This window comes from Aeromonas sp. Marseille-Q5825, assembly GCF_946892685.1.
Classification (GTDB): Bacteria; Pseudomonadota; Gammaproteobacteria; order Enterobacterales; family Aeromonadaceae; genus Aeromonas; species Aeromonas rivipollensis.
Map to the genome: position 1 here is coordinate 55128 of NZ_CAMPOU010000007.1, position 55464 is coordinate 110591.

At 59.8% G+C, this 55464-nt stretch carries 58 protein-coding genes (2 of these 58 running past the window's edge); 47 read left to right on the forward strand and 11 right to left on the reverse strand.

Annotated features, from left to right (window positions below):
* From OC537_RS18395 to OC537_RS18415, 5 genes are all read left to right on the forward strand, one after another.
* A protein-coding gene (locus OC537_RS18395; RefSeq protein ID WP_262113438.1) for a glycerate kinase crosses the window boundary here: on the forward strand, window positions 1–633 show its 3' portion. It extends 501 nt beyond the left edge of the window; the window shows 633 of its 1134 coding nt (coding positions 502–1134); its start codon lies off the left edge, out of view; it ends in the stop codon at window positions 631–633.
* Between the two features lie 216 nt (window positions 634–849).
* Entirely contained in the window at window positions 850–1413 is a 564-nt protein-coding gene (locus OC537_RS18400) for an NnrU family protein (protein WP_262113440.1), read from the forward strand.
* A 59-nt stretch (window positions 1414–1472) separates the two neighbouring features.
* The gene (locus OC537_RS18405; protein WP_262113442.1) at window positions 1473–2009 is read left to right on the forward strand and encodes a glutathione peroxidase; all 537 of its coding nucleotides are present in this window, start codon (window positions 1473–1475) and stop codon (window positions 2007–2009) included.
* Between the two features lie 82 nt (window positions 2010–2091).
* Entirely contained in the window at window positions 2092–3027 is a 936-nt protein-coding gene (locus OC537_RS18410) for a LysR family transcriptional regulator (RefSeq protein WP_262113793.1), read from the forward strand.
* Window positions 3028–3209: 182 nt separating this feature from the next.
* Window positions 3210–4406 (forward strand): NupC/NupG family nucleoside CNT transporter, encoded by a 1197-nt coding sequence (locus tag OC537_RS18415; RefSeq protein WP_111912147.1) that lies wholly within the window; start codon window positions 3210–3212, stop codon window positions 4404–4406.
* Between the two features lie 596 nt (window positions 4407–5002).
* On the opposite strand, the gene OC537_RS18420 is transcribed toward OC537_RS18415, so the two are convergent.
* Together OC537_RS18420 and arfB are read right to left on the reverse strand one after the other, a co-directional pair.
* Window positions 5003–5497 carry a methylated-DNA--[protein]-cysteine S-methyltransferase gene (locus OC537_RS18420; protein WP_262113444.1) on the reverse strand — a complete coding sequence of 165 codons (495 nt, stop codon included), beginning with the start codon at window positions 5495–5497 and terminating at the stop codon, window positions 5003–5005.
* Window positions 5498–5524: 27 nt separating this feature from the next.
* Complete coding sequence (gene arfB, locus OC537_RS18425) at window positions 5525–5941, reverse strand: alternative ribosome rescue aminoacyl-tRNA hydrolase ArfB (protein ID WP_262113446.1); 417 nt, start codon at window positions 5939–5941, stop codon at window positions 5525–5527.
* A 201-nt stretch (window positions 5942–6142) separates the two neighbouring features.
* On the opposite strand from arfB, the gene glnK reads away from it, so the two are divergent.
* The 5 genes from glnK (at window position 6143) to OC537_RS18455 (ending at window position 11652) form a co-directional block, all read left to right on the forward strand.
* Window positions 6143–6481 carry a P-II family nitrogen regulator gene (glnK, locus tag OC537_RS18430; protein ID WP_005332325.1) on the forward strand — a complete coding sequence of 113 codons (339 nt, stop codon included), beginning with the start codon at window positions 6143–6145 and terminating at the stop codon, window positions 6479–6481.
* Window positions 6482–6723: 242 nt separating this feature from the next.
* Window positions 6724–7731: a Fe(3+) ABC transporter substrate-binding protein gene (locus OC537_RS18435; protein ID WP_163149534.1), complete on the forward strand. Its 1008-nt coding sequence runs from the start codon at window positions 6724–6726 to the stop codon at window positions 7729–7731.
* A gap of 39 nt (window positions 7732–7770) precedes the next feature.
* Window positions 7771–9396, forward strand: a complete 1626-nt coding sequence (locus tag OC537_RS18440; protein WP_262113450.1) for an ABC transporter permease — start codon at window positions 7771–7773, stop codon at window positions 9394–9396.
* A gap of 234 nt (window positions 9397–9630) precedes the next feature.
* Window positions 9631–10665, forward strand: a complete 1035-nt coding sequence (locus tag OC537_RS18450; protein ID WP_262113453.1) for an ABC transporter ATP-binding protein — start codon at window positions 9631–9633, stop codon at window positions 10663–10665.
* Between the two features lie 81 nt (window positions 10666–10746).
* Complete coding sequence (locus tag OC537_RS18455) at window positions 10747–11652, forward strand: Dyp-type peroxidase (protein ID WP_262113455.1); 906 nt, start codon at window positions 10747–10749, stop codon at window positions 11650–11652.
* Between the two features lie 78 nt (window positions 11653–11730).
* Here OC537_RS18455 and argR read toward each other — a convergent pair whose 3' ends face one another.
* Entirely contained in the window at window positions 11731–12201 is a 471-nt protein-coding gene (argR, locus tag OC537_RS18460) for a transcriptional regulator ArgR (protein ID WP_005308670.1), read from the reverse strand.
* A gap of 200 nt (window positions 12202–12401) precedes the next feature.
* Between argR and OC537_RS18465 the strand changes: the two genes are divergently transcribed.
* The 6 genes from OC537_RS18465 (at window position 12402) to OC537_RS18490 (ending at window position 17390) form a co-directional block, all read left to right on the forward strand.
* Window positions 12402–13142 (forward strand): ATP-binding cassette domain-containing protein, encoded by a 741-nt coding sequence (locus tag OC537_RS18465; protein WP_163135598.1) that lies wholly within the window; start codon window positions 12402–12404, stop codon window positions 13140–13142.
* A gap of 24 nt (window positions 13143–13166) precedes the next feature.
* Window positions 13167–13904, forward strand: coding sequence for a transporter substrate-binding domain-containing protein (locus OC537_RS18470; RefSeq protein ID WP_025325686.1), 738 nt, complete (start codon window positions 13167–13169; stop codon window positions 13902–13904).
* A gap of 3 nt (window positions 13905–13907) precedes the next feature.
* Window positions 13908–14558: an arginine ABC transporter permease ArtQ gene (artQ, locus tag OC537_RS18475; protein ID WP_171275409.1), complete on the forward strand. Its 651-nt coding sequence runs from the start codon at window positions 13908–13910 to the stop codon at window positions 14556–14558.
* A 2-nt stretch (window positions 14559–14560) separates the two neighbouring features.
* Window positions 14561–15223, forward strand: coding sequence for an arginine ABC transporter permease ArtM (gene artM / locus OC537_RS18480; RefSeq protein WP_139743708.1), 663 nt, complete (start codon window positions 14561–14563; stop codon window positions 15221–15223).
* Window positions 15224–15465: 242 nt separating this feature from the next.
* A complete protein-coding gene (gene mdh / locus OC537_RS18485) occupies window positions 15466–16401 on the forward strand; it encodes a malate dehydrogenase (RefSeq protein ID WP_111912157.1) in 936 nt (311 codons plus the stop codon).
* A 398-nt stretch (window positions 16402–16799) separates the two neighbouring features.
* On the forward strand, window positions 16800–17390 hold the full coding sequence (locus OC537_RS18490) for a tetratricopeptide repeat protein (RefSeq protein WP_262113795.1): 591 nt from the start codon (window positions 16800–16802) through the stop codon (window positions 17388–17390).
* Between the two features lie 86 nt (window positions 17391–17476).
* On the opposite strand, the gene hmpA is transcribed toward OC537_RS18490, so the two are convergent.
* Window positions 17477–18670 (reverse strand): NO-inducible flavohemoprotein, encoded by a 1194-nt coding sequence (gene hmpA / locus OC537_RS18495; protein WP_262113461.1) that lies wholly within the window; start codon window positions 18668–18670, stop codon window positions 17477–17479.
* 111 nt (window positions 18671–18781) lie between these two features.
* On the opposite strand from hmpA, the gene OC537_RS18500 reads away from it, so the two are divergent.
* Window positions 18782–19249, forward strand: coding sequence for an Rrf2 family transcriptional regulator (locus tag OC537_RS18500; protein WP_106885000.1), 468 nt, complete (start codon window positions 18782–18784; stop codon window positions 19247–19249).
* Between the two features lie 31 nt (window positions 19250–19280).
* Here OC537_RS18500 and OC537_RS18505 read toward each other — a convergent pair whose 3' ends face one another.
* Window positions 19281–20561, reverse strand: coding sequence for an HlyC/CorC family transporter (locus OC537_RS18505; protein ID WP_262113462.1), 1281 nt, complete (start codon window positions 20559–20561; stop codon window positions 19281–19283).
* Window positions 20562–20601: 40 nt separating this feature from the next.
* Window positions 20602–21393 (reverse strand): inner membrane protein YpjD, encoded by a 792-nt coding sequence (locus OC537_RS18510; protein ID WP_041204421.1) that lies wholly within the window; start codon window positions 21391–21393, stop codon window positions 20602–20604.
* A gap of 286 nt (window positions 21394–21679) precedes the next feature.
* Between OC537_RS18510 and ffh the strand changes: the two genes are divergently transcribed.
* The 5 genes from ffh (at window position 21680) to rplS (ending at window position 25197) form a co-directional block, all read left to right on the forward strand.
* Window positions 21680–23059 (forward strand): signal recognition particle protein, encoded by a 1380-nt coding sequence (ffh, locus tag OC537_RS18515; RefSeq protein WP_139436841.1) that lies wholly within the window; start codon window positions 21680–21682, stop codon window positions 23057–23059.
* A gap of 179 nt (window positions 23060–23238) precedes the next feature.
* Window positions 23239–23487, forward strand: coding sequence for a 30S ribosomal protein S16 (gene rpsP / locus OC537_RS18520; RefSeq protein WP_025325696.1), 249 nt, complete (start codon window positions 23239–23241; stop codon window positions 23485–23487).
* A gap of 24 nt (window positions 23488–23511) precedes the next feature.
* Window positions 23512–24033, forward strand: coding sequence for a ribosome maturation factor RimM (rimM, locus tag OC537_RS18525; RefSeq protein ID WP_005332346.1), 522 nt, complete (start codon window positions 23512–23514; stop codon window positions 24031–24033).
* 34 nt (window positions 24034–24067) lie between these two features.
* Window positions 24068–24817, forward strand: a complete 750-nt coding sequence (trmD, locus tag OC537_RS18530; protein ID WP_011704631.1) for a tRNA (guanosine(37)-N1)-methyltransferase TrmD — start codon at window positions 24068–24070, stop codon at window positions 24815–24817.
* A 32-nt stretch (window positions 24818–24849) separates the two neighbouring features.
* Window positions 24850–25197: a 50S ribosomal protein L19 gene (gene rplS, locus OC537_RS18535; RefSeq protein ID WP_005313505.1), complete on the forward strand. Its 348-nt coding sequence runs from the start codon at window positions 24850–24852 to the stop codon at window positions 25195–25197.
* Window positions 25198–25326: 129 nt separating this feature from the next.
* Here the strand turns inward: rplS and OC537_RS18540 are convergent, their stop codons facing one another.
* On the reverse strand, window positions 25327–25650 hold the full coding sequence (locus OC537_RS18540; RefSeq protein ID WP_005332348.1) for an isoamylase early set domain-containing protein: 324 nt from the start codon (window positions 25648–25650) through the stop codon (window positions 25327–25329).
* An 83-nt stretch (window positions 25651–25733) separates the two neighbouring features.
* Complete coding sequence (gene mutH / locus OC537_RS18545; protein ID WP_163149523.1) at window positions 25734–26408, reverse strand: DNA mismatch repair endonuclease MutH; 675 nt, start codon at window positions 26406–26408, stop codon at window positions 25734–25736.
* A 732-nt stretch (window positions 26409–27140) separates the two neighbouring features.
* On the opposite strand from mutH, the gene rppH reads away from it, so the two are divergent.
* From rppH to OC537_RS18585, 8 genes are all read left to right on the forward strand, one after another.
* On the forward strand, window positions 27141–27668 hold the full coding sequence (gene rppH / locus OC537_RS18550) for an RNA pyrophosphohydrolase (protein WP_106884997.1): 528 nt from the start codon (window positions 27141–27143) through the stop codon (window positions 27666–27668).
* 13 nt (window positions 27669–27681) lie between these two features.
* On the forward strand, window positions 27682–29961 hold the full coding sequence (ptsP, locus tag OC537_RS18555) for a phosphoenolpyruvate--protein phosphotransferase (RefSeq protein WP_262113475.1): 2280 nt from the start codon (window positions 27682–27684) through the stop codon (window positions 29959–29961).
* 67 nt (window positions 29962–30028) lie between these two features.
* Window positions 30029–30856 carry a prolipoprotein diacylglyceryl transferase gene (gene lgt, locus OC537_RS18560; protein WP_111913495.1) on the forward strand — a complete coding sequence of 276 codons (828 nt, stop codon included), beginning with the start codon at window positions 30029–30031 and terminating at the stop codon, window positions 30854–30856.
* Entirely contained in the window at window positions 30853–31647 is a 795-nt protein-coding gene (gene thyA, locus OC537_RS18565) for a thymidylate synthase (protein WP_111913475.1), read from the forward strand. Before lgt ends, thyA begins: the two co-directional genes overlap by 4 nt.
* 294 nt (window positions 31648–31941) lie before the next feature.
* Window positions 31942–33132, forward strand: coding sequence for a Na+/H+ antiporter NhaA (gene nhaA / locus OC537_RS18570; RefSeq protein WP_111913477.1), 1191 nt, complete (start codon window positions 31942–31944; stop codon window positions 33130–33132).
* Between the two features lie 20 nt (window positions 33133–33152).
* Entirely contained in the window at window positions 33153–33533 is a 381-nt protein-coding gene (locus OC537_RS18575) for a hypothetical protein (RefSeq protein ID WP_205599294.1), read from the forward strand.
* Window positions 33520–34452: a transcriptional activator NhaR gene (nhaR, locus tag OC537_RS18580; protein WP_005332358.1), complete on the forward strand. Its 933-nt coding sequence runs from the start codon at window positions 33520–33522 to the stop codon at window positions 34450–34452. Before OC537_RS18575 ends, nhaR begins: the two co-directional genes overlap by 14 nt.
* Before the next feature lie 49 nt (window positions 34453–34501).
* A complete protein-coding gene (locus OC537_RS18585) occupies window positions 34502–34804 on the forward strand; it encodes an ArsR/SmtB family transcription factor (RefSeq protein WP_106884992.1) in 303 nt (100 codons plus the stop codon).
* A gap of 49 nt (window positions 34805–34853) precedes the next feature.
* Here OC537_RS18585 and rpsT read toward each other — a convergent pair whose 3' ends face one another.
* Window positions 34854–35117: a 30S ribosomal protein S20 gene (gene rpsT, locus OC537_RS18590; RefSeq protein WP_033129187.1), complete on the reverse strand. Its 264-nt coding sequence runs from the start codon at window positions 35115–35117 to the stop codon at window positions 34854–34856.
* Window positions 35118–35308: 191 nt separating this feature from the next.
* On the opposite strand from rpsT, the gene murJ reads away from it, so the two are divergent.
* The 12 genes from murJ (at window position 35309) to OC537_RS18650 (ending at window position 49117) form a co-directional block, all read left to right on the forward strand.
* Window positions 35309–36871, forward strand: coding sequence for a murein biosynthesis integral membrane protein MurJ (gene murJ / locus OC537_RS18595; protein ID WP_106884991.1), 1563 nt, complete (start codon window positions 35309–35311; stop codon window positions 36869–36871).
* 120 nt (window positions 36872–36991) lie between these two features.
* A complete protein-coding gene (ribF, locus tag OC537_RS18600) occupies window positions 36992–37966 on the forward strand; it encodes a bifunctional riboflavin kinase/FAD synthetase (protein WP_234676016.1) in 975 nt (324 codons plus the stop codon).
* A complete protein-coding gene (gene ileS, locus OC537_RS18605; protein WP_262113483.1) occupies window positions 37966–40827 on the forward strand; it encodes an isoleucine--tRNA ligase in 2862 nt (953 codons plus the stop codon). Before ribF ends, ileS begins: the two co-directional genes overlap by 1 nt.
* Window positions 40827–41339 carry a signal peptidase II gene (gene lspA, locus OC537_RS18610; RefSeq protein WP_262113485.1) on the forward strand — a complete coding sequence of 171 codons (513 nt, stop codon included), beginning with the start codon at window positions 40827–40829 and terminating at the stop codon, window positions 41337–41339. The genes ileS and lspA overlap by 1 nt, the downstream gene beginning before the upstream one ends.
* Window positions 41336–41788: an FKBP-type peptidyl-prolyl cis-trans isomerase gene (gene fkpB / locus OC537_RS18615; RefSeq protein ID WP_262113486.1), complete on the forward strand. Its 453-nt coding sequence runs from the start codon at window positions 41336–41338 to the stop codon at window positions 41786–41788. Before lspA ends, fkpB begins: the two co-directional genes overlap by 4 nt.
* Complete coding sequence (gene ispH / locus OC537_RS18620) at window positions 41788–42723, forward strand: 4-hydroxy-3-methylbut-2-enyl diphosphate reductase (RefSeq protein WP_106884988.1); 936 nt, start codon at window positions 41788–41790, stop codon at window positions 42721–42723. The genes fkpB and ispH overlap by 1 nt, the downstream gene beginning before the upstream one ends.
* Before the next feature lie 110 nt (window positions 42724–42833).
* Window positions 42834–43241: a type IVa pilus pseudopilin TppA gene (tppA, locus tag OC537_RS18625; RefSeq protein ID WP_106884987.1), complete on the forward strand. Its 408-nt coding sequence runs from the start codon at window positions 42834–42836 to the stop codon at window positions 43239–43241.
* 3 nt (window positions 43242–43244) lie between these two features.
* Window positions 43245–43808 (forward strand): type IV pilus modification protein PilV, encoded by a 564-nt coding sequence (gene pilV, locus OC537_RS18630; protein WP_262113492.1) that lies wholly within the window; start codon window positions 43245–43247, stop codon window positions 43806–43808.
* Window positions 43805–44806: a PilW family protein gene (locus OC537_RS18635; RefSeq protein WP_262113494.1), complete on the forward strand. Its 1002-nt coding sequence runs from the start codon at window positions 43805–43807 to the stop codon at window positions 44804–44806. The genes pilV and OC537_RS18635 overlap by 4 nt, the downstream gene beginning before the upstream one ends.
* Window positions 44803–45246, forward strand: a complete 444-nt coding sequence (tppD, locus tag OC537_RS18640) for a type IVa pilus pseudopilin TppD (protein ID WP_262113496.1) — start codon at window positions 44803–44805, stop codon at window positions 45244–45246. Before OC537_RS18635 ends, tppD begins: the two co-directional genes overlap by 4 nt.
* A gap of 11 nt (window positions 45247–45257) precedes the next feature.
* Window positions 45258–48836 carry a pilus assembly protein gene (locus OC537_RS18645; protein ID WP_262113499.1) on the forward strand — a complete coding sequence of 1193 codons (3579 nt, stop codon included), beginning with the start codon at window positions 45258–45260 and terminating at the stop codon, window positions 48834–48836.
* Window positions 48833–49117, forward strand: coding sequence for a TapY2 family type IVa secretion system protein (locus tag OC537_RS18650; protein ID WP_262113501.1), 285 nt, complete (start codon window positions 48833–48835; stop codon window positions 49115–49117). Before OC537_RS18645 ends, OC537_RS18650 begins: the two co-directional genes overlap by 4 nt.
* A gap of 13 nt (window positions 49118–49130) precedes the next feature.
* Here OC537_RS18650 and OC537_RS18655 read toward each other — a convergent pair whose 3' ends face one another.
* Complete coding sequence (locus OC537_RS18655; RefSeq protein ID WP_262113503.1) at window positions 49131–49640, reverse strand: GspH/FimT family pseudopilin; 510 nt, start codon at window positions 49638–49640, stop codon at window positions 49131–49133.
* A gap of 138 nt (window positions 49641–49778) precedes the next feature.
* Between OC537_RS18655 and OC537_RS18660 the strand changes: the two genes are divergently transcribed.
* From OC537_RS18660 to luxS, 4 genes are read left to right on the forward strand one after another with little or no spacing between them, the layout of a single operon-like run.
* A complete protein-coding gene (locus OC537_RS18660; RefSeq protein WP_262113504.1) occupies window positions 49779–51401 on the forward strand; it encodes an NAD+ synthase in 1623 nt (540 codons plus the stop codon).
* A gap of 9 nt (window positions 51402–51410) precedes the next feature.
* Entirely contained in the window at window positions 51411–51749 is a 339-nt protein-coding gene (glnB, locus tag OC537_RS18665) for a nitrogen regulatory protein P-II (protein WP_025325723.1), read from the forward strand.
* Window positions 51750–51801: 52 nt separating this feature from the next.
* Window positions 51802–52404 (forward strand): transglycosylase SLT domain-containing protein, encoded by a 603-nt coding sequence (locus OC537_RS18670; RefSeq protein WP_162627390.1) that lies wholly within the window; start codon window positions 51802–51804, stop codon window positions 52402–52404.
* A 17-nt stretch (window positions 52405–52421) separates the two neighbouring features.
* Window positions 52422–52931, forward strand: a complete 510-nt coding sequence (gene luxS, locus OC537_RS18675) for an S-ribosylhomocysteine lyase (RefSeq protein ID WP_106884978.1) — start codon at window positions 52422–52424, stop codon at window positions 52929–52931.
* A 61-nt stretch (window positions 52932–52992) separates the two neighbouring features.
* On the opposite strand, the gene OC537_RS18680 is transcribed toward luxS, so the two are convergent.
* The gene (locus OC537_RS18680) at window positions 52993–54015 is read right to left on the reverse strand and encodes a GGDEF domain-containing protein (protein WP_162520008.1); all 1023 of its coding nucleotides are present in this window, start codon (window positions 54013–54015) and stop codon (window positions 52993–52995) included.
* 133 nt (window positions 54016–54148) lie between these two features.
* On the opposite strand from OC537_RS18680, the gene rnr reads away from it, so the two are divergent.
* A protein-coding gene (rnr, locus tag OC537_RS18685) for a ribonuclease R (protein ID WP_262113510.1) crosses the window boundary here: on the forward strand, window positions 54149–55464 show its 5' portion. The gene runs 1051 nt beyond the window's last position; 1316 of the gene's 2367 nt are visible here — the first part of the coding sequence; the start codon lies at window positions 54149–54151; its stop codon lies off the right edge, out of view.

Below are 55464 nucleotides of genomic sequence, written 5' to 3' on the forward strand. Positions count from 1 at the left end.
CTCGCCGAGCTTGCCACCATAGATCTGAGCGGGCTGGATCCCCGCCTGGGCGAGCTGGTCATCGAGGTGGCCTGCGATGTGAACAACCCGCTGTGCGGCCCGAAAGGCGCCTCTGCGATGTTCGGCCCGCAGAAGGGGGCGACCCCCGAGATGGTGCAGCAGCTGGACGCCAATCTGGCCCACTACGCCGACTGCATCGAGCAGGCCCTCGGCAAGCAGGTGAAGGAACTGCCGGGGGCGGGCGCTGCCGGTGGCATGGGCGCTGCCCTGGTGGGCCTGCTCGGGGCCGAGCTCAAGCCCGGCATCCAGATAGTGATCGAAGCCTTGAAGCTGGCCGATGAAGTAGCCGACGCGGATCTCGTCATCACAGGGGAAGGGCGCATCGACAGCCAGACCATTCACGGCAAGACGCCAATCGGTGTCGCACGCTGCGCCAAGCAGTTTGGCAAGCCGGTGATCGGTATCGCTGGCTGCCTCACCGACGATTGCGGCGTGGTCCATGACCATGGCATCGACGCCGTGTTCGCCGTGGTCAACCGGGCCATGTCCCTGCCGGAGGCGATCGCAACCGCCACCACCAACCTGCAGCTCACGGCCCGCAACGTCGCCGCCCTCTACCTGCTGCGTCGTTAACCCTCTTCTGGCCGGTGCCCGTCACCGGCCACACCCAGCCCCGTGTAGCGGATGTGGTTGCTCGCCTGAGGGCGGACCCTCTGACGCACCTTGCCGATCCCAGGATCGGCTTTTTTATTATCCTGCTGTCTTTTATATGGTTTTTGTATTCTGCCAGTGGCCTTTGCGGCATAGTGATCCCCCCCATACTGAGGGGCAACGTGCAAGGAGCAACCCATGATCTTGCTGACCCTGGGGGTACTGCTATTTACCCTTATCCATCTCTATCCCTGCTTCGCCGCGGCGCACCGTGCCCGCTTGCGCGATCGGCTGGGGGAGAACCGTTACAAGGGACTCTTCTCGCTGCTGGTGTTCGTCGCCATCGGCTGCATTCTCGCCGGCTGGCGCAGCGCCAGCCCCATGCCGCTCTACTTCCCGCCCGCCTGGGGGCCCATGCTGGTGATGGCGGTTATGCCGGTTGCGCTGATCCTGCTGTGCGCCGGCCAGGGGGCCAACCACCTGCGCCGTTGGCTGGTACACCCCCAACTGCTCGGCACCCTGCTCTGGGCCTGCGCCCATCTGGCGGTCAACAGCGAGGCACGCTCCCTGGTGCTGTTCGGGGGCTTGGGCGCCTGGGCGCTGGTCAGCATCGTCTGGATATCGGTGCGGGACTGGCGCACCAAGCCGAGGCCGGCGGCCACCTGGCAGGGGACGGGGATCAGCGTGGGCGCCGGTCTGGCGCTCACGGCCCTGCTCATTTTCTGGGGCCACGGCTGGTTGACCGGGATCCCGCTGCACTGATCCCTGAACCTTGTTCGGGGATCTCGCGTATGATGGAGAAAACCCGAGGAGTCACGTCAATGAAATGGTTCACCCTGCTGCTGTTGCTCGGATCTGGCGCGGCATCTGCCGCCTGTCCCGACTACTTCAATGTGGAGATGCGGGAGCTCAACAATACCCAGCGTCACAACCTCTGCCAGCTGACCGAGGGCAAGGTGGTGCTGGTGGTCAATACCGCCTCTTATTGTGGCTACAGCGGCCAGTTCCGGGATCTGGAGGTGCTCTATCAGAGCTACAAGGACAAGGGCTTGATGGTGCTGGGGTTCCCCTCCAACGACTTCTGGCAGGAGGCGGGCAACGAGAACAAGACCGCCGAGGTGTGCCGCCGGGATTACGGTGTGACCTTCCCCATGTTCAACCGGGTCTCGGTGCGTGGCGCCGATGCGGTGCCCCTGTTCAAGGGACTGGCGGCCGCCGCCGATGGGGATGCGCCCAACTGGAACTTCCACAAATACCTGGTGGGCCGCGATGGCAAGCTGATTGCGAGTTATGGCGCCAACCAGAATCCGGCCGATGATCCCCTCAAGGAGCAGTTGATCCAGGCGCTGGGACGCTGACCCTACCCCCTGGCGGGCGGCTCTGGAATAATGGGGGCCCGCCACTCACTCTGGTTATCCCGTGCTGCAACGTCTTCCCCAAATGGTGATCTTCGATGCCCTGGTCCGCGAGCAGGGCATCTCTGCCGCCGCGCGGCGGCTCGGGGTATCCAAGTCCCACATCAGCAAGCAGCTGGCCCAGCTTGAGACAGAGCTCGGGGCCCAACTGGTGCAACGCACCACCCGCCGCTTCTCCCTGACCGAACTCGGTCAGGAGTATGCCCGTCACTGCCGCGCCCTGGTGGCGGTGGCCCTGGAGGCGGACTCCATGGTGGCGGAGCGGCGCGGCAAGGTGAGCGGCGTGCTGCACCTGGGAGTGGGCCAGTCCTTCGGCCGCTTGCACGTGATCCCGCGGCTCAAGGCATTCCAGGCGCGCTACCCCGATCTGGAGCTGGAAGTCTCCCTATTCGATCACCGCACCAACCTGGTGGATGAGGGGCTGGATCTCTGGATCACCACCTACGAGGACAAGCCGGAGGCGCTGGTGGGGCAGCGGCTGGCGGATATCCACTTCGTGCTGGTGGCCTCGCCGGACTATCTGCTGAGCCACGGCACCCCGCTGCACCCCAGGGATCTGGCCAGGCACAACTGCATCACCTACCAGAGCCGGGAGCGGCGCTACCACGAGTGGTCGTTTCGCCAGGGCAAGGAGCGCCAGACGGTGCAGGTGGCCGGCAACTACAGGGTGGATCTGGCGGAGGCGGTGCGGGACGCCGCCCTGGCCGGGCTCGGCATTGCCTATGTTGCCAACTACCTGCTGGACAAGGAGCTGCAATCCGGTCAGCTCATTCCCCTGCTGCCCCAGTGGCGCCCGAACCAGAAGATGGCGGTGCACGCCGTCTATGCCAGGCGCGAGCACCTGGATCCCAAGATCCGCCTCTTCATCGACTTCCTCAAGGAGAGCTTCGGCCCCGAGCCCTATTGGGCGCAGCGGCTGGCCCCCTGGCTTGGGGGCAGATTGTCCGGTGTGGAGGAATAATCGTTTCCATACAAGAACACTGACTTTCGCCTGATACCAAACACGAGCCAAATCAGCCAGTTGGCGCAACCGATATCGTGCAAACGTTTTTGCTAACAGAGTTGTAACCAGGTGGGCTTGCAGTGATGGGGGCAGGGGAGCAGAATCCGCGCCCATCTTCAGTCCCACTAGATGGAATCCCTATGATCGCCCTGCTCGGCATCTTGAGTATCCTGGCACTAGCCGCACTCTGTTCTGATAATCGTCGTCGTATCCCGTTGAGAACAGTGGGTCTCGCCCTCTGCCTGCAAGTCCTCTTCGCCGCCCTGGTGCTCTGGCTGCCCGCCGGTCAGAGCGTGCTCAACGGCGTCAGCGAGAGCGTCAGCAGCGTGATCGGCTACGGTCAGGAGGGGATCGCCTTCCTGTTCGGCGACCTGGCCAAGTTCAAGCTGGGCTTCATCTTCGCGTTCAACGTGCTGCCGGTCATCATCTTCTTCTCCGCGGTGATCGCCATCCTCTACCACATCGGCATCATGCCGCGGGTCATCGCCCTGCTGGGAGGCGGCCTGCAGAAGCTGCTGGGCACCGGCCGTGCCGAGAGTCTCTCCGCCACCGCCAACATCTTCGTCGGCATGGTGGAGGCGCCTCTGGTGGTCAAGCCCTACCTCTCCAAGATGTCTGACTCCCAGTTCTTCGCGGTGATGAGCTGCGGTCTCGCCTCAGTGGCCGGTGGCACCCTGGTGGGCTATGCCAGCATAGGGGTCGAACTGAAATACCTGATCGCCGCCGCCTTCATGTCGGCGCCTGCCGGTCTGGCCATGGCCAAGATCCTGGTGCCGCCCGGTGCCGATGAGGTGGATCACCATCAGGACGTGGAGATCCCCCGCGCCACCAACGTGATCGAAGCGGCGGCCGATGGCGCCATGTCCGGCCTCAATATCGCTGTGGCGGTGGGCGCGACCCTGCTGGCCTTCGTCGGCGTGATTGCTATGCTCAACGGCCTGCTGGGCTGGGCCGGTGATCTGGTGGGGCTGGATCTGAGCTTCCAGATCATCCTGGGCTGGCTGTTCGCCCCCGTCTCCTGGCTGATCGGCGTGCCTTGGGATCAGGCCCAGGCGGCCGGGGCGCTTATCGGCACCAAGATTGTCATCAACGAGTTCGTCGCCTTCATCGCCCTGGTGCAGGATCAGACGCTGGACGAGTCGAGCAAGGCCATAGTTACCTTCGCCCTGTGCGGTTTCGCCAACATCTCCTCCATGGCGATCCTCATCGGTGGCCTGGGGGCCATGGTGCCGGAGCGCAAGTCCTTCATCGCTCGTTACGGCATGCGCGCCATCCTGGCGGGGGTGCTGGCAAACCTGATGAGCGCCTCGCTCGCGGGTCTGTTCCTCGCCCTCTGAGTGCCCTCGAGGCTAGCGTCTTCAGATCAAAGCCCGCTTCGGCGGGCTTTCTTGTGGCCGTTGTCGGGCAAAAAAAAAGCGCCTCAGAGGAGGCGCGGGGAAAAAGACAGATTGGAAGCGTCACATGGGTGCCACTTGAATGAGGGATGAGCCGTGCCATCCAAGTGTGAGTGCATCATGCCTTTCCCAGTCTGAAGCCCTTCTGAGGCGATTCTTCATACTATGTTCATTTTGCTAAACGCCCGGCGGCGTCAGCTCGAAGCCTCTGTTCTCCAGATTCAGTGCCAGCAACCAGCGTTGTGAACGGGATGCCGCCGGCTAACCAAGGGTCAGGGAGTCAGCGTGAAGTGGTCGACAGTCTGTTGTTCCAGCGCCAGCAACCAGTGTTGTGAACGGGATGCCGCCGGCTAACCAGGGGTCAGGGAGTCAGCGTGAAGTGGTCGACAGTCTGTTGCTCCAATGCCAGCAACCAGTGTTGTGAACGGGATGCCGCCGGCTAACCAGGGGTCAGGGAGTCAGTGTGAAGTGGTCGACAGTCTGTTGTTCCAGCGCCAGCAACCAGTGTTGTGAACGGGATGCCGCCGGCTAACCAGGGGTCAGGGAGTCAGTGTGAAGTTGTCGACAGTCTGTTGCTCCAGCGCCAGCAGCCAGCGCTTGATGGGGATGCCGCCGGCGTACCCCGTCAGCGCGCCGCTGCTGCCTATCACCCTGTGGCAGGGCACTATGATGCTGAGCGGGTTGCGGCCGTTGGCCGCCCCGACGGCCCGCACCGCCTTGGGGTTGCCGATGGCCTGGGCTATCTCGAGGTAGCTGACGGTCTCGCCGTAGGGGATGTCGCACAGGGCGCGCCACACCGACTGCTGGAAGGGGGTGCCTCTGGCGGCGAGCGGCAGCGTGAAGCGCCGCAGCCGGCCGGCAAAGTAGGCCTCGAACTGCTCTAGGTAGGGGGCCAGGGCCACATCGTCCCGCTGCCACTGCGCCCTGGGGGTCACCGGCTGCTCCCCCCGCACGAACTCCACGAAGCGCAGGCCATCCTGGTCGATGGCGACCAGCAGCGGGCCCTGGGCGCTGTCACAAAAGCTGTATCTCATGAATCTCTCTTCCTCGGCCTGAACGGCTCACTCCATCCCGGGCTTGCCACGGGCCGACTTGATCTCGCCCTTGCGCTTCTTGGCGTCGACCCGCTTGCGTTGGGAGCTGCGGGTCGGCTTGGTGGCATGGCGGGCCTTGGGGCGCCAGGCGGCCTTTTTCAGCAGTTCGGTCAGGCGGCTCATGGCCTCCTTGCGGTTCATGTCCTGGCTGCGGTGGGTCTCGACCCTGATCTGGATGAAACCATCGTGAACCCGGCTGTCGGCGAGTTTCTCCAGCCCCTCCTTGTAGAGATCCGGCAGGCTGGGGGAGTCGCGATAATCGAAGCGCAGCCAGACGGCGGAGTCCGTCTTGTTGACGTGCTGGCCCCCGGCACCCTGGGCGCGCATGGTCTGAAACTGCAGCTCATGCCAGGGAATGATCACGCTGTTGGAGATGACTAACATGGGGTGATGCTCTCATTTGGTGCATCAAGGGAGTCTGGTGCAGCTTGGTGCCTCATTATGGGGCGAGATGCGCTTCCTTGGTGATCCTGGGCCGAAACGGCTCAAGGGTTAATGGCTATCTTTATGAAAATAAACAATAAAAATACTTGGCACAAGAATTGATGACCCATTCGTGACATACCATGGATTGGGAGCAACCAGATGAAGCTGATTACTGCGATTATCAAACCTTTCAAGTTGGACGACGTGCGCGAGGCCATCGCCAACTTGGGGGTCGAGGGTCTGACCGTGTCCGAGGTCAAGGGCTTCGGTCGCCAGAAGGGGCACACCGAATTATACCGGGGTGCCGAGTACCAGGTCGACTTCCTGCCGAAGGTAAAGCTGGAGATCGCCACCGCCGACGAGAACGTGGAAGGGGTGATCGAGGCCATCTGCAAGGCGGCTTATACCGGCAAGATAGGGGACGGCAAGATTTTCGTCTATGACCTGCTGCAGGCAGTGCGTATCCGTACTGGCGAGAGCGACGACGAGGCGCTGTGATGCCGCGCCAGGGCCCCGGCCACTGAGCCGACCGGGTTGAGCGCTCAGGCCCTGCCGGGCCGATAGCAAAAGAGAATGCGTGATCATGGAGAGACTGGGTGGGATTCCATCCGGTCTTTTTGTTTTGGCGACGATTAAATATGTGGCCTTACCTCTGCAAACCGCCTTGATCCTCTCATCCTGATTCATGCAGAATGCAAACGAAAATAGTTATCACTTTATGCACAGACAAGGAATGGATGATGAAAATGAAGATGTTGGCGCTGCTGTTCTCCTCGCTGATCGCCCAGTCGGCCTTTGCCGCCGCTGAAGTGAATGTCTACTCCAATCGGCAGGATGAGCTGATCAAGCCCATCATCCAGCAGTTCGAGAAAGAGACCGGGATCAAGGTCAACGTGGTGTTTGCCAAAGAGGGGCTGAACGAGCGCCTGGAGCGCGAAGGCAAGCTCTCCCCGGCGGATCTGATGCTGACCGTCGACATCAGCCGTCTGACCGATCTGGTGGACAAGGATCTGGTGCAGCCGGTGGACAGCAAGACGCTGCAGGAGAACATCCCCTCCATCTATCGCGATCCGGACAACAAGTGGTTCGCCCTGACCACCCGGGTGCGCGCCATCTACTCCAGCAAGGATCGTCTCGGCAAGCTCGACACCATCCGCTACGAAGATCTGGTCAAGCCTGAATTCAAAGGAAAAATTTGTACCCGCAGCGGCAAGCACGAGTACAATGTGGCGCTGGTTTCGTCCATGATTGCCCATCACGGCATGGCGGACACCAAGACCTGGCTGGAAGGGGTCAAGGCCAACCTGGCGCGCAAGCCGCAAGGCAACGACCGGGATCAGGTCAAGGCGATCAAGGACGGTATCTGTGATGTCTCCCTCGGCAACAGCTATTACCTGGGCGCCATGCTGAAAGATCCAGCGCAGAAATCCTGGGCCGAGGCGGTTTACATCAACTTCCCGAACCAGGCTGATCGCGGTGCCCACGTCAACGTGAGCGGCGTGGCCATGACCAAGTACGCCAAGAACAAGGAAGCCGCCCAGAAGCTGATGGAGTTCCTCTCTGGCGATACCGCCCAGCATATGTATGCGGACGTGAATGCCGAGTATCCGGTCAAGGCCGGGGTCGAGCCTTCCGCCATGGTCAAGTCCTGGGGTAGTTTCAAGTCTGACCCCATGCCGGTCAGCGACTATGCCAAGCACCGCAAGGACGCCTTGCAGCTGCTGGATGAAGTGAAATTCGACTTGTAATCAGATGGGGCCTAAGGCCCCATCAATCGCTGTGGTCTCATGAAAAATTTTGGATGGATTGCCGGCAGCTGGGCCACCGCCCTGCTGCTGGGTTTACCGGTGCTTGCCCTCATCTTCTCTGCCTTCTCGGCAGACGGAGACCTGTTTCGCCACCTCGCCGATACGGTACTGCTCGATTACCTTGGCAACACCTCAGGGCTGGTGCTGGGGGTAGTGCTGCTCAGCCTGCTGTTCGGGGTGCCCACCGCCTGGCTGGTCGCCATGTGCCAGGTGCCGGGGCGCCGCGCCCTGCAGTGGGCGCTGATGCTGCCCATGGCCATGCCCTCCTACATAGTGGCTTACGTCTATACCGACCTGCTCGACTACTCGGGCCCGCTGCAGGCGGGGCTGAGATCCCTGTTTGACTGGCAGAGCCCGGCCGATTACTGGTTCCCGGCCATCCGCTCCCTGGGCGGTGCCGCCTGGGTGCTGGCGCTGGTGCTCTTCCCCTATGTCTATCTGCTGGCGCGCGCCTCCTTCCTGGAGCAGTCAGTCAGCCTGATCCACTCCAGCCGATTGCTCGGTTGCACCCCCTGGCAGAGCTTTCGTCGCCTCAGCTTGCCCCTGGCCCGTCCTGCCATCATGGTGGGAGCGTCGCTGGTGGCGATGGAGACACTGGCAGACTTCGCCACCGTCCACTTCTTTGCCATCAACACCCTGACGACGGCCATTTACGACACCTGGCTCGGCTATGGCAGCCTGGCCACAGCCGCCCGGCTCTCCTGCCTGATGCTGCTGGCTGTGGTGCTGCTCATCGCCCTGGAGCGCCGTTCCCGCCAGCGTCAGCAGGTGTTCCAGAAATCCATGGGCCATGAGCAGCCCCTGCGCTACCCCCTCAAGGGGGCCAGCCGTCTGCTGGCCGGGCTCTGGTGCTGGGGGCTGGTGCTGGCCGGTTTCGGCCTGCCGTTCGTGATACTGCTGGACTACGGGGTGCGCTATTTCGCACTGTCGTGGACGCCGGAATTCGTGCGTTTCGCTGGCAACAGTCTGCTCATCTCGGCACTGACTGCCCTGCTCGCCATGGCCATAGCCCTGTTGCTCGGCTTCTTCCGCCGCCTCGATGGCGGCCCCCGCAGCCTGCTGCCCCTGCGCATCGCCGCCACCGGCTATGCCATGCCGGGCACAGTGCTGGCCATCGGGGTACTGGTACCGCTGACGGCGCTCGACTTTGGTCTCAACGATCTGGCCGAGTGGCTCGGGATGCAAGGGCCCGGCCTGCTGCTGACCGGCACCCTCACCGCCATCGTATTTGGCTACCTGGTGCGCTTCGTGGCCATCGCCATCGGCTCGGTGGAGAGCAGCATGGGCAAGATCTCCCCCAGCCTCGACATGGCGGCCCGCTCCCTGGGGCTGGGGACAGGGGGCATGCTGCGCCGGGTGCATCTGCCCCTGGTGAGACGCGGCCTCTTTGCCGGTGCCATGCTGGTGTTCATCGAATCCATGAAGGAGCTGCCCGCGGCTTTGCTGCTGCGGCCGTTCAACTTCGAGACCCTGGCCACCCACGTCTACCAGTTCGTCTCGGACGAGATGCTGGAGCGGGGGGCGCTCGGCGCCATCGTCATAGTGCTGGTGGGGCTGGTGCCGCTTATCTGGGTCAACCGCAGCCTGGACAGCCCGGGGCATTGAGTCGCCACGTCGGCCAATGAAATTGCATGCGGTGTGCTTGACCGAAAGGCAGCGCACCGCCAGAAACGAGAGGAAGTCTGTCTTGTCTTGCTTGCAAGTAGAGAAGGTAAGCTGCCGTTACAACGGTCAGAACGTGCTGGAGCAGCTCTCCCTGACGGTGGCCGACAACGAGATCGTCTGCCTGAGCTTGGTAGCGAGTGGCTGCGCTGAATTTAACACGAGAGGAACCGAGTCGTGTCTTGCTTGCAAGTAGAGAAGGTAAGCTGCCGTTACAACGGCCAGAACGTGCTGGAACAGCTCTCCCTGACGGTGGCCGACAACGAGATCGTCTGCCTGCTCGGAGCGAGTGGCTGTGGCAAGACCACGCTGCTCAAGGCGGTCGCCGGCCTGCTGCCGTTGGCGGAGGGCAGCATTCGTCTGGGGGATACCCTGCTGGATGGGCCCGGCGTGACGGTCTCGCCTGAGCGTCGCCACATCGGCATGATCTTTCAGGATTACGCCCTCTTCCCCCATCTGACGGTGGCCGAGAACATCGGCTTCGGGCTGACCCGGGTGCCTCGCGACAGCCGCCAGCAGCAGATCGACGAGGCGCTGACCCTGGTCAACCTGCAGGGGCTGGGGGATCGCTATCCCCATCAGCTCTCCGGTGGCCAGCAGCAGCGGGTTGCCATCGCTCGCGCCCTGGTCTGCAAGCCCAAGTTGATGCTACTGGACGAGCCCTTCTCCAACATCGACACCCAGGTGAGGATGAAGCTGATCCTGGAGATCCGCGCCCTGCTCAAGCGTCAGGGAATCGGCGCCATCTTCGTCAGCCACAGCAAGGAGGAGGCGTTCGCCTTCGCCGATCGGCTGGCGCTGTTCCGGGCCGGTCATATCGAGCAGGTGGGGCAGCCGGAGCAGCTCTATCGCCGCCCCGAGAACCGCTTCGTGGCGGAGTTTCTCGGCGGGGTCAACTATCTGGCGGCCGAGGTGGTGGACAGCCACTGCGTGCAGACATCGCTCGGGGTCATCTGTGGCCATGAGCCGCACGGTCGCGTCCCGGGAGAGCGGCTGCAGCTGATGCTCAGGCCCCAGCAGTTGGCGTTGGCAGCCGCCGCTGACGGCGACTTGCTGGTGCGGGAGCAGCAGTTCCTCGGCCATCACTGCCGGGTGCTGGTGGAGTGCGCCGGTCAGGTGCTGGAGGCCAGCATAGGGGAGCCTCTTGAAGGGGAGAGGGCGCGGGTGACCGTGGCCCCCCATGCCCTGGTGCTGTTCGAACAGATGCCCTGATAGTGATGTGAAATCAAGGAATTGACCCCGTTCCGGTTTATAATCCCGCCACGCCCATAGCCAATGTCTTTGGAGAGAGAAATGAAAGCCCAAGCCGGGATCTGCGCAGAGCCGAATCTGCATGCCCTCTATCTGATGTTCAATCGCACCGGTGACGGTGCCGAGCTGGCGGCCCGTCTGGCCAAGCTGCCGGTTCTGTGGGATGCGGTGAGTGCCGATTTCCCCGACGCCGGTTTCAGCGGTCTGGTCGCCGTCGGCGCCGAGGGCTGGGATGCCATCTACCCTGCCGCCCGTCCGCCCCAGTTCCGTGGCTTTATGGCGCAGTCTGCCAACGGCCAGGAGGCCCCGAATACCCCGTTCGATCTCTTCGTGCAGCTGCGCGCGGATCGGGTCGACGTGCTCCATCACGCCGGGCAGCGGGTGATGGCGCTGCTGGCCAGCCTGGTGGCGCTGGCCGAAGAGGTGCGTGGTTTCCGCAATCTGGATTGCCGGGATCTGACCGGTTTCGTCGACGGCACCGAGAACCCCCAGGATGAGCACAGGGCCGAGGTGGCGCTGCTGGAGGGGGGCGAGTTTGCCGGCGGATCCTATGTCCATGTCCAGCGCTGGGTGCATGCCATGAGCGACTGGGAGAAGCTGGCCCTGAAGGAGCAGGAAGACATCATTGGCCGTACCAAGGCAGACAACATCGAGTACGAGTCGGCCGACAAGCCGCTGACCTCCCACATCAAGCGGGTCAACCTCAAGACCCCGAAGGGAGAGTCCATGGAGATACTGCGCCAGAGCATGCCCTGGGGCACCATGACCGAGCAGGGGCTCTACTTCATCTCCTGCTGCCGCACTCCGCTGCACTTCAATGCCATGCTGGCCAGCATGTACAAGGGGGAGGGCAGCCACTTCGATCACCTGCTGCGCTTCACCAGGGCGGTGACAGGGGCCGCCTTCTTCGCCCCCTCCATCGATTTTCTGGTCGCCCAAGGTAAGTAACGACTTGCCGAACGCGCAGAAACAAAAATCCCGGCCTTGGCCGGGATTTTTCGTTCAGGTGGCGCGAGCGCGACCGGATCAGGGGGTCTGTTCGAACAGCTCGAGGGCGGAGAGGTAGAGCTCTTCGATGTCGGTGTCGCTGGTCGGGGTGATGAAGATGGTGTCATCACCGGCTATGGTGCCGAGGATACCTTCGGCCTTGCCGAGGGAGTCGAGCAGGCGGGCGATGAGCTGGGCCGCACCCGGGCTGGTGTGGATCACTACCAGGGCACCGTTGTGGTCGACATCCAGTACCAGATTCTTGAGCGGGCTGGAGGTGGTGGGCACACCCAGCTCCACCGGCAGGCAGTAGACCATCTCCATCTTGGCGTTGCGGGTGCGAACGGCGCCGAAGCGGCTCAGCATGCGCGAGACCTTGGACTGGTTGATGTTCTCAAAGCCCATCTCTTGCAGGGCAGTGACTATCTCTGCCTGGGAGCCAAAGCGCTCCTCTTTCAGCAAGGCTTTAAAGGCCTTGGCCAGTTTTTCTTGCTTGTCGTTATGTTTCATCTTGGACTCACGAATGAGGGAGGTGACCGCCTGTCACGCTCAGGCGGCAGATACGAACAGCGCTGCTATTTTGCATTCATATGCCTGTTTTGGCAAGGAAGCGGCGCTTGTTCTGCATATTGATTCAAATATAGCTTGCATCAACTTATGCTGGCGCTAGAATCAGGACGAAATTTTGAAAACTTATTCAATTGGGCTGTATGGGTATCGAATTAATCGGCATCGAAAAATCCTGGCACAAGGTGCCGGTACTGCAACAGGTCAGCTTCCGGACCGCACCCGGCGAGACCCTGGTATTGCTGGGCCCGAGCGGTGCGGGCAAGAGTTCGCTGCTGCGGATGATGAACCTGCTGGACACCCCGGATGCGGGTGTGCTGCGCATAGCGGACAGTGAATTTTCTTTCCCGTCCAGCCTCTCTGCCGCGGAATTCAACCGTCAGGCCCAGGCCTTGCGCCGCAAGGTGGGCATGGTGTTCCAGCAGTACAATCTGTGGCCCCATCTCACCGTGATGGAGAACCTGATTGAAGCCCCCGTCAAGGTGCTGGGCATGAGCCGCGAGGCCGCCATCGAGAAGGGCGCCTACCTGTTGGCCCAGTTGCAGCTGGCCGACAAGCGGGATGCCTGGCCTGCGCGCCTCTCCGGTGGTCAGCAGCAGCGGGTGGCCATAGCCCGTACCCTGATGATGGATCCCCAGGTGCTGCTGTTCGATGAACCGACCGCGGCGCTCGATCCTGAAATAACCAAAGAGGTGGCGGAGATCATCCGCACCCTGAGCCAGACCGGCATCACTCAGGTGGTGGTGACCCACGAGGTGGAATTCGCCCGCAAGGTGGCCAGTCAGGTGATTTATCTGGAGAAGGGGCGGATCATCGAATCCGGCACCGCCGCCATCTTCCAATCTCCGCAAACCAGCCGGTTTGCCGAATTCTTGATGCATTGATACTGAATCGATAAGGAAGCTGTCATGAAAAAGAGTCTGTTGCTGGTTGCTGCCATGGGTCTGCTGAGCACCTCGGTGCTGGCCAAGGAGATCAAGTTCGCCACCGAGGCCACCTATGCGCCGTTCGAATACCTGGATGACAAGAACGAATTCCAGGGCTTTGACATCGATCTGGCTCGCGCCGTCTGCGAGCAGGCCAAGCTGGAGTGCAGCTTCCATAACCAGGCCTTCGACAGCCTGATCCCCAGCCTCAAGTTCCGTCGCTATGACGCCGTCATCGCCGCCATGGACGTGACCCCGGAGCGGGCCGCCCAGGTCGACTTCTCCGACATCTATTACGAGAACTCGGCGGTCTTCGTGGCCAAGAAGGGTGCCTTCAAGGGGCCTGAAGAGCTGGTGGACAAGACGGTCGGCGTGCAGAACGGCACCTCCCACCAGTCCTACCTGGTGGACAACTGGGTGAGCAAGGGTCTGCTGACCGTGCCCTACGCCAGCTACCAGAGCGCCTTCCTCGACATGATGAACGGTCGCACCGACGGCGTCTTCGCCGACACCGCCGTCGCCGCCGACTGGCTCAAGCAGCACAAGGAGTACGCTGTCATCGGCACGCCGGTGACCGACGCCAAGTACTTCGGTACCGGCTTTGGCATCGCAGTGGCCAAGGGCAACCAGGAACTGCTGACTCAGCTGAATAAGGGGCTGGCCGAGATCAAGGCCAACGGCACCTATCAGAAGATCTATGACAAGTACTTCGCGCAGTAAGCCATGCTGAGCCTGTTGTTGGATGCAGCCTGGATGACCCTGGGGCTGGCCTTGGCATCACTGGTCGGGGGCATGGCGCTTGCGCTGGCGTTCAGCGCCGCCGAGCTCAGCAAGCGCAGTTGGCTGGTGTGGCCTGTGGCCACGCTGACCACGCTCATTCGTGGTTTGCCCGAGCTGCTGGTGGTGCTGTTCATCTACTTCGGCTCGACCCAGGTGCTCTTCCTCATCACCGGCGAGTACGTGGAGTTCAGCCCCTTCGCCTGCGGCGTGCTGGCGCTCTCCCTGCTGTTCGCGAGCTATGCGACCCAGACCCTGCGGGCGGCGCTCAATGCGGTGCCCGCCGGGCAGCGGCTGGCGGCGCTGGCGCTGGGCCTTGGCAAGAGCCACATCTTCTTTCGCATCGTGCTGCCCCAAGCCTGGCGCCATGCCTTGCCGGGGCTCGGCAACCAGTGGCTGGTGTTGCTGAAAGACACTGCCCTGGTCTCCCTCATCGGGGTGAACGAGATGATGCGCCAGGCTCAGATGGCTTCGGCCAGCACCTATGAACCCTTCACCTGGTATGCCGCTGCGGCCCTCATCTACCTGGCCATCAGCCTGGTGAGCGAGTTCGGCCTCAAGCAGGCTGCCAACTATACCCGCCGTTACGGAGGCTGATCATGCAGGATTACCTGATGACCCTGCTGGGGGGGCTGGCCATCACCCTGCAGCTCACCGCGCTCAGCCTGCTGCTCGGCGTGCTGCTGGCGGCTGGCATGACCTGGGTGCTGGAGCGCCGCATTCCGGTGGCGACCCAGCTGGTGCAGCTGTGGGTGCTGATCTTCACCGGCACGCCTCTGCTCATCCAGATCTTCCTCATCTACTACGGGCCGGGTCAGTTCGAGTGGCTCAAGGCAGGGCCGCTCTGGCCGCTGCTCAAGCAGCCCTGGTTCTGCGCCGTGCTGGCGCTGGGCTTCAATACCGCGGCTTATTCCACCCGGCTGTTCAAGGGGGCGCTCGATGCCATCCCCGCCGGCGAGGTGGAAGCCTGCCGGGCGCTCGGTTTCTCGGCAGGGCAGACCCTGTGGATGAAGGCGCGTCACGCCGCCCGTCGACTGGTGCCTGCCTACTCCAACGAGGTGATCCTGGTGCTCAAGGGCAGTTCCCTCGCCAGTACCATCACCATCATGGACATCATGGGGCTGGCCCAGCGTCTCAACGCCCAGACCTATGACACCCTGGCGGTGTTCACCGTGGCCGGTGGCCTCTACCTGACCATGAATGGATTGTTAACAATTGGTTTCCGCTGGTGCGAGAAGCGAGCACTGGCATTCCAGTCCTGAAGCAGTCGTATTTACCTCTTAATGGTGAGGGAGGCACAGGAAATCTGTGTCTTTCCTCCCATTTATCGCATATTCCTCTCCGCTTTCGTCGCCGCTTGTTCCCTGGCTCACAGAACCCGTGATTACAACTGTTATCAGATTGTTTTTTAGCAGGGGATCCTTTAAGGTGAGGCGCACAATAAGAAACAGCGTTAACCCAACTAGAAACAACCTTAAACCTACGCTTAGACATGGAGTTGATCATGAAAGTTGCCGTTCTGGGTGCCGCCGGTGGCATCGGCCAAGCCCTTGCTCTGCTGTTGAAAAATCGCCTGCCTGCCGGTTCCGAATTGAGCCTGTATGATATTGCCCCGGTCACTCCGGGCGTGGCGGCGGACCTGAGCCATATCCCGACTGACGTGAAAGTAAAAGGTTTCTGCGGTGAAGATCCGAGCCCTGCTCTGGTCGGCGCCGATGTCGTGCTGATCTCTGCCGGCGTGGCGCGCAAGCCCGGCATGGATCGTTCCGATCTGTTCAACATCAACGCCGGTATCGTCAAGAACCTGGTGGAGAAGTGTGCCGTTACCTGCCCCAAGGCACTGATCGGCATCATCACCAACCCGGTCAACACCACGGTCGCCATCGCCGCCGAAGTGTTGAAGAAGGCCGGTGTCTATGACAAGCGTCGCCTGTTCGGCGTGACCACCCTGGACGTCATCCGTGGCGAGACCTTCGTGGCCGAGGCCAAGGGCCTGAACATCGACAAGATCCGCGTCAACGTGATCGGTGGCCACAGTGGCGTGACCATTCTGCCGCTGCTGTCCCAGATCGAAGGGGCCAGCTTCACCGCAGAAGAAGCGGCTGCCATGACCAAGCGCATCCAGAATGCCGGTACCGAAGTGGTGGAAGCCAAGGCCGGTGGCGGTTCTGCCACTCTCTCCATGGGTCAGGCGGCCTGCCGCTTCGGCCTGTCCCTCATCAAGGGTCTGCAGGGCGAAGCCAACGTCATCGAGTGCGCCTATGTGGAAGGCAATGGCGAGCACGCCACCTTCTTCGCGCAGCCGGTACTGCTGGGCAAGAACGGTGTCGAGAGCGTGCTGGACTACGGCAAGCTGAGCGCCTTCGAGCAAGAGTCCATGGACAGCATGCTGGCTACCCTGAAGGCCGATATCCAGCTGGGTGTCGACTTCGTCAAATAAGCCGCAGCGTCGATCATGAGGGGAGCCCAGGCTCCCCTTTGTCATTTCCGGGGTTTGCCATGGCGGACTAAGGAGATGGACCCGGCTGCCGATAAAGAGGGCAGCAGGAGATCCCTATGATGAAACCCAGTACCCTCATCGGCCTCGTCGGTCTGTGCAGCCTCCCCTTGCAGGGGGCCGAGCCGGTATCCGCGGCCACGCCAACCCAGTCGGTGGCGGCCACCTCCTTCCCGGTGCCCTCGTCGGTCTTGCCATCGAGCGCACCAGTGCCGGTTGCGTCAGCGACCCCGGCCACCGCAGCTGTACCGTCAACCGCGGTGCCGGCGGCTGATCCGGTCCCTGTGCTGTCGACCCTTGCCGCACCCGCCCCCGTGGCATCAGCCCCTGCGGCTGCACCGCTGCCCAAGGCGGTGAACCCTGGCTCCCTGGTCACCGGAGATCTGCAGGCGGTGCCGCTCTATCGCCAGGACGAACTGCTCAACTGGATAGAGCAGGGACGTCATCTGACCCGGGTGAAGCAGGACAGGTGCCAGCTGACCCAGGACATAGAGGCGCGCGCCTCTGTGATGAAGATTCCGGCCTATCAGTTCCTGTGGGGGGACATGCTGGCCTGGGGCGTCTGCATCAAGCCGGACGCTCAGGTCGGCGTGCAATACATGTGGGAGGCGGCCAATCAGGGCCTGGCCCCGGCACTGGAGCAGCTGGGGCGCTATTACTGGAAAGGCATCCTGGTCCAGAAGGATCTGGTGCGGGCCGAGACCCTGATGCGGGAGGCCGCCAGCCTGGGTTTCCAGCGGGCCCAGATAGAGTGGGTCGAGATGCTGCTGCAGGGCATGGGCAGTCCGCTGGATTACGAAGAGGCCTATCATTGGCTGCACGGCGCCGTCATCGGCGACAAGGTGACCCACCAGAAGGCCGCGAGTTTGCTGAGCCGGCTCGGTAATCGCATGCCCGCCAATGCCATCGCCCGCGCCAAGGCGATGCACTAGGCTCGGCAAGCCAGGTCACTGGATACAACAAGGCCCACGAACCTGCGTTCGTGGGCCTTGTGCATTTCCCCGGGCAGGAGGCGGGATCAGAGATCCTGATGGGGGCCGAATACCTCGTAGTGCATTCTGTCTGCGGGGACGCTCAGGGCCAGCAACTGGGTCTTGATCGCTTTCATGAAGCCCAGAGGACCGCAGAAGTAGTAGTGGGCGTTGGCCGGGATGAGGTCCGTGACCTGTTCCAGCGCCATGGTGCCGCTGAAGTCGTAGTCCTTCCCCTGCACGTCCTGCTCGGCAGGCACCCTGTACCAGACCCGGCTCTGCAAGCTGGCGTGCTGGCGGCTCTTGGCCTGGATCTCATCCTTGAAGGCGTGCTGGGTGCCATGCTCGCAGGCATGGAGCCAGCGGATTTCAGTTCCCGCTTGTTCGGCCAGCAACTGGTTGAGCATGCTCAGCATGGGGGTCAGGCCCACCCCGGCGGAGAGCAGCACCACTGGGGTGGCCGTCTCGGTCTGCAGGAAGAAGTCCCCCGCCGGCGGCATCAGCGCCACCTCGTCACCGACATGAAGCTTGTCATGCAGCAGGTTGGAGGCCTGGCCCTGGGGCTCGCGCTTGACGCTGATGCGGTAGTCGTGGCCATTGGGGGCATCGGAGAGGGAGTATTGACGGATCTCCTGATGCGCCAGCGACGGGTGATTGAGCCTGATGCTGATATATTGCCCCGGCTTGAAGCGCAGCACGGGCTTGCCGTCGACGGGCGCCAGCACGAAGGAGGTGACAAGCTCGCTCTCCTGGCGCTTCTCCTTGATGAGGAAGGGGCGGGCCCCTTGCCAACCACCGAGCTCGCTCGCCTTCTCCCGGTAGAGCTCGCCCTCCCGACCTATGAAGATGTCGGCCAGCACGCCATAGGCCTTGCCCCAGGCCTCCAGCACCTCGTCCGTCACCGCACTGCCACCCATTTCTTTGAGCGTGGCCAAGAGATGACTACCCACAATGTGATATTGTTCCGGCTGGATCAGGAAACCCGTGTGCTTGTGGGCGATGCGTTCCACGGCTCCGGCCAGGGCCCCCAAGTTGTCGATATTCCTGGCGTAGGCCGCCACGGCACTGAACAGAGCCAGGGGCTGACCGCCACTGCGCTGATGGGCCAGGTTGAACACATCCTTCAACTCGGGGTTGTGGTTGAACATGCGCTGGTAGAAGTGCTGGGTGAGGGCAGGCCCCGTCGATTCGAGCAAAGGAATGGTGCTCTTGATGACGGCGATGGTGGCTTGGTCTAACATAGGAGGTCCTTTCTAATTGAACATCTGGAATGTCACTTAATAAGTTGCATCCTAAATGTTTAATTGATCTGGATCAATCATCAATTCTTTGCGCTATGCGCCACAGGCACTATGAGACTAACAAGTTATACCGATTTTGGATTGAGAGCCCTGCTATATCTGGCCACCTTGCCGGAGGGGGAGTTGTCGAGCGTGGCCAAGGTGTCTGCCTTGTATGACGTCTCTCGCAATCACATGGTGAAGGTGGTGAACCAGCTGGTGAAGCTGGGTTATCTGCAGTCCCAGCGTGGCAAGAATGGCGGGATCCGCATGGCCTGTTCCCCTGAGAGCGTGAACATAGGCCAGGTGATCCGGGCGCTGGAAGGTAATCTGGACGGCATCGACTGCAACTCGCCGGTGTGCCACATCGTCTCTGTCTGTCTGCTCAAGAGTGCCTTGAAGGAGGCGATGAACGCCTTCCTGGCGGTGATGGACGGCTATACGCTGCAAGACTTGCTGGCCAACCGCGACGAGCTGCAGCAGGTGTTCGGCGAGTTGATCCCGACCCTGGTGCTGGAGCCGGATGACGAGAACGAGTGAGACGAAAAAGGCTGCCATCGGCAGCCTTTTTTCAATCCTCGTAACCTGACTCGTTACGGTAGAGATGTGGCATGATCCTCGCCATCTTCACCATGTTGTTCTCGACTTCGAGGATCTCGATGGGATAGCCCGCCAGCCTGACGCTGATGTTGGGCTGGGGGATCTCCTCCAGGTACTCCAGGATCACCCCGTTGAGGGTGCGCGGGCCGTCGATGGGCAGGTGCCAGTGCATCTCCTTGTTCAGCTCGCGGATGCTGGCGGAGCCTTCCACCAGGAAGGAGCCGTCCGGCTGGGGGTGGATCTCGTCGCTCGGCGCCGGGGCCATGGAGGTGGTGAAGTCGCCCACTATCTCTTCCAGGATGTCATCCAGGGTGATCAGCCCCTGAATATCGCCATACTCGTCGACAATCAGCCCGATCCTCTCCTTGTTGCGCTGGAACTTGGCCAGCTGCACGTTGAGCGGCGTGCCCTGTGGAATGAAGTAGATGGGATCGACTTCCCGCAGCAGACTGGACTTGCTGAACTGGTCTCTGGCGACCAGCCTGAGGGCGTCACGAGAGTGTAAAAATCCGACAACGTCGTCGATATTGTCGCGATAGAGCAGGATCTTGGTATGGGCGCAGTGAGCCAGCTGGCGCAATATGCTCTTCCAGTCGTCATTGATGTCGATGGCAGAGATCTCGCTGCGTGGCACCATGATGTTTTCCACCGTCATCTTGTCCAGATCCAGAATGCTGATCAGCATCTCCTGATGGCGCTGGGGGATGAGGCTGCCCGCTTCGTTGACTATGGTGCGCAGCTCTTCGGTGTTGAGGGAGTCATCCTTGCGATGTTCCAGCCGCAGCAACTTGAGCAAGAGGTTGGTGATGCTGTTGATGAGCCAGACCAGGGGGGCGAAGGGTACCATCAGCCCCTTGAGGATCCAGGAGGCGGGGTAGGCGATGCGTTCGGGAAACATGGCCGCCAGTGTCTTGGGGGTGACTTCCCCAAATATCAGCACCACCAGGGTGAGGCCGAAGGTGGCAACGGCGACGCCGATGTCCCCGAACAGCCGGATGCAGACTATGGTGGCGATGGCGGAGGCCAGGATGTTGACCAGGTTGTTGCCGATGAGGATGAGGCCAAGCAGGCGGTCCGGTCGGGCCAGCAGCTTTTCGACCCGACGGGCCGCCTTGTGCTTGGTTTGGGCCAGATGCCGCAACTTGTAGCGGTTAAGGGACATCAGACCGGTTTCAGAACTGGAGAAGAAGGCTGACAAAACAATCAAAATAACGAGAACAATCAGTAATGTGCTCGTTGAGATACTGTCCAAGAAGGGCTCCTGTTGGGATGGTTTTGGGGTGGCTGAACCGTCAGCTCAGCAAGACTTCCTTGACGAAGCGGCTGCCAAAGTAGGCCAGGGTCAGGATGACGCTGCCGATGAGGCTCAGCATGATGACCTTGCGACCACGCCAGCCACGGGTGTGGTGACCCCACAGCAGCAAGGCATAGACGCACCAGGCCAGGATCGAGAGGATGGCCTTGTGGGATTTGCCCTGGGCGAACATGTCTTCCAGGAAGAACAGACCCGAGGCGATGGAGAGCGTCAGCAGCAAGAGGCCCGCGGAGATGAGCTGGAACAGCCGCTTCTCTACCGTCATCAGGGGCGGCATGGCGGGCAGATGGCTGATCTTTCTGGACTTTAGCTGCCGATCCAAGCAGGCAAGCTGGAGCGCAAAGAGGCAGGCGATCATCAGCACCGAATAGGCCATCAAGGCGAGCCCTATGTGCAGCAGCAGTTGGGGATGAGCTTCCAGATGGGTGATGTAGCGACCCGGTATGAGGGCGCTGGCGGCGAGCAGCAAGGCCGAGAAGCTGTAGACCACGGGCAGCAGGATCCAGCCGTTGAAACGGCGGGTGACGCAGGTCATGAAACAGCTGATGATGAGGCTGACCAGGGACGCGACGTTCAACATGCTGAGATTCTGGCCGGAATGGGTGGCCAGCACCTCGCTTCCCACCGCCACGCCATGGGCGGTCAGGGCCAGGCCGACACAGGCAAACAGCGACACCTGCCCGACGGGCTTGGCGCTGAGCAGCAGGTGCAGAGAGGCGATGATGGCCAGCAGGTAAAACGCCAGGGCCAGAACAGAGATCACGATCATAACCAGGTCGTTGTCGAACAAGCTTTTATGGATAAGAGGGGCAGTATACCTTGCACAAGATATGCTCGCCAGTTGTGCCAGGGGCTAACTGCCCATATATAAGTAGCAGCTGACGGCCCCGTGCGGCGAATAATCGTCCTCCGGCGTTGACTGGGGTATAATGCCCTCCATTTGTTACACCCGCTCATTCGATGGCGGGTCACCGCCGCAAGCGGTGAGTAATCGTCCTCACAGTGCTGACTGGGGTATAATGCCCCCATTGTTACGCCAAGAATCGGAATGCGTCATGTTTGAGAATTTGACTGAACGACTCTCGCGCACCCTGCGCAATGTCAGTGGCCGTGGCCGGCTGACCGAAGAGAACATCAAGGATACCTTGCGTGAAGTGCGCATGGCGCTGCTCGAGGCGGACGTGGCCCTGCCGGTGGTGCGTGACTTCGTTGCCCGCGTGAAAGAACGTGCCGTCGGCCAGGAAGTGGCCAAGTCCCTGAGCCCGGGCCAGGCCTTCATCAAGATAGTGCATGGCGAGCTGGTCTCCGTCATGGGGGAGGCGAACGAGCAGCTCAATCTGGCCGCCCAGCCGCCGGCCATCATACTGATGGCGGGCCTGCAGGGGGCCGGTAAGACCACGACTGTGGGCAAGCTCGCCAAGCTGCTCAAAGAGCGCCACAAGAAGAAGGTGCTGGTCGTCAGTGCCGACGTCTATCGCCCCGCGGCGATCAAGCAGCTCGAGACTCTGGCCAACGACATCTCTGTCGATTTCTTCCCGAGCGATGTGACCCAGAAGCCGGTGGCGATCGCCACCGCCGCCATCGATCAGGCGCGCAAGAAGTTCTATGACGTGGTGATCGTCGATACCGCCGGTCGTCTGCACGTGGACACCGAGATGATGGCGGAGATCCAGGATCTTCACGCCACCATCAAGCCGGTCGAGACCCTGTTCGTGGTGGATGCCATGACAGGTCAGGATGCCGCCAATACCGCCAAGGCATTCAACGAAGCGCTGCCGCTCACCGGCGTCATCCTCACCAAGGCGGACGGCGACGCCCGCGGCGGTGCCGCCCTGTCGGTGCGCCACATCACCGGCAAGCCGGTCAAGTTCATCGGTATGGGCGAGAAGACCGATGCCCTTGAGCCCTTCCACCCGGACCGACTCGCGTCCCGTATCCTCGGCATGGGCGATGTGCTGTCGCTTATCGAGGAAGTGGAACGCACCGTCGACAAGGAGAAAGCCGCCAAGCTGGCCAGCAAGGTCAAGAGCGGCAAGGGCTTCGATCTGGAAGATTTCCGCGAACAGCTGGCCCAGATGCGCAACATGGGCGGCATGATGGGCATGCTCGACAAGCTGCCCGGCATGTCCGGTCTGCCGGATAATGTGAAAGATCAGATGGATGACAAGATCACAGTGCGGATGGAGGCCATCATCAGCTCCATGACGCCTAAGGAGCGTGCCCATCCCGATCTCATCAAGGGCTCCCGCAAGCGTCGCATCGCCGCGGGTTCCGGTATGCAGGTGCAAGACGTGAACAAGCTGCTCAAGCAGTTCACCGAGATGCAGCGCATGATGAAGAAGATGTCCGGCAAGGGCGGCATGCGCAAGATGATGGGCCAGATGAAGAACATGCTGCCGCCCGGATTCGGTGGTGGCGGACGCGGTCCGTTCTGATGTTCCTGCTTGTCAGGCAAAAAGGCTCACCTCGGTGAGCCTTTTTCATGCCAGCTCCTGCGCAAAAAATAGCAGGCTTGGTTGCAATTATTACGAATCCAAGTAGAATTACGCGGCTTATTTTAAGCTAGGGTCTGCGTATTTGCAGGCCTTGTTCATTAGATGTTCATGAGGACGATATGGTAACCATTCGTTTACAACGTGGTGGCGCGAAAAAGCGTCCGTTCTACCAGGTAGTAGTTTCTGACAGCCGTTGCGCCCGTGACGGTCGCTTCATCGAGCGCGTTGGTTTCTTCAACCCGGTTGCTGCTGGTAACGCTGAAAAGCTGAACCTGGACCTGGCTCGTATCGAGCATTGGGTTGCTACTGGTGCCGCTGTTTCTGACCGCGTTGCCAAGCTGATCAAAGACGCTAAAAAAGCTGCTTAATCAGCCAAACGGTAAGGAGTTAAGGTGGAAAAACCTATAGTTCTGGGCACCCTGGGTACCGTCTACGGCATCAAGGGCTGGCTTAAAGTGAACTCCTTCACCGATGTTGCCGAAGCGATTTTCGATTACAACCCCTGGCTGATCAATCAGAACGGGGTGTGGCGTGAGATTCAGGTTTCGGCCTGGAAGCGTCACAACAAGGGTCTGATCTGCAAACTCGATGGTATCGATGTTCGCGAGGATGCCCTGGCATTGACCAATGTCGAGATTGGCGTAGCCGCCGATCTGTTGCCTGCGTTGCCTGAAGGTGAGTTCTACTGGCGTGACCTGATTGGTTGCTCCGTGATGACCACCAAGGGATACGACCTGGGCAAGGTGACCGAATTGATGGAAACCGGCTCCAACGATGTGTTGGTGGTTGAGGCCAATGTAAAAGATGCCTTTGGTGCAAAGGAGCGGCTGATCCCGTTCCTGGAAGAGCAGGTGATCAAGAACATTGATCTGACTGCTCGAACAATCGAAGTTGATTGGGATCCTGGTTTCTAGTTTCCCGCGCTAACACGGGTGCCGGAGGTTTCTTATGTGGATTGGGGTGATTAGCCTCTTCCCGGAAATGTTCCGAGCCATTACCGAGCACGGGGTAACGGGTCGGGCCGTCAAGAGTGGCCTGCTGCAGATTGAGTGCTGGAACCCTCGGGATTTCACCCACGACAAGCACCGTACGGTCGATGATCGTCCTTATGGTGGTGGGCCTGGGATGCTGATGATGGTTCAGCCGCTGCGTGATGCGATTCATGCAGCCAAGCAAGCGGCGGGAGACGGGGCGAAAGTCATCTATCTCTCTCCTCAGGGGCGCAAGCTGACTCAAGCGGGCGTAACCGAGTTGGCGACGAATCAGAAACTGATTCTGGTCGCCGGTCGATACGAAGGTATCGATGAACGCGTGATACAAACCGAAGTCGACGAAGAGTGGTCTATCGGGGATTACGTGTTAAGTGGTGGCGAGTTGCCTGCCATGACCCTGATCGATGCGGTTTCGCGTCTGGTCCCCGGGGTCCTGGGCGATCAGGCCAGTGCCGAGCAGGACTCCTTCACGGATGGCCTGCTGGATCATCCCCACTACACTCGGCCGGAGTTGTTGGATGGATTGGCGGTGCCCGAGGCGCTGACAAGCGGCAATCACGAAGTGATTCGGCGCTGGCGTCTCAAGCAGTCGCTCGGACGAACCTGGCAGAGAAGGCCGGAACTTATTAACAACCTAGCTCTGACTGACGAGCAAGAATCACTTCTTGCCGAGTATGTCCGCGAAGTGCGTGACAGCGTTAAGTAGAGTTTTCAGTTTATCCTAGGTAAGGAAAGACAATGAGCAAGATTATTCAGCAGCTTGAACAAGAGCAACTGCGTACCGACATCCCGGCTTTTGCCCAGGGCGACACCGTACGTGTTCAAGTTCGTGTTAAAGAAGGTGGTAAAGAGCGTCTGCAGGCTTTCGAAGGCATCGTCATTGCCAAGCGTAACCGCGGTCTGCACTCTGCTTTCACCGTTCGCAAGATCTCCAACGGCGAAGGTGTTGAGCGTGTATTCCAGACTCACTCTCCGCTGATCCACAGTGTAGAACTGAAGCGTCGTGGTGATGTTCGCCGCGCCAAGCTGTACTACCTGCGCAACCTGTCCGGCAAAGCTGCTCGTATCAAAGAGAAGCTCAACTAATTCGATTCGAATTGGTGTCGGTATGTCGGCGAAAAGCTCGACAGGTAGTGAAAAGGCTCGCCAATGGCGAGCCTTTTTTGTGTCTGTAATTCGGGTATCGGTCAGAGGTGTTAGTGTTCTGGTCGTCGTCTACTGGCTGACCCGCACCACAGAGTTGTCGCGCCCGAAGGGGCCGGGCACGTAGTCGTCCGCTTCCCAGTCGTTGTCATAACGGGTCTCCCCGTCCGGCTGCACCAGCTGGTAGCAATACTCGAAATGGCTGGGGCCATCGGTGGGAAGGTTGAGGGTCGCCTTGAACTCCCCGCTCTTCATTCTTTTCAATTCAATGGGTTGCCACTGGCTGAACTCCCCCAGCAGCAAGACCTGTTCGGCCTCGCCTGCGGCCTCTTTTTCTACTGCGAAGGTCACCTTGACCTCGGGGCGGGACTTGAGAAATTGCTTGTTGATCGGCATATCGACTCCTTGTCACTGACTGCGAAGAAAGTAGTGCTGTTCATTTTTATATCACTTTATGACAAGGATGTTGATAGCAATCGTCAGGCAGGCAGGGCGAAATGACGCCGAAGCAACTGGTGAGTGAAGTCAATCTTGAGGTAGAAGCCCCTTGGCAGTGTCTGGATCGGCTGGCCATTGCGGCCGATGGCGCGGGTCAGTGCCTTGCTGTTGGCCGCCTTGGGGCGCAGTTGCATGACCTGGCCGTGGCGGGCACTGATCTGCTCCACCTCCCCCAGCACTATCATGTCCATCAGCTCCTCCCAATCCTGACGCAGCAACCTCTCTTCTTCTTCGTTCGGGCTCCACAGCAACGGCATGCCGACCCGGCGCTCACCGACGGGGATGGTGCGGCTGCCCTCCACCGGGATCCAGAGTACCCGCGACAGCTTGTTGCGCACATTGGACTCCTCCCAGCGCTGGCCACTGATCCCGATGAGGGGGGCGACGCAGACGAAGGTGGTTTCCAGCGGTTTGCCCTGAGGATCGATCGGGATCGTCTTGAGCTCTATGCCGAGATCGGGGAAGTCCTGCTCCGGTCGGCTACCCGCGCTGGCCCCCAGCTGCCACTCGATCAACTGGCCGATCCAGCCCTTGTCCCGCCGGAGATCCCGTGGCACCGGGATGCCGGCCGTCGCTGCGAGCTGAGCCAGAGTGAAGCCCGCCATGGCGTAGGCGCGCGCCAGCAATTCCTGCTCTGACTGTGGGTTGTCGGGCATGAGGGGCTCCTGTTGGCGAGAAGGGGTGGACAAGTGTGATCCTGACAGAGGATCGCTGTTTTTGTAACCGATCCTTGCCCGGCTATACACAGGGGGGGCAGGATCGTGAATTTTAATCTATGGCAATGATTTTAAAGGAATTTGACTTTTTTCTCCAGCCTGGATAACGGGAGGATCCCGGTTGCTGCGAGTTGTCCAAGGGTTTGGCCTGGCTGTTGCACATAGTTATCCACAGAAATCTTGGATAAGTGACATAAAGTGGTGATACAGGGCCCGGCATCAGAAATAAATGTGAGAGCACGCCGATTTTTCTCGCCATATCGGTGCAGATAATGCGCCATCCTTGTGGATAAACTAGCCTTGGTGGATCTTTGAACAGTCGAACTTGTTCACAATTGACAGCCAGGATCCTCGGGCGCAAAAGACATGGATCTTGATCCAGTCTTTAAATATTAACTGTATGTATTTAAATGAATATTTTGTTTTTATATGAATCGGGTATGATACGGCATGATTTGAAGTCGTAGTATAAAACTACTGTATATACCCGCTTGATCACAGGCTTATGCACAGTCTGGGTGGGCAACTTGCGGAGCTTGTCCTTCCGGTTTGTTTATAACTTTGCTTGAAATGCCAAGTTATTCATGAGTGGAAGATGACAGTCCCTGTTTGCCGCCACGGGGTGAATGTGGAACAATCTCTTTATAGATTCAGCCTTTATAAGGTGATCACGTGATAGATGGCGACGGATTTCGTCCCAATGTCGGCATCGTGATCTGTAACCGTGACGGGCAAGTATTGTGGGCTAAGCGCTATGGGCAGCACTCCTGGCAGTTTCCGCAGGGGGGAGTTGATGATGGTGAATCGCCGGAACAGGCCATGTATCGTGAGCTGTATGAGGAGATAGGCCTCAAGCCCGAGGATGTGACCATACTGGCGACCAGTCGCAACTGGCTGAAGTATCGCTTACCCAAACGACTCGTTCGCTGGGACAGTTCACCGGTCTGTATTGGCCAGAAGCAGAAATGGTTTTTGTTGCAGCTCGATCCTGGCAGAGAGTCCAGGATCCAGTTCGGCTGTCATGGTCACCCGGAATTTGATGATTGGCGTTGGGTCAGCTTCTGGTACCCGGTTCGTCAGGTCGTCTCCTTCAAGCGGGAAGTTTACCGCCGGGTGATGAAGGAGTTTGCCCCGCTGGCCATGCCGGTGCCGGTGGTGCAGGTTAATCGAAAGGATGGGCGGCGCAACCGCTCGCGCTAAGGAGCACAATTAGTTGCTGACGGAACTCAGACGCATCGTCGAGAGCATGGCCGAGGCCAACACCCTCGAACAGGCCTTGCAAGCATTGGTGAGCCAGACCCGGCTCGCCATGACGGTGGACTGCTGCTCCGTTTATGTCGCCGAGCCCGACATGCGCCGCTATCGACTGGCGGCCACCGATGGCCTGGCCGAGTCGGCGGTGGGCAAGGCCACCTTGCCGTTCGAGCAGGGTATCGTCGGTCTGGTGGGTCTGCGGGAAGAGCTGATCAACCTGGCCGATGCGCCTTCTCACCCCAGTTTCAAGTTCCTGCCCGATGTCGCGGAAGAGGCGTTTCGCTCCTTCCTCGGCGCCCCCATCATGCACCAGCGCCAGGTGGTGGGCATTCTGGTGGTGCAGCAGAAAGAGAGTCGGCTGTTCGATGAGGGGGAAGAGTCCTTCATGGTCACGCTGGCGGCGCAACTGGCGGCGCGCATCGCCCAGGCCCAGGCCAAGGGCTGGTTGCAGAAGACCGACTGGAGCAAGCCGCTGCGCGGCATCGCCGGTGCCAGTGGCATCGCCATCGCCAAGGCCTGGGTGTGGCGCCCGCGCAAGGCGCTCAACAGCATCACCCCGCGCAAAGACGAGGACCACGGCAAGCAGCTGGCCCGACTGGAGCTTGCGGTGGAAGAGGTGCGCCACGATCTGGAGAGCCTGGCGCTGCGCTTTCGCGAGAGCTACAGCCAGGATTCGGTCGCCATCTTCGACATCTATCTGCACCTGCTGAACGATCCCGGCTACATCAAGCCCATCCGCAACAAGGTCGGCAAGGAGCACTGGACCGCCATCTCCGCGGTCAAGATCATCAGCGATCGGCTGATCGAGCAGTTCAAGGGGATGAAGGATCCCTACCTGCGGGAGCGCTCCACCGATGTGAAAGACATAGCCCAGCGGCTCATCAGCCGTCTGGTGCAGGACGAACCCGAGCAGCTCACCATAGGGGAGCCGGTGGTGCTGGTCGCCGACGAGGTGACCGCCACCATACTCGCCGAGATTCCGCGGGAATTCCTGAGCGGCGTGGTGTCGCTCAAGGGTGGGACCAACTCCCACGCCGCCATCCTGGCCCGTGCCATGGGAGTGGCGGCCATCATGGGGGTGGATCTGCCCCTGGGTGACATAGGTGGTCGCACCCTGGTTGTCGACGGTTACAGCGGCGATCTCTTCATCGAGCCCAATCAGGTGATCCTGACCGAGTACCGGCAACTGCTGAGCGAGGAGCGGGCGCTCGATACTCTGGTGCGCAGCGTCGACAACCAACCCTCGGAGACGGCTGACGGCACTCCTGTCTCCTTGCTGCTCAACGCCGGCCTCAGTGCCGACACCGAGATCTCCCTCAACCATCTGGCGGACGGGGTCGGGCTCTATCGCACCGAGATCCCCTTCATGCTGCAGGACAGCTTCCCCTCCGAATGGGAGCAGACGGCGCGCTATCGCGGGATCCTGGAGACCTATCGGGATCGCCCGGTCTGCATGCGCACCCTGGACGTGGGGGGGGACAAGCAATTGCCCTATTTCCCCATAGTGGAGGAAAATCCCTTCCTTGGCTGGCGGGGGATCCGGCTCACCCTGGATCACCCCGAGTTGTTCCTGGTGCAGCTCAAGGCCATGCTGCGCGCCAGCGAAGGGCTGGACAATCTGGCCATCATGCTGCCGATGATCAGCAGCGTCAGTGAAATCAAGGCTTCCCGCCGGCTGCTGGATCAGGCCTGGCGTGAAGTGTCGGAAGAGGCGGCGAGCCGCGATGCGATGATCCGCTACCCCAGCCTCGGGGTGATGATAGAGGTGCCATCCGCCCTCTACATCCTGCCGGAGATGGCCCCCCTCATCGACTTCTGGTCGGTGGGCAGCAATGACCTGACCCAGTATCTGCTGGCGGTGGATCGCAACAATGCCCGGGTCGCCAGCATCTATGACGCCTTCCATCCCGCGGTGATCCGCGCCCTGCAACTGCTGGTCGATGCCTCCCATCGCTACCAGAAGCCGGTCTCGGTCTGTGGCGAACTGGCCGGGGATCCGGTCGGCGTGCTGCTGCTGCTGGCCATGGGCTATCGCCGTTTCAGCATGAACACCCACAACATCTCCCGCATCAAGTACGTGCTGCGTCAATCCGATCTCGGCGAGCTGAAGGCGCTGATGGCAGATGGCCTCAAGCACGACAATCCCCACGTGCTCCGTGGCCTGTTTGCCCGCTACCTGGAAGAGCACGGTCTGGGCGGTTTGCTGCGCGCGGGCCACAAGACCAAGTTGCCCGATTGATATTCAGTCTTGTTCCTGCTGACGAATGATCGGAGAATGCGGCTTTTCTTATGACTGGGGCCGCGCCATGCAGCACGACGGATATTGGGTTTTCTCGCAGATTGATCCCGTAGCATTCAGTTTGGGACCACTATCGGTACGCTGGTATGGTCTCATGTATTTGTTTGGTTTCGCCTTTGCCATGTGGCTTGCGGGCCGCCGCGCCGATGCGCCTAACAGTGGCTGGACTCGCAACGAGGTCTCCGATCTGCTGTTCTACGGCTTCCTCGGGGTGATCCTGGGCGGTCGGGTCGGTTATGTGCTGTTCTACAACTTCGATCTCTTCCTGGCCGATCCCACCTACCTGTTCAAGATCTGGACCGGCGGCATGTCGTTCCACGGCGGCCTGATCGGGGTCATCACCGCCATGATCTGGTTTGCCCACAAGACCAAGCGTCACTTCTTCACCGTGGCGGACTTCGTGGCGCCGCTCATTCCGTTCGGCCTCGGCGTGGGCCGCATCGGCAACTTCATGAACGGCGAGCTGTGGGGTCGGGTCACAGACGTGCCCTGGGCCATCATCTTCCCGGAAGCCGGCCCCGAGCCGCGTCACCCCTCCCAGCTCTACCAGTTCGCCCTGGAAGGTGTGGTGCTCTTCATCATCCTGAACCTGTTCTGGCGCAAGAACCCGCCACGGGGCGCCATCTCCGGCATGTTCCTGCTGTTCTACGGCCTGTTCCGCTTCCTGGTGGAGTTCGTACGCCAGCCTGACAGCCAGCTCGGTCTCTACTTCCAGGAGATCAGCATGGGCCAGATCCTCTCCACTCCGATGATCATCATCGGCGCCCTGATGATCTGGGTCGCCTACAAGCGTCCGCAGTTGTTCGGCAACGCGGCGAAGGAGGCAAAGCAATGAGGGCCTATCTCGACCTGATGCAGAAGATCCTGGATGAAGGCACCGTCAAATCCGATCGCACCGGCACGGGGACAGTCTCCCTGTTCGGTCATCAGATGCGCTTCAATCTGGCGGAAGGCTTCCCGCTGGTCACCACCAAGAAGTGCCACCTGCGCTCCATCATTCACGAGCTGCTCTGGTTCCTCAATGGCGACACCAACACCGCCTACCTGAAAGAGCACGGCGTCAGCATCTGGGACGAGTGGGCCGACGAGCACGGCGATCTGGGCCCTGTCTACGGTGCCCAGTGGCGCTCCTGGCCGGCGGCCGATGGCGCCGTCATCGACCAGATCCAGAAGGCGGTGGATGACATCAAGCACAACCCGGACTCGCGTCGCATCATCGTCTCCGCCTGGAACGTGGGTGAGCTGGACAAGATGGCGCTCGCCCCTTGTCACGCCTTCTTCCAGTTCTACGTGGCAGACGGCAAGCTCTCCTGCCAGCTCTATCAGCGCAGTTGCGACGTCTTCCTCGGCCTGCCGTTCAACATCGCGAGCTACGCCCTGCTGACCCACATGATGGCCCAGCAGTGCGATCTGGCCGTGGGCGACTTCGTCTGGACCGGTGGCGACGTGCACCTCTACTCCAACCACATGGAGCAGACGGCGCTGCAGCTCTCCCGCGAGCCGCGTCCCTTGCCGCAGCTGGTGATCAAGCGCAAGCCTGACTCCATCTTCGACTACCGGTTCGAGGACTTCGAGATCCAGGGTTATGATCCCCATCCGGGTATCAAGGCCCCTGTCGCCATCTGATCCCGCATCCGCCGTGATGGCTAGCGGCTCTCGGCGGATCCCCCGCGTGGCAGTATTACGTTATTCCATCTGTTCGAAAGGCGCCTGCGGGCGCCTTTTTCATGGCTGAACAGAATAAATATGCAAAAAAAAGAATGCTCCGTGGGCTCATGAAGGCGGGGTAAAACGTGCTTATAGCAGGCATGATTCATTTTGCCTTCGGTTTTTCCGTTGTTATTGGCAGTTAGAAACGATTTTTCATTAACTCACTCGGCCCCTAGACTGAAAAAGTACAATTTTATGGATAGTTAGACCATGAGCGATGTGTTCAAGCGATTTCTCAAACTGGAGTCAGCCTCCGGAATAATTCTGATCCTGGCCGCCCTGGTGGCCATCGGTCTGGCCAACTCTGCCCTGGCGGAGCACTATCAGAGCTTCCTCAATACTCAGGTACAGGTGCGCATTGCCGCCCTCGACATCAACAAGCCGCTGCTGCTCTGGATCAACGACGGCTTCATGGCGATCTTCTTCCTGCTGGTCGGGCTGGAAGTAAAGCGTGAGATGCTGGAGGGGGCGCTCTCATCACGGGTGCAGGCCACCTTCCCGGCCATCGCCGCCGTGGGCGGCATGCTCGCCCCTGCGCTCATCTATGCCTTCTTCAACTACGAAGACGAAGTGACCCGGGCCGGCTGGGCCATTCCGGCCGCAACCGACATCGCCTTCGCCCTCGGGGTGATGGCGCTGCTCGGCAAGCGGGTACCGACCAGCCTCAAGGTATTCCTGCTGGCCCTGGCCATCATGGATGACCTTGGGGTCATCATCATCATCGCTCTCTTCTATACCCAGCAGCTGTCGCTGACCGCACTGGCGGTCGGCATTCTGGCGACCCTCACTCTGCTCTGGATGAACCGCCGCGGTGAGGACAGGATCGGCCTCTACATGCTGGTGGGTTTGGTGCTCTGGGTTGCCGTGCTCAAGTCCGGCGTCCATGCGACCCTGGCCGGCGTCATCGTTGGCTTCATGATCCCTATCTCCGGCAAGCGCTATGCCTCGCCGCTCAAACACCTGGAGCATGTGCTGCACCCCTGGAGTGCGTACCTGATACTGCCGTTGTTTGCCTTTGCCAACGCCGGGGTCTCCCTCGACGGGATCCAGCTGTCGGATCTGCTCAGCCCGGTGCCCATGGGCATCATACTGGGGCTCTTCATCGGCAAACCCCTCGGCATCTTCACCATCAGCTGGCTGTCGGTGAAACTCGGCATCGCCCAGCTGCCGAGCGGCGTCAACTTCAAGCAGATCTTTGCGGTCAGCATCCTGTGTGGCATCGGCTTTACCATGTCGATGTTCATCGCATCGCTGGCATTCGAGCATGGCGGACTCGACTACGGCAGCTACTCACGCCTCGGGATCCTGGTGGGATCCACCCTGGCGGCCGTGATCGGTTTTATCGCCCTGCGGATATCGCTGCCCAATCGGGAGGCGAATCAAAGCACGGAGGGGTTATGAGAAGACTCGGATGGTTAGTCATGCTGGCGAGCCCGGCAGTCTGGGCGAATAGCCTGGCGGATTGCCAGCAGGATGCGGCGTCGGCCAGTTGTTCGGCCTATCTCAATGGGGTGGTGGACAGCGCCCTCATGCTGGGGGACAAGCAGGCCAAGGCCCAGTTCGGTGAGACCTTCACCGAGCGGGCCCTGAGCAGCCGGGCCGGCGAGCGCGTGAAGAAGTCCCACAAGCGCTACTGCGGGGAGCGGATGCCGGATCCGGCCCGCCTCAAGCTGACCCTGCAAGAGCAGTTCGGCGCAAACAAGGTTGACTCGATCAGCGACATGTATGACATTCTGGCGGTTGAACTCAGCTGCTACCGGAGCCCGCGCAGCGCGGGAACCCCATCGGATGTCACACCTTAATTACAACCATCTCTACTATTTTTGGATGACTCAGAAGAAGGGCTCCGTCACCCAGGCGGCGGAAGCCCTCTTCCTCACTCCCCAGACAGTCACCGGTCAGATCAAACTGCTGGAGCAGCGTCTCGGCGGCAAGCTATTGATCCGCAAGGGGCGTTCCCTTGAGGCCACCGAACTGGGTCAGCTGGTGTTTCGCTATGCCGACAAGATGTTCAGCCTCTCCTACGAGATGCTGGATATCGTCAACTACCGCAAGGAGAGCCAGATCCTGTTCGACGTCGGCATCGCCGATGCACTCTCCAAGCGCCTCGCCAGCCGGGTGCTGCTCTCCGTCATCCCCAACGACGGCTCCATCCACCTGCGCTGTTTCGAATCGACCCACGAGCTGCTGCTGGAGCAACTGAGCGAGCACAAGCTAGACATGATCCTCTCCGATTGTCCGGTGGACTCCAGCCAGCACGCCGGCCTGCTCTCCAAGCGGCTGGGAGGCTGTGGCGTCAGCTTCTTCTGCAAGGCGCCGCTGCCCGAAAAGCCTTTTCCTGCCTGTCTCGAGGAGCGCAAGCTGCTCATTCCGGGCCGTCGTACCGCCATGGGGCGCCAGCTGACCCAGTGGTTCGAGCAGCAGGGCATCTCTCCCAGCATCCTGGGGGAATTCGATGATGCGGCCCTGATGAAGGCGTTTGGTTTCTTCAATCAGGGTATCTTCATGGCACCGACCATCTATCGGGAGGAGATCCTGGAGGGAGAGGAGGTGATGCTGATCGGGGAGACCCAGGATCTGATGGAGGAGTACTACGTCATCTTTGCCGAGCGGATGATCCAGCATCCGGCGGTGAAGCGGGTGTGCGAGAGTGATTTCTCCTTCCTCTTTGCCGGTCAGGAGGATTTCACCACCATTCAGCCGGCGACCCTGTCATTTTAAATCGACGGGGCAGAGGGTATGATTCCTGTCTTGCAGGGGAGGGAATGCGATGCAGTTGGAAGAGATGGAGGCGAATGCCGGACGTGCGGTCACCCTGCTCAAGGCGCTGGCCAATGAACGGCGCTTGTTCATTCTGTGCCAGTTATTGGAGAGAGAGCTGTCGGTGGGGGAACTCAACGAGGTGCTTGGACTGAGTCAATCGGCCCTGTCACAGCATCTGGCTGTGCTGCGGCGCGATGAGCTGGTGGCGACGCGAAAAGAGGCCCAGACGGTCTACTATTCGCTGCGCAGCCATGAGGTACGCGAGATGATTGGATTGTTGCACAGGCTGTATTGTAGCGAACCCAAATAAAAAACCGGCACTAAGGCCGGTTTTTTTAGCTTTGTTCAGCCGAAGCTGATTAAGCCATAGCTTTGATCTGGGCAGACAGGCGGCTCTTGTGACGAGCAGCTTTGTTCTTGTGGATCAGGCCTTTGGTCGCCATACGATCCATGATCGGCTGAGCAACAGCGAAAGCGGCAGTGGCAGCAGCTTTGTCGCCAGAAGCGATTGCAGCAATTACTTTCTTCAGATAGGTACGGGTCATGGAACGACGGCTGGCGTTGTGTTGACGACGTTTCTCTGACTGAATCGCGCGCTTCTTAGCAGATTTGATATTAGCCAAGGTAAAACTCCTAAAACTGTCTTAGCGAGTGTATTGAAAAGGCCCGGAAATATGCCTTCTCAACCACATATTGTCAAATGATTTGTGCAAATAAACACCGCCCCCCGGTGGTGTGTCAGTTGGGAGGCGGTTAAACTGTCGGCCGATTCTAGCAGCATTCTTTCCATTCTGACAGTTCCAGAGGCCTCGTCTTGAGTAAGAAATTGATCAAATCCGGCATGATAGTGTCCGCAATGACGCTGGTGTCCCGTGTGATGGGCTTGGTGCGCGATGTGGTCATCGCCAATCTGCTCGGTGCCGGGGTGGCCGCAGACGTCTTCTTCTTCGCCAACCGCATTCCCAACTTCTTGCGCCGGCTGTTCGCCGAAGGGGCTTTCAACCAGGCCTTCGTGCCGGTGATGACGGAGTACAAGAAAAATGGCGACGAGCGCGAAGTGCGTGAATTGCTGGCCGCGGTGGCGGGCACCCTTGGGGGCATAGTCACCATAGTCACCTTACTTGGTGTGCTGGGCTCGGGGGTGCTGACGGCCCTGTTTGGCTGGGGCTGGTTCTGGGACTGGCTGCACGGCGGCCCGGCGGCCGAGAAGTTCGAGCTGGCCAGCCTGATGCTCAAGATTACCTTCCCCTATCTCTGGTTCATCACCTTCACCGCCATGGCCGGGGCCATTCTCAACACCTTCGGTCGCTTCGCCGTCTCCTCCTTCACGCCGGTGTTCCTCAACCTCACCATGATAGCGGCGGCCTGGTGGATAGCCCCGTTGCTGGAGCGGCCCGAGATCGCGCTGGCGATCGGCGTCTTCCTCGGCGGTCTGGTGCAGTTTCTGTTCCAGTACCCCTTCCTGCGCCAGATCAACATGCTGGTGTGGCCCAAGTGGGGTTGGCACCATCCCGGTGTGGTGAAGATCCGCACCCTGATGATACCGGCGCTGTTCGGCGTCTCGGTCAGCCAGATCAATCTGCTGATCAACACCATGCTGGCCTCCTTCCTGGCGACCGGTGCCATCAGCTATCTCTACTACTCGGATCGCCTGCTGGAGTTTCCCCTCGGCCTGTTCGCGGTCGCCATCAGCACAGTTATCCTGCCGGCGCTGGCCAAGAAGCATGTGGATGCGGATCCGGCCGACTTCTCCCGCACCATGGACTGGGGGGTGCGCATGGTGATGCTGCTCGGCCTGCCCGCCATGGTGGGGATTGCCGTATTGCGCGAGCCCATACTGCGAGTGCTCTTCATGCGCGGCGAGTTCGGCATGCACGAGGTGGCCATGTCCAGCGCCAGCCTGCTGGCGTCCACCACAGGGCTGCTCTCCCTGATGCTGATCAAGGTGCTGGCGCCCGGCTACTATGCCCGCCAGGACACCAGGACCCCGGTACGGATCGGCATCATGGCCATGGTGGCCAACATGGTGTGCAACCTCATCTTCATCTATCCGCTTGGCTATGTGGGGCTGGCGCTCGCCACCGCCTGCTCCGGCACCCTGAATGCGGCCCTGCTGTTCAAGGGGCTGTATCAGCAGGCGGTTTATCGCCCTTCCCGCAACACGGGCGTGTTCTGCCTAAAGCTGCTGGTGGCGACTGTGCTGATGGGGGGCGTGCTTGGCTATCTGTCACCGGATCTCGCCCAGTGGGGGGCCTGGAGCATGGGCAAAGCCAGTCTGGAGCTGACCTTGCTGCTCTGCCTTGGGGGCGCCTTGTATGGAATAGTCCTGTTGGTGCTGGGGGTCAGGCCAAGACACCTGAAATCGGGTCAGCAATGAGGCTGATGATGCCCGGGTTCCGTGTCAGATACCTGAAATCGGCTCAACAGCAGGGCTGACCCTGCCTGCTGCCTGATATATAATCCGCCGATTTCCATGGCAGCAACGCACAAGGCACTGATGGAACTCATTCGCGGCATTCACAATATCAAGCCCCATCATCGGGGCTGTGTATTGACCATAGGCAACTTCGATGGGGTTCATCAGGGCCACCATGCGGTGCTGGCCCGACTGCAGGAGAAAGCCGCCCAGCTTGGTCTGCCCGCCTGCGTCATGCTGTTCGAACCGCAGCCCCTTGAGCTGTTTGCGGGGGACGCCGCTCCTGCCCGTCTCAGCCGTTGGCGGGAGAAGTACGAAGCCCTCAAGGGGATGCAGATAGATCGCATGCTCTGTGTGCGGTTCACGCACCGCTTCGCCGAGCAGGCCGCCAGCAGCTTCATCGAGCAGTTGCTGGTGGAGAAACTCGGCGTGCACTACCTGGTGGTGGGTGATGATTTTCGCTTCGGCAAGGGGCGGGAGGGGGACTTCCACCTGCTGGAGGAGGCGGGTCATCGCTTCGGTTTCGAGGTGATCAGCACCCAGAGCTTTCAGGTCGAGCGCCAGCGGGTCAGCAGCACGCTAGTGCGCGAGGCCTTGAAGGCGGGGCGTATGGCTGAGGTGGAGCTGATGCTCGGCCGCCCCTATGCCATCAGTGGTCGGGTGGCCCACGGCGACAAGCTGGGGCGCACCATAGGTTTTCCTACCGCCAATCTCGCGCTCAAACGGCAGGTGATCCCGGTCGGTGGCGTGTTCGCGGTGGAAGTGTTATGTTCCGGCAAGACCTTCCCCGGTGTCGCCAATGTGGGTGTACGGCCGACCTTGAGCGGCACACAAGCCAGATTGGAAGTACATCTATTTGATTTTTCTGGTGATCTATACGGTCAGCAGGTCAAGGTGCTGCTTCGCCACAAGCTGCGCGAAGAGCAGAAGTTTGCCTCTTTCACCGCCTTGAAAGAGCAGATCGAACGAGATGCCCTGGCGGCCCGAGCCTGGTTCGGGCTGCCACCATTCAATTTACCCAGCACTCTTTTAGAAAAGAAGGGAACCCAGGACTGATGAGCGACTATAAACACACCCTGAATCTGCCGGAAACCGAGTTTCCGATGCGTGGCGATCTGGCCAAGCGCGAACCCAACATGCTCAAGCGTTGGTACGATCAGGATCTTTACGGCGCCATTCGCCGCGCCAAAGCGGGCAAGCCTTCCTTCATTCTGCATGATGGTCCCCCCTACGCGAACGGCAGCATTCACATCGGTCACTCGGTCAACAAGATCCTCAAAGACATCATCATCAAGTCCAAGGGCCTCTCCGGCTTCGATTCCCCCTATGTGCCGGGCTGGGATTGCCACGGTCTGCCCATAGAGCTGAAGGTGGAAGGCATGGTCGGCAAGCCGGGGGAGAAGGTCTCCGCCGCCGAGTTCCGCGCCGAGTGCCGCAAATATGCCAAGACCCAGATCGAAGCGCAGAAGACCGACTTCATCCGTCTGGGCGTGCTGGGTGACTGGGAACACCCCTACCTGACCATGGACTTTGGCACCGAAGCCAACATCATCCGCTCCATGGCCAAGATCGTCGCCAATGGTCACCTGCACAAGGGGTCTAAGCCGGTACACTGGTGTACCGACTGCGGCTCTGCCCTGGCGGAAGCCGAAGTGGAGTACTACGACAAGAATTCCCCCTCCATCGATGTGCGCTTCAAGGCCGTCGACGAGGCGACAGTGGCTGCCAAGTTTGACTGCCCCGAAGGTCACACCGGCAAGGGCCCGCTCTCTGCCGTGATCTGGACCACCACCCCCTGGACCCTGCCGGCCAACCGCGCCATCGCCATGCACGCCGATCTCGACTACGCCCTGGTACAGGTGGAGGGTGACAACCCCGAGCGCCTGATCCTGGCCGCCGAGCTGGTCAAGGATGTGATGGACAGAGCCGGTATCGAGAAGTTCCACAACCTGGGCTATGCCAAGGGTGCGGCGCTCGAGCTGCTGCGCTTCAACCACCCCTTCTACAGCTTCGATGTGCCTGTGGTGCTGGGTGACCACGTCACCCTGGATGCCGGTACCGGCGCCGTGCACACAGCCCCTGGACACGGTCAGGAAGACTTCGTGGTCGGTCAGAAGTACGGTCTGGAAGTGGCCAACCCGGTTGGCAGCAACGGCGTCTACCTGCCGGATACCGAGCTGTTTGCCGGCCAGCACGTGTTCAAGGCCAATGCGGCCGTGGTCGAGGTGCTGACCGAGCGTGGCGCCCTGCTGCACCACAAGGTGTTCAACCACTCCTACCCCCATTGCTGGCGTCACAAGACCCCGATCATCTTCCGTGCCACCCCCCAGTGGTTCATCAGCATGGAGCAGAAGGGGTTGCGCAAGCGTGCGCTGGAAGAGATCGAGCGCATCGAGAAAGATGGCATTGCCCAGCACGGCCAGAGCGGCTGGGTGCCGGCATGGGGCAAGAACCGCATCCAGGCGATGGTAGAGAACCGTCCTGACTGGTGCATCTCCCGTCAGCGTACCTGGGGCGTGCCCATCTCCCTGTTCGTTCACAAGGAGACTCAGGCGCTGCACCCTGAATCCGTGCGCCTGATGGAAGAGGTGGCCAAGCGGGTCGAACAGTCCGGCATCCAGGCCTGGTGGGATCTGGACAAGGCCGAGCTGCTGGGCAGCGACGCCGACATGTACGACAAGGTGCCCGACACCCTGGACGTCTGGTTCGACTCCGGCTCGACCCACTCCTCAGTGGTCGATGCCCGTCCCGAGTTCAACGGCAACCCGGCCGACATGTATCTGGAAGGCTCTGACCAGCACCGCGGCTGGTTCATGTCCTCCCTGATGATCGGCGTGGCCATGAAAGACAAGGCTCCCTACAACCAGGTGCTGACTCACGGCTTCACCGTGGATGGTCAGGGCCGCAAGATGTCCAAGTCCATCGGCAACGTGGTCAGCCCGCAGGACGTGATGAACAAGCTGGGCGCTGACATCCTGCGCCTGTGGGTAGCGAGCACCGACTACACCGGTGAGATGACAGTCTCCGACGAGATCCTCAAGCGCTCCGCCGATGCTTATCGCCGTATCCGCAACACAGCCCGCTTCCTGCTGGCCAACCTGAACGGTTTCAATCCGGCGACCGACATGGTGGCGTCTGCCGACATGGTGGTGGTGGATCGTTGGGCCGTGGGCCGTGCCAAGGCGGTACAGGCCGAGATCATGGCGGCGTTCGATGAGTACAATTTCCACGGTGTGACCCAGAAGCTGATGCAGTTCTGCTCCATCGAGATGGGCTCCTTCTACCTGGATGTCATCAAGGACAGGCAGTACACCGCCAAGGCTGACAGCCTGGCTCGTCGCTCCTGCCAGACCGCCCTCTATCACATCGCCGAGGCCATGGTGCGCTGGATGGCGCCCATCATGAGCTTCACCGCCGACGAGATCTGGGCTCTGCTGCCGGGTGAGCGCGGTGAGTTCGTGTTCACCGAAGAGTGGTACGACGGCCTGTTCGGGCTGGAAGCGGGTGAAGTGCTGAACGACGATTTCTGGGCTGAGATCCTCACAGTGCGTGGTGAAGTGAACAAGGCACTGGAAGCCGCCCGTGGCGAGAAGCGCATCGGTGGCTCCCTGCAGGCAGAACTGACTCTGTTCGCCAAGCCGGAGCTGGCTGCGCGACTGAATGCCTTGGCCGATGAGCTGCGCTTCGTGCTGCTCACCTCCAAGGCCAAGGTGGTGGTGGCTGACACAGCACCGGAAGGTGCCGTTGCGACCGAGCGCGATGATCTGTGGCTGAACGTGGCCCAGTCTGCTGCCGCCAAGTGCGACCGCTGCTGGCACCATGTGGAAGACGTGGGCACCATAGCCGGTCACGAAGAGATCTGTGGCCGCTGCGTCACCAACGTCGAGGGTGACGGCGAAACGCGTCAATTTGCCTGATGAACATGACCAATAACGCTCTTCATAACAAAACGGGCCTGCGTTGGCTGTGGCTGGCGGTGCTGGCTTTCGTACTGGACCAGGCGAGCAAGCTCGCCGTGGTCAAGTTGCTGCCGTTTGGCTATCCGGGGGTGGAGATCACCCCCTTCTTCAACCTGGTGCATGTCTACAACAAGGGCGCAGCGTTCAGTTTCCTGGCCGAGCAGGGGGGCTGGCAGCGCTGGTTCTTCGCGGTCTTGGCGTTTGCTATCTGTGGGCTGCTGACGCACTGGTTGCGAAAGCAGTCGGTCACCCAGCGCTGGAGCGGCATCGCCTATTCCCTCATCATCGGCGGAGCCCTTGGCAACGTCTTTGATCGCCTGGTGTTGGGCCACGTGGTCGATTTTCTCGACTTCTACTGGCAGCGCTCCCATTGGCCCGCATTCAACCTGGCGGACAGCTTCATCTTCATCGGTGCCGCCATGATAGTGCTGGAAGGTTTTCGCTCCGAAAAACAGAAGGAGGCGGCATGAGCCAGGCCATAGGCGCTGACAGCAGCGTGCTGTTCCACTTCTCCATCAAGCTGGAAGACGGCTCTGTGGCCGACAGCACGGCGCTGCACGGCAAGCCTGCCCGTTTGCGGATGGGCGATGGCAGCCTGACATCGAGCTTCGAGCAGTGTCTGCTGGGGTTGCAACAGGGGGAGGCCAAGAGCTTCACGCTGGCGCCTGAGCAGGCGTTCGGTCACTCCAATCCCGACAACATCTACCATCTGGACAGAGCCAAGTTCGGTGCCGAGGTGGAGCCCAAGATTGGCACCATCATCCTCTTCGACCAGCCCAATGGCAGCGAACTGCCGGGCATCATACGGGCGGTGGAAGGGATGTCGGTGACGGTCGATTTCAATCACCCGCTGGCGGGTCACACCGTCACCTTCGAGGTGGAGATCCTGGGCGTGGATGACGAGGAAAAGGTGCACTGATGGATATCCTACTCGCCAACCCACGTGGTTTTTGTGCCGGTGTCGATCGGGCCATCAGCATAGTCGAGAGTGCGCTGGAGAAGTTCGGGGCACCCATCTATGTCCGTCACGAGGTGGTGCATAACCGCTATGTGGTGAACAAGCTGAAAGAGGCGGGAGCCGTATTCGTCGAGGAGCTCGACGAGGTGCCGGACGACAGCATCGTCATCTTCTCCGCCCACGGCGTTGCCAAGACGGTGCGCGAGATGGCCAAGTCCCGTGCCCTCAAGGTGTTCGATGCCACCTGTCCGCTGGTGACCAAGGTGCACATGGAGGTCCATCGTGCCAGCCGCAAGGGATCCGAGGCCGTGCTCATCGGTCACGCCGGTCACCCCGAGGTGATTGGCACCATGGGGCAGTACGAGAATCCGGAAGGGGGTATGTATCTGGTGGAAACGCCGGAGGATGTGGCCAAGCTCAAGGTGAAGAACCCGGACGATCTTTGCTTCGTTACTCAGACTACGCTCAGCGTGGATGAGACCTCGGACGTTATCGATGCCTTGCGCCAACACTTCCCGAAAATTCAGGGACCGCGCAAGGATGACATCTGTTATGCCACCCAGAACCGTCAGGATGCGGTCAGGGAGATGGCGGGGCTGGTGGACGCCATGCTGGTAGTCGGTTCTCGCAACTCCTCCAACTCCAACCGCCTGCGAGAGCTGGCCGAGAAGGTGGGGGCGCGAGCCTACCTCATCGACGATGCCACCATGATCGAACCGGGCTGGCTGGACGGTGTGGATCGTATCGGGGTGACGGCGGGGGCCTCTGCTCCCGATGTGCTGGTTCAGAATGTCATCGCCCGTCTGCGTGAGCTGGGTGGCAAGATAGTGACCGAACACCCGGGTCGCGAAGAGAACGTGGTCTTCGAGGTGCCGCCTGAGCTTAGAATCATTTGAATGTGGCCAGGATGGCCTAAGAATAAAGAGTGATGTTCCTGATGCCGGATTTGTTGTTGCGACCTATCCGGCATTAGACTAACAAGACCGCCAGTCACCAAGGATGGGATATGATTGGGTTCTATCGAGGCTTTTCCCTCATTGAATTGATGATTGTCGTCGCCATAGTGGCGATTCTTGGCACCATTGCTTATCCCTCATATCAGCGCTATCTGCTGGCCAGCCACCGTATTGATGCCAAAAAGATGCTGTTGGATGCCGCCAACAGACAAGAAACCTATTTTATGGACTTCAATAGGTACGCCTCCGCCGCTGCCGACCTGAATATCACTGACAACTCCGAGTCCGGCTTCTACCATCTGGTCATCTCTGCCGGCACCAATACTTTCATTCTCTTTGCCACGGCTTCCGGCGCACAAGGCTCCGATAGCGACTGCATCATCTTCTCCATCGATCAGGATGGCACCAGAAGTGCCACCCGACTCGGCGATACCGCCAACGACGCCTGCTGGGACTAGCCGATGAAACTTCAACGCCGTCGCCAGATGATCGGATTCAGCCTGCTGGAGGTGATGATAGCCGCAGTGGTGCTCTCCTTTGGTCTGCTGGGGCTGGTTGGCATGCAGGCCACGGCCAAATTCTCCGGCTATGAGGCCCGCCAGCGTACCATCGCCAACTGGCTGGCAAATGACCTCGTTGAGCGCGCCAGGATCAACCAGGACAGCTGGACTGCCCAGGGCACGACCGTCGTATCAGGCAACACTATTCTGAACATGCCGAGTTGTGCCAACAGCAATGGCACCATGTCGGATTGCAGTCGCAGTGAACGCCAGGCACTGGATCTCTTCTATTGGCAACGGTCCCTGCTGGGTTCTGCCGTGTCCGGTGCCGCTTCATCTCTACAGGCTCCGGTCGGCTGCGTGATCCGCGGGGCCAACAACAGCCTGACGGTGGGGATCTTCTGGCGCGGCCGGGAGTCTCTGTCTGATGGCGCCGATGCGGTTACCGCCGTGCGCAACAGCTGTGGACTTGGGAATGCCGCAGATCGGCAGAGGCGTCAGTTCGTGCTGACGACCACCCTATGAACGCCCGTGGCTTTACCCTGGTCGAGTGGCTGATCGCCATGCTGATCGGAGTATTTCTGATCGGTGGTGGCCTGAGCATCTTCGTAGCCTCTCGGGCCACCACTGAGGATGCCTTCGATCAGAGCGAGCTGCAGGAAAATGGCCGTATCGCCATGCGCCTGCTCACTCAGGACCTGAAATGGGCTGGCTTTTGGGGGGACTATACGGGTTCTCCCATGGCCGTGGGGCAGGGGGTTACGCTGAGTGCTGGGTCTAGTGTGCTTGCCGCAAATGATTGTCTGGACAATCTTGGGCGAGGCAGCCTGCCACCCAGTGTGGGAACAAATCGGGGGATCTGGGTCGCAGGGGTGGACAACAGCAGGGCGATTACGGGAGGGGCTTTTGCCTGTATCCCTGTGGCTTCGCGTGTCGCCAATTCGGATGTCATCAGCATCAAACGGCTGATTGGTCTTCCGCTGGCGGATACCGCCGCTACTGGCAATCGCTTTTATCTCGCCACAACGACCCAGGCTGCCCAGATGTTCAAGGGGGGAGAAACGGTCCCCACCACGGCAGCCATGCCGGCACGTCAGCTCTGGGAGTATCAGCACTTTATCTATTACCTTTCTCCCAATGCAGCAGGCAACCCTGAATTGAGAAAGCGTTACCTGACCGCAAATGGCGGATCGGTATTGATTTCCGGCCCCATGGCCGAAGGGATTGAACGAATGACTGTGCTGTTCGGTGTCGACGACAGCCCGGTGCCAGATGGTGACATTGACCGTTATGTCGCGACCGCGAATGTCACCGAACAGGAGTGGAGCGAAGGACGGGTCGTGGCGGCACGTATCTTTATTCTGGTGCGCTCACTACAAGCGTCCAGCAGTTATGTAAATAACAACATCTATCAGGTTGGCAGTGTCAGTGTCCCAGGTAATGGAGATGGTTTCCGCCGTCTGTTACTGGAAACCAGTGTATCGCTGCGCAATCCTGCGGTAATAGTGGGAGGTGGAGCATGAGATCCCAGCGAGGAGTGGCTCTGATCGTCGCCCTGATCATTCTGCTGCCCCTTACCCTGATTGCCGTGGTAGTGATGCAATCTTCGGGGCAAGACCTCAAGATGGCTGGCTCGTCCGCCAGCTTCCGGCAGGCGGAGCATCGGCTCGAAGGCATCATCGAAGCTGCGATGCAGAGCAACAACATATCGACTGTGATTGCCGGCATGGGCGCCACTCTGGGGGCCAGTGCAGCGATTAATGTCAATAGCAGTAATGCTTCGGCCGCAGTCGCCCTTACTAATCGCACCGAAACCGTGTGCAAGCGAAAGATTGACGCCAGCAGCAGCAATGTGATTCCTGCGTGCAAGTATGTCGAGCTGCAGGCCAATGTGAATTATGGAAAATATGTTCGCCCGTTGACTTGGATTGCGGGTGTAGAACAACCACTGCTCACCGAATAGGAGCGAAGGATATGTGGTTACGACGACTTGGAGTGATTTTATGCTGGTGTAGCCTTGTTTTGGGCATTACATCGACGAGAGCCGATGACACCGAGCTGTTTATTTATGACTTCAACAAGGCGGGGGACTTTCGCCCCAAGGTGCTGCTGATATTCGATAACTCGGGCAGCATGAGAGACACCATGGAGCAGATCAAAGAGACCTATAATCCGGCTACGCTATATCCTGCCCTGAGTAATGACCCAGATTCCAGTAATAGCAAAAAATATATCTATTTTTCAACGGATGGCAGTATTCCTGCGATCAACACCAGCAGGCGATTTTCCGACAAGCTAAATGCCTGTGCGACCTCGAAAACTCCATTGTCGAATATTGGTTATTTTCAGTCGCAAATGTGGAGTTATGAGGTTACCAATGGTAACCCACCAGGAAGAGGGCGGGGTAAATGGAATTCACTCAGTGGTGATCAAGAGAGCAATATCAATCTGGTAGATTGCAAGCAGGATATCACCGCAAGCAATCCGGCCAACCCCTACAGCGGAAGCTGGACGGTTGGGGCTGGTTATCCAGTAGACAAGGACAGTAGTAGAAGCGGTGAGTGGTTTTACACGGCCAATAAAAATAATGCCGTCAATGCCAGCAATACGGCTGTGACCATTTATTCCGCCAACTATATCCGCTGGTATAATGGTCCAACTGGATACTCAGTGGAATCTCGACTCCGTATTGCCAAAGATGCAGTGAAAGGCTTGATTTCATCCACGCCAGGGGTGGACTTTGGTCTGGCTATATTTAATAGAAATGATGATAGTGATAATAATGGCGGACGCATTGTCAGGGATATATTAGGCAGTGAGATTACACTGGCAAATGGCAAGACGGGGGAGCAAGATCTATTGGATCGGGTCGAAGCCCTGACTGCCAGCACCAACACACCGTTATGTGAGACGTTGAGTGAGGCATATCAATTCTTTGGGGGCAAAAGCGTTGTGTATGGACTGCAAGGTAGCCCGAGAGATACTACAGCCGAGAGTCCGACTGGTACCTATGAGGCACCCTATGATAACTGCTCAAATAACGGTTATGTCATCTATATCACCGATGGCGAGCCGACCCAGGATACTTCTTCAGATACCCTTGTGCAGGAGCTAATCAAGACCCTGAGCACGGATGAAAAAGCGGCCTATGGGACTGTGGTTTCTTATGGTTCTGGAAGAAACAGAGAAAACAGCTATTTGGCTGCCTTGGCCGGTTATATGAAACACAAGGATGTGAATGCCGTTTCCCCCGGTACCCAGACAGTCACGACCTTTACTGTGGGTTTTGGTGACGAGGCGATCAGTGGGGCGGGTAATCTACTGGCTGAGACGGCTAGGCGGGGAGGTGGTGAGTATTACCCGGCGACCGATGCCTCAGCCTTGACCGATGCGCTAAAGGCCTCTTTGCTGGCGATCCTGCGCATCAATACCTCACTGGTGTCCCCTGCGATTGCCAGCAACAATTTCGACCGGACCCGTAGTCTCAATAACATCTATTACGCCATGTTTGAGCCGGACGACGGGCCCAGATGGCGGGGCAATCTGAAGAAACTGATATTTTCTCCGGACGGTTATGTTGCGGATAGCCGAGGTCTGCCCGCCATCAAGTTTGATGGAACCATCATCGACAGTGCCCAGACCTTCTGGTCATCCGGCCGTGATGGCAACAAGGTGGCTGAAGGCGGTGCCCAAGAAATGCTGGCGGAAAAAAGCACCCGCAGTCTCTATGTCATCAATAATGCCCAGAGCCGGCTCGATGCGCTGACCAAGGCCAATCTGGTGACGCAGGCGGGCAGTGAGGCGGCGCTCATGACTTTCATGCAGGCAGGCAGTACGACAGAACTCGATTCCCTGATCGACTGGACCAAGGGGTTGGATGTCGACGACGAAGATTTTGATACATCCACCCTGATCCGCGCGCATATCATGGGCGATCCCCTGCACTCCCGGCCCCTGGTGCTGAACTATGGCCCGCAATCCGGTAATCCTGCCGATGCGCCTGATTTGCGGATCTTGTTTGGGACCAATGCGGGCTTCCTTCATATGTTCAAGGATATGGGCAGCACCATAGACGAGAGTTGGGCCGCCATTCCCTATGAGTTCTTGCCCAATCAGAGGGCATTGCGTATCAACGCCGAATCTGCGGATCATATTTATGGTGTTGACTCCTCTCCTGTCGCCCTCATCAAAGATGCCAATCGAAATGGGGTGTTGAAATCGTCCGAGAATGACTTCGTTTGGGTATTCACTGGATTGAGAAGCGGTGGAAAGGCCTATTACGCCTTTGATATCTCCAGCCCCAATACGCCGACGCTGAAATGGAGCCTGAACTCCCAAACGACGGGCTTCAGCGAGCTGGGTTTAACCTGGTCGGTGCCTGAGGTTGCCTTTGTGCCAGGGGTCACCACACCAGTCCTGATTTTTGCTGGCGGTTATGACGTGAACAAGAGTGCCCAGGGGCTGGGGGCGAACGACAGCACGGGTAGGGGGATCTATATCGTCAACGCCGAGACAGGGGCCTTGGTGTTCAGTGCGACCCCGGCAGCCACCTCAACCACCAATCTCCAGGTAACGGGGATGGCTGACAGCATGCCTGGCTCGGTGGCGACTCTGGATAGCGATGGTGATGGCAAGACTGACCGCATCTATGCAGGGGATACCGGAGGTAATATCTGGCGGATGGATCTCCCGAATGCCACCAAATCAGATTGGCGGGTATTCAAATTTGCCAGTCTGGGATCTGACAGCACTCAGGCCGCCGATCGCCGCTTCTTTACGCAACCTATAGTGGTGCGTACCATCAACAAGGAAGTGACACGTACAGTGGTGGGGGGAAATACAGTCTATTCCTATCAGGATCGCCCCTTTGATGGGGTGCTGATCGGCAGTGGTGATCGCAATCGGCCCTCCTCGGAAGCGACTGTCCGCAATGGTTATTTCATGTTGCGTGACTATGACGTCATGCCCCGTGCAACTACTGCGCAGGCCAGAAATCCCATCCTGATTACCGATCTCTACGACGTGACCTCAGACCCCCTGTCGGCACAGACGACCAGTGATGATGTTCTGGCGACCAAGGCGGGGATCACCACCGCCAAAGGTTGGGTCAACTGGTTGAACGAACCCGGCGAGAAGTCCATGGGGGCGGGTGTGGTGTTGCAGGGCAAACTTTACTTCACCTCGTTCCTGCCGCAGGTGCAGTCCTTCCAGCAATGCACCATTCAGTCTATAGGTGCGGCGCGTCAGTACATGGTGGACATGCACTATGGCAGCTCCTTCCGTTACGTGGTCGATCTCGATGGCAATGAAACGCCGGAACGCTACGTGGAAGTGCAAAACAAGGTGGCGGATGATCTGGTGGTGCATGCAGGGGATGATGCCAAGGTCCGTATCATCGGAGGAGGTGTTGGGGAAGAGGTGATTCTCAAGGACGAGGGTGACGGTGAGCCGGAGCGTTGTACTGGTGCCGGGGAGTGCAACCAGGGCGCGGAAGAGGCGGAAATGGACATGTCGCCCAAGAAAATTTACCTGTATGAAGGAGAGGTGCAATGAAACCACTGAGTACGGTGTTGGGCCTGAGCCTGTTGTTATCGGGAGCGGCGTTGGCGGAGGACATGAAGTGCTACGCCGAGCTGGCGAATGGACAGCGAGTCGTGTTGCATGGTCCTGTGACGGATACTTCTCCTCAGGCTGTACACGAGAAATTCAAGAAGAGAGGGTATGAGGTCGACGGGGCAGTACAGCCGGTGAAGACACTGTTGGAGTGCCGCCCGCTGGGGGAGAAGTTTCAGTCAAAAGAGGGACAGCAGCAGGACGCAAGCCAGTTACGCTAGTGAGCCCAGGTTTTCAGGGGCAGACGTTGGCCTGGGTTGACTGGCTGGAGCGCCCCGATTGGGCAATGACCAAGTTGACTTGGGCATTGCCTGAGCGGCAGAGGCTGATAGTGGCATTGCTGCCGAGGCTGGTGCCATCCGGGCTGAAGGTGGTGGAAATCCGGTTATTGGAGATTGTCAGTGTTCCGGAAAATGCAGTGGTTCTGGCCAGAAATTGATCGCTGTTATTCAAGATGTTGTCTGCCGGAGCATCATTATCGACGAATACCAACAACTGAGTCGGGTTGGCAGTAACGCAGTTGTCGCTGGCATTGGCCAGGCAGGCGGTGACTGATTGCTGGTTGTCGATGGCTTGACTGCGGGCAAAGCGCAGGTATTTCAGGAGAGTGCGTGATTCAAATCGCAAGCTGTTCTCACTGAGCAGGCTCGACATGGCCGGCGCCCCAATCCCGAGCAAGATGACCCCGAGACTGACCGCTATCATCAGTTCCAGCAGAGTGAATCCTTTCACATCCTTGATCATGGCAAATATCTCCCTCGATTAGTTACATCTTATCTCCAGACAGCCAGAACACCAGTGCAAAGGCCAAGTGTTGAGCTGGCACAGCCAGCCCCTTTTCTTTATCATTCCCCATCATTTTCGAATTCAAGATGCATCGCCATGGCAAAAGCCCTCTCTCTGATGCTTGCCCAGTTAAATCTGACGGTAGGCGCCATCGAAGATAACTGTGACAAGGTGCTGGCTGCCGCCGCAGAGGCCGACCAGCAAGGAGCTGATCTGCTGGTCTGCTCCGAGCTGGCGCTGACCGGCTACCCGCCTGAAGATCTGCTGCTGCGCAGCGATCTGATGATACGAGTGGAGGCAGCCCTGGCTCGTGTCGCGGCCTGGCAGGGTCGTTGCGCCATTCTGGTGGGCCACCCCTGGCGTGAAGGAGAGGCGCTCTACAACGCAGCTTCCCTCTATGAGCAGGGCAAGCTCATCGCCCGCTACTTCAAGCAGGATCTGCCCAACTACGGGGTGTTCGACGAGAAGCGTTACTTCACCGCGGCCAGCGATACCTGCGTGGTGTCGTTCCGTGGTCACCAGCTGGGGCTGCTCATCTGCGAAGATCTGTGGCAACCGGGCCCGGCACTCGCGGCAAAGGCGGCCGGTGCCGAGCTGCTGCTCACCATCAATGCCTCCCCTTATGATCAGGAGAAACCCTGGATCCGCCGCGAGCTGATGGCCGAGCGCTGCGAGCAGACCGGTTTGCCGCTGGTTTACCTCAATCAGGTCTGTGGTCAGGATGAGCTGATCTTCGATGGTTGCTCCAAGGTGTTCAACGGTCAGAGCGAGCTGACTCACAAGCTGGCTCCCTTTGCCGAAGAGCTTGCTCTGGTGCGCTTTGTCGACGGTCAGCCGTTGAAGGAGCGGGAACCCGCAGCGCAGTTGGAGCCCCTGGCCGAGACCTATCAGGCGCTGGTGCTGGCGGTGCATGACTACGTCACCAAGAACGGCTTCCAGGGGGCAGTGCTGGGCCTCTCCGGTGGCATCGACTCCGCCCTGACGCTCGCCATCGCGGCCGATGCCATAGGTGCAGACAAGGTGCAGGCGGTGATGATGCCGTTCCGCTACACAGCCCAGATGAGCGTGGAAGATGCCAAGGAACAGGCAGAGCGGATGGGGGTCGAGTTCGACATCATCTCCATCGAGCCCATGTTCGAAGGTTTCATGACCCAGCTGGCGCCGCTGTTTGAAGGGACGGCCCGGGATACCACCGAAGAGAACCTGCAGGCCCGCTGCCGGGGCGTGCTCTTGATGGCTCTCTCCAACAAGCGTCGCCGCATCGTATTGACCACCGGCAACAAGAGCGAGATGGCGGTCGGCTATGCCACCCTGTATGGTGACATGGCGGGCGGCTTTGACGTGCTCAAGGACGTGCCCAAGACGCTGGTCTTCAAGCTGTGCGAATATCGCAACTCGGTCGACTACGTGATCCCGCAGCGGGTCATCGATCGTCCCCCTTCGGCAGAGCTGGCACCCGATCAGGTGGATCAGGACAGCCTGCCTCCCTACGACATTCTGGACGCCATCCTCAAACGCTATGTGGAAGAAGATGCCTCGGTCGCCGACATGGTGGCGGAGGGCTTCGAAGAAGCCGTGGTGCGCAAGGTGATCCGTCTGGTGGATCTCAACGAGTACAAGCGCCGTCAGGCTGCCGTCGGGCCCCGTATCACGGCTCGCAACTTTGGTAAGGATCGCCGCTACCCCATTACGTCCGGGTTCGGCAAACAGAACTGGTAAGGAGTCACCATGAAGAAGATTGAAGCCATTATCAAACCGTTCAAGCTGGACGATGTGCGCGAAGCCCTGGCCGAGATCGGCATCAACGGCATGACGGTCTCCGAAGTCAAAGGCTTTGGGCGCCAGAAGGGCCACACCGAGCTCTACCGTGGTGCCGAGTACATGGTCGACTTCCTGCCCAAGGTGAAAGTAGAGCTGGTGGTGCAGGACGAAGAGCTCGACGCCTGTCTGGAGGCGATCCAGAACACCGCCCGTACCGGCAAGATCGGTGATGGCAAGATCTTCGTCTGCGAGGTGGAGCGTGTGATCCGCATCCGTACTGGCGAAGAGAACGAAGACGCGATTTGATGTGATGGATGTGCCTCGAAACGACCAAGAACACGAAGATGCAATCCCCTTGATGTCAGGGACGCGTCTCGTGGTGGCGGCAGGCCTGCTGATGGCGCTGACTGCTTGCAGCTCCCGGCCACCGGCCCAGCCGGAAAACCTGTGCCAGATCTTTCGGGAAAAGCCGGAGTGGCACAAGGCGGCACTCAAGATGAACGAGAAGTGGGGGACTCCGGTGCACGTGGTGATGGCCATGATGTATCAGGAGTCCTCCTTCGTGCACGATGCCCAGCCGCCGATGCAATACTTCCTCTTCATCCCGACCGGGCGTGCCAGCTCTGCCTATGGCTACGCTCAGGTCAAGGATGAGACTTGGGACGACTACCAGCGTGAGACCGGCAACGGCTGGAGCGATCGCGACGACTTCGCCGACGCCATCGATTTCATGGGCTGGTACACTAACAAGGCGCAGCGGCTCAACGGCACCTCCAAGTGGGATGCCTATGGCCAGTATCTCAACTATCACGAAGGCTGGGGTGGCTACCGGCGTGGCAGCTACCGCAGCAAAGGGTGGCTGATGAAGGTCTCCCGCAAGGTGGAGGCCCGTGCCCAACGCTACGGCGCCCAGTATCGACAATGCAAGGATCGGCTCCCCAGCGGGGGCTGGTTCTCGTAACCAATCAGGAGTCAGAAATGCCGTTATTGGACAGTTTTACCGTCGACCATACCCGCATGGCAGCCCCGGCAGTCCGGGTGGCCAAGACCATGCAGACCCCGAGCAAGGACACCATTACCGTGTTCGATCTGCGCTTCTGCGTGCCGAACCAGGAGATCCTCTCCGAGCGCGGCATCCACACCCTCGAGCACCTCTTTGCCGGTTTCATGCGTGATCACCTGAACGGCAACGGGGTCGAAATTATCGACATTTCCCCCATGGGCTGCCGTACCGGCTTCTACATGAGCCTGATCGGCGCGCCGGACGAGGCTCGCGTGGGTGCGGCCTGGCAGGCTGCCATGAGCGATGTGCTGACAGTGCAGGAGCAGGGGAAGATCCCCGAGCTGAACGAATACCAGTGCGGTACCTACAGCATGCACTCCCTGGAAGAGGCCCATGCCATCGCCCGCCACGTGCTGGAGCGCGGCATCGGCGTCAACCACAACGATGAGCTGGCGCTGCCGGAAGAGAAGCTGAAAAGCCTCTGAGCCGACGCGGTAAAGTTGAAAAGGCCGGTTATTGACCGGCCTTTTTTTGTGTCTGACGTGCTCAGGAGGGGAGCGGCATCACCCGGTTGCGACCGAGCTCCTTGGCCTTGTAGAGCAGCTTGTCGGTGCGCTCTATCAGGGCGTCTGCCGTCTCCTGGCCATTGTATTCCCCCACACCGAAGGAGGCGGTGATGTGATCGATGCGCCGGCCCGATTTGCGATCCAGCAGTGACATCCGCTCTATGACCCGGCGCAGGCTCTCCGCCATCTGGCGGGTCAGTGCCAGAGCCCGGCCCGGCACCAGCAGGGCAAACTCTTCCCCCCCGAGCCGATAGGCAGTGATGCCCTCCTTGCTGACTTCCCGCAGCCGCTTGCCGACGATGCGCAGCACCTGATCCCCCAGCAAGTGGCCATATTCATCGTTGAAATTCTTGAAACGATCGATGTCGGTCATGATCAACGAGAAAGGCTGCTTGTTGCGGATCAGGCTGTCCATCTCCAGATCGAAGGCGCGGCGGTTGAGCAGGGAAGTGAGCGCGTCCTCGGTGGCCATCTTGCGCGTCTCGTTCAGCGCCGCCTTTAGCTCCTTGATCTCCTTCTCGGCGCTGCTGAGCTGGTTGCGAAAGTGCAGGGTAGACATGCGCACGTCCCGCGACTCGCGCACCAGCTCCCGCAAGATGGCCATGGTGTCGTCCAGGCTCAGCCCCTCGTCATCGATGAGGCTCAACTTGTCGAAGCTCTTGTCGAGCATCGCCTGGAACTGGCCGGTGTCGACCAGCGCATCCTGCATGGAGTGGCCGAGCTCGTTGGCCATGGCGACCAGATTGAGCTTCATTGTCTCCATCTGCTGTTCGTCCTGGCTGGCCAGATGCTGGTGATAGAGACGCTCACAGGTGGTGAGGGAGAAGGTACCCTGCAGTTTTATGGCGTGATCGACGGCATTGTTCAGCTCGGGCATGGCGCCGGAGACGTAGTTGTACCAAAGGTGGTAATTGTTCGGGGTGGTGGGGATTTGATACTTGATCATCAGGGGGACCGCCTGTTTCAAATAGGCGGCCGATTGGGCGAACGAGTCCTTGCTCATGAGTTCCGAGTCTCACATACCTGCAAACTTTGCCCAGTATGACAGAGAGATTGGGCAAAAGGCAGTCGATGGATGCCATTAGCTCCCCCCTTCGATATAATGTCTGCGTTACTACCTACCCTAAGGCCTGCTTATGTCTCAAAAAGATCCTTTCCTCCAACGCGAGGCCGAAAAATACGATAACCCCATCGCCAGCCGCGAGATGCTGCTGGAGCTTATCCGTGGTCATGAGAAACCCATGTCCCGGGAGGAGTTGGCCAAGGTCCTCAAGCTGACCGACGAAGAGCCGTTGGAAGCCTTGCGCCGTCGTCTGCGCGCCATGGAGCGCGATGGGCAACTGGTATTCACTCGCAACCAATGTTACGCCCTGCCGGATCGTCTGAATCTGGTGAAAGGCTATGTGCTCGGCCACAAAGATGGATTCGGTTTTCTGCGCCCCGAGGGTGGTGGATCGGATCTTTTCCTGAACAACCGCGAGATGCAGCGGCTGATGCACGGCGACTACGTGCTGGTGCAGCCCACCGAGATCGACCGCAAGGGTCGTCAGGAAGCGCGTCTGGTGCGCCTGCTCAAGGCCCGCGAGGCTGACATCGTCGGCCGCTACTTCGTCGAGAACGGGGTTGGCTTCGTGGTGCCGGATGACAGCCGCATCGGTCAGGACATCATCATCCCGGAAGGGGAGAGCAAGGGTGCCCGCCAGAGCCAGGTGGTGGTCGTTCGCATCACCCAGCGCGCCACCTCTCGCATCAATGCGGTCGGTACCGTGCTGGACGTGCTGGGCGAGAACATGGCACCTGGCATGGAGATCGAGATCGCCCTGCGCACCCACGGCATCCCGCACACCTGGCCGGAAGAGGTGACCAAGGAGGTTGCCGGTCTGGGCGAGCAGGTGCCGGAGAAGGCCAAAGAGGGTCGCATCGATCTGCGTGCCCTGCCGCTGGTCACCATAGACGGTGAAGATGCCCGCGACTTCGATGACGCCGTCTTCTGTGAAGCCAAGCGCGGTGGCGGCTGGCGCCTGTGGGTAGCCATCGCGGACGTGTCCGCCTATGTGAAGCCCGGTACTGCGCTGGATGCCGAAGCCTATCAGCGCGGCAACTCCGTCTACTTCCCCGAGTTCGTGGTGCCCATGCTGCCGGAGGTGCTCTCCAACGGCCTCTGCTCCCTGAACCCGCAGGTTGACCGCCTGTGCATGGTGTGCGAGATGACCATCTCCGCCGCCGGCCGCATGTCCGGTTACAAGTTCTACGAAGCCGTGATGAACTCCCACGCCCGCATGACCTACAGCAAGGTGGCGGGGATCCTGGATGGCGAGCCCAAGCTGCGTCAGCAGTACGAGCCGCTGGTGGGTCACATCGAGGAGCTGAACAACCTCTACAAGGCGCTCAAGCACGCCCGTCACCAGCGTGGCGCCGTGGAGTTCGAGAGCGAGGAGACCCGCTTCATCTT

Excerpts from the sequence above, each read along its gene's own strand:
- rpsP (WP_025325696.1), top strand. The coding sequence starts at position 23,239 with ATGGTAACCATTCGTTTACAACGTGGTGGCGCGAAAAAGCGTCCGTTC.
- pilV (WP_262113492.1), top strand. The coding sequence starts at position 43,245 with ATGAAACTTCAACGCCGTCGCCAGATGATCGGATTCAGCCTGCTGGAG.
- OC537_RS18500 (WP_106885000.1), top strand. The coding sequence starts at position 18,782 with ATGAGACTAACAAGTTATACCGATTTTGGATTGAGAGCCCTGCTATAT.
- OC537_RS18465 (WP_163135598.1), top strand. The coding sequence starts at position 12,402 with ATGGGTATCGAATTAATCGGCATCGAAAAATCCTGGCACAAGGTGCCG.
- nhaR (WP_005332358.1), top strand. The coding sequence starts at position 33,520 with ATGTCACACCTTAATTACAACCATCTCTACTATTTTTGGATGACTCAG.
- OC537_RS18510 (WP_041204421.1), bottom strand. The coding sequence starts at position 21,393 with ATGATCGTGATCTCTGTTCTGGCCCTGGCGTTTTACCTGCTGGCCATC.
- nhaA (WP_111913477.1), top strand. The coding sequence starts at position 31,942 with ATGAGCGATGTGTTCAAGCGATTTCTCAAACTGGAGTCAGCCTCCGGA.
- mdh (WP_111912157.1), top strand. The coding sequence starts at position 15,466 with ATGAAAGTTGCCGTTCTGGGTGCCGCCGGTGGCATCGGCCAAGCCCTT.
- ribF (WP_234676016.1), top strand. The coding sequence starts at position 36,992 with ATGGAACTCATTCGCGGCATTCACAATATCAAGCCCCATCATCGGGGC.
- OC537_RS18440 (WP_262113450.1), top strand. The coding sequence starts at position 7,771 with ATGAAAAATTTTGGATGGATTGCCGGCAGCTGGGCCACCGCCCTGCTG.
- OC537_RS18660 (WP_262113504.1), top strand. The coding sequence starts at position 49,779 with ATGGCAAAAGCCCTCTCTCTGATGCTTGCCCAGTTAAATCTGACGGTA.
- OC537_RS18635 (WP_262113494.1), top strand. The coding sequence starts at position 43,805 with ATGAACGCCCGTGGCTTTACCCTGGTCGAGTGGCTGATCGCCATGCTG.
- lgt (WP_111913495.1), top strand. The coding sequence starts at position 30,029 with ATGCAGCACGACGGATATTGGGTTTTCTCGCAGATTGATCCCGTAGCA.
- OC537_RS18435 (WP_163149534.1), top strand. The coding sequence starts at position 6,724 with ATGAAAATGAAGATGTTGGCGCTGCTGTTCTCCTCGCTGATCGCCCAG.
- trmD (WP_011704631.1), top strand. The coding sequence starts at position 24,068 with ATGTGGATTGGGGTGATTAGCCTCTTCCCGGAAATGTTCCGAGCCATT.
- fkpB (WP_262113486.1), top strand. The coding sequence starts at position 41,336 with ATGAGCCAGGCCATAGGCGCTGACAGCAGCGTGCTGTTCCACTTCTCC.
- luxS (WP_106884978.1), top strand. The coding sequence starts at position 52,422 with ATGCCGTTATTGGACAGTTTTACCGTCGACCATACCCGCATGGCAGCC.
- ileS (WP_262113483.1), top strand. The coding sequence starts at position 37,966 with ATGAGCGACTATAAACACACCCTGAATCTGCCGGAAACCGAGTTTCCG.
- OC537_RS18645 (WP_262113499.1), top strand. The coding sequence starts at position 45,258 with ATGTGGTTACGACGACTTGGAGTGATTTTATGCTGGTGTAGCCTTGTT.
- thyA (WP_111913475.1), top strand. The coding sequence starts at position 30,853 with ATGAGGGCCTATCTCGACCTGATGCAGAAGATCCTGGATGAAGGCACC.
- OC537_RS18670 (WP_162627390.1), top strand. The coding sequence starts at position 51,802 with ATGTCAGGGACGCGTCTCGTGGTGGCGGCAGGCCTGCTGATGGCGCTG.
- argR (WP_005308670.1), bottom strand. The coding sequence starts at position 12,201 with ATGAAACATAACGACAAGCAAGAAAAACTGGCCAAGGCCTTTAAAGCC.
- OC537_RS18415 (WP_111912147.1), top strand. The coding sequence starts at position 3,210 with ATGATCGCCCTGCTCGGCATCTTGAGTATCCTGGCACTAGCCGCACTC.
- artM (WP_139743708.1), top strand. The coding sequence starts at position 14,561 with ATGCAGGATTACCTGATGACCCTGCTGGGGGGGCTGGCCATCACCCTG.
- OC537_RS18680 (WP_162520008.1), bottom strand. The coding sequence starts at position 54,015 with ATGAGCAAGGACTCGTTCGCCCAATCGGCCGCCTATTTGAAACAGGCG.
- glnB (WP_025325723.1), top strand. The coding sequence starts at position 51,411 with ATGAAGAAGATTGAAGCCATTATCAAACCGTTCAAGCTGGACGATGTG.
- lspA (WP_262113485.1), top strand. The coding sequence starts at position 40,827 with ATGAACATGACCAATAACGCTCTTCATAACAAAACGGGCCTGCGTTGG.
- OC537_RS18455 (WP_262113455.1), top strand. The coding sequence starts at position 10,747 with ATGAAAGCCCAAGCCGGGATCTGCGCAGAGCCGAATCTGCATGCCCTC.
- OC537_RS18540 (WP_005332348.1), bottom strand. The coding sequence starts at position 25,650 with ATGCCGATCAACAAGCAATTTCTCAAGTCCCGCCCCGAGGTCAAGGTG.
- ispH (WP_106884988.1), top strand. The coding sequence starts at position 41,788 with ATGGATATCCTACTCGCCAACCCACGTGGTTTTTGTGCCGGTGTCGAT.
- OC537_RS18650 (WP_262113501.1), top strand. The coding sequence starts at position 48,833 with ATGAAACCACTGAGTACGGTGTTGGGCCTGAGCCTGTTGTTATCGGGA.
- OC537_RS18420 (WP_262113444.1), bottom strand. The coding sequence starts at position 5,497 with ATGAGATACAGCTTTTGTGACAGCGCCCAGGGCCCGCTGCTGGTCGCC.
- OC537_RS18405 (WP_262113442.1), top strand. The coding sequence starts at position 1,473 with ATGAAATGGTTCACCCTGCTGCTGTTGCTCGGATCTGGCGCGGCATCT.
- OC537_RS18410 (WP_262113793.1), top strand. The coding sequence starts at position 2,092 with ATGGTGATCTTCGATGCCCTGGTCCGCGAGCAGGGCATCTCTGCCGCC.
- OC537_RS18585 (WP_106884992.1), top strand. The coding sequence starts at position 34,502 with ATGCAGTTGGAAGAGATGGAGGCGAATGCCGGACGTGCGGTCACCCTG.
- tppD (WP_262113496.1), top strand. The coding sequence starts at position 44,803 with ATGAGATCCCAGCGAGGAGTGGCTCTGATCGTCGCCCTGATCATTCTG.
- mutH (WP_163149523.1), bottom strand. The coding sequence starts at position 26,408 with ATGCCCGACAACCCACAGTCAGAGCAGGAATTGCTGGCGCGCGCCTAC.
- OC537_RS18470 (WP_025325686.1), top strand. The coding sequence starts at position 13,167 with ATGAAAAAGAGTCTGTTGCTGGTTGCTGCCATGGGTCTGCTGAGCACC.
- ffh (WP_139436841.1), top strand. The coding sequence starts at position 21,680 with ATGTTTGAGAATTTGACTGAACGACTCTCGCGCACCCTGCGCAATGTC.
- artQ (WP_171275409.1), top strand. The coding sequence starts at position 13,908 with ATGCTGAGCCTGTTGTTGGATGCAGCCTGGATGACCCTGGGGCTGGCC.
- tppA (WP_106884987.1), top strand. The coding sequence starts at position 42,834 with ATGATTGGGTTCTATCGAGGCTTTTCCCTCATTGAATTGATGATTGTC.
- arfB (WP_262113446.1), bottom strand. The coding sequence starts at position 5,941 with ATGTTAGTCATCTCCAACAGCGTGATCATTCCCTGGCATGAGCTGCAG.
- OC537_RS18400 (WP_262113440.1), top strand. The coding sequence starts at position 850 with ATGATCTTGCTGACCCTGGGGGTACTGCTATTTACCCTTATCCATCTC.
- glnK (WP_005332325.1), top strand. The coding sequence starts at position 6,143 with ATGAAGCTGATTACTGCGATTATCAAACCTTTCAAGTTGGACGACGTG.
- OC537_RS18575 (WP_205599294.1), top strand. The coding sequence starts at position 33,153 with ATGCTGGCGAGCCCGGCAGTCTGGGCGAATAGCCTGGCGGATTGCCAG.
- hmpA (WP_262113461.1), bottom strand. The coding sequence starts at position 18,670 with ATGTTAGACCAAGCCACCATCGCCGTCATCAAGAGCACCATTCCTTTG.
- OC537_RS18655 (WP_262113503.1), bottom strand. The coding sequence starts at position 49,640 with ATGATCAAGGATGTGAAAGGATTCACTCTGCTGGAACTGATGATAGCG.
- rplS (WP_005313505.1), top strand. The coding sequence starts at position 24,850 with ATGAGCAAGATTATTCAGCAGCTTGAACAAGAGCAACTGCGTACCGAC.